This window comes from Sphingomonas phyllosphaerae 5.2, assembly GCF_000419605.1.
Lineage (GTDB): Bacteria > Pseudomonadota > Alphaproteobacteria > Sphingomonadales > Sphingomonadaceae > Sphingomonas > Sphingomonas phyllosphaerae_B.
Map to the genome: position 1 here is coordinate 589,114 of NZ_ATTI01000001.1, position 56,658 is coordinate 645,771.

The 56,658-nt window shown below is 68.8% G+C and carries 52 protein-coding genes and 1 pseudogene (2 of these 53 cut by a window edge); 34 read left to right on the forward strand and 19 right to left on the reverse strand.

Annotation, left to right across the window (positions count from 1 at the left end; genetic code table 11):
* Positions 1-786, forward strand: partial view of an amidohydrolase gene (locus tag SPHPHY_RS0102835; RefSeq protein WP_051148361.1) — the 3' end only. The gene continues 885 nt to the left of window position 1, outside the view; the window shows 786 of its 1,671 coding nt (coding positions 886-1,671); the start codon falls outside the window, past its left edge; it ends in the stop codon at positions 784-786.
* 51 nt (positions 787-837) lie between these two features.
* On the opposite strand, the gene SPHPHY_RS0102840 is transcribed toward SPHPHY_RS0102835, so the two are convergent.
* The gene (locus tag SPHPHY_RS0102840; protein ID WP_022685205.1) at positions 838-2,199 is read right to left on the reverse strand and encodes a helix-turn-helix domain-containing protein; all 1,362 of its coding nucleotides are present in this window, start codon (positions 2,197-2,199) and stop codon (positions 838-840) included.
* Between the two features lie 229 nt (positions 2,200-2,428).
* On the opposite strand from SPHPHY_RS0102840, the gene SPHPHY_RS0102845 reads away from it, so the two are divergent.
* The 11 genes from SPHPHY_RS0102845 to SPHPHY_RS0102895 all read left to right on the forward strand — a co-directional run bounded on the left by SPHPHY_RS0102845 (position 2,429) and on the right by SPHPHY_RS0102895 (position 15,979).
* The gene (locus SPHPHY_RS0102845) at positions 2,429-3,967 is read left to right on the forward strand and encodes an acyl-CoA carboxylase subunit beta (protein WP_022685206.1); all 1,539 of its coding nucleotides are present in this window, start codon (positions 2,429-2,431) and stop codon (positions 3,965-3,967) included.
* Positions 3,968-4,060: 93 nt separating this feature from the next.
* Positions 4,061-4,483, forward strand: coding sequence for a methylmalonyl-CoA epimerase (gene mce, locus SPHPHY_RS0102850; protein WP_022685207.1), 423 nt, complete (start codon positions 4,061-4,063; stop codon positions 4,481-4,483).
* A complete protein-coding gene (locus tag SPHPHY_RS0102855; protein ID WP_022685208.1) occupies positions 4,480-5,274 on the forward strand; it encodes an enoyl-CoA hydratase-related protein in 795 nt (264 codons plus the stop codon). The genes mce and SPHPHY_RS0102855 overlap by 4 nt, the downstream gene beginning before the upstream one ends.
* Positions 5,274-7,469: a methylmalonyl-CoA mutase gene (scpA, locus tag SPHPHY_RS0102860; protein WP_043130375.1), complete on the forward strand. Its 2,196-nt coding sequence runs from the start codon at positions 5,274-5,276 to the stop codon at positions 7,467-7,469. Before SPHPHY_RS0102855 ends, scpA begins: the two co-directional genes overlap by 1 nt.
* A complete protein-coding gene (locus tag SPHPHY_RS0102865; protein ID WP_022685210.1) occupies positions 7,466-7,876 on the forward strand; it encodes a lysozyme inhibitor LprI family protein in 411 nt (136 codons plus the stop codon). The genes scpA and SPHPHY_RS0102865 overlap by 4 nt, the downstream gene beginning before the upstream one ends.
* Complete coding sequence (gene bioB, locus SPHPHY_RS0102870; protein WP_022685211.1) at positions 7,876-8,880, forward strand: biotin synthase BioB; 1,005 nt, start codon at positions 7,876-7,878, stop codon at positions 8,878-8,880. Before SPHPHY_RS0102865 ends, bioB begins: the two co-directional genes overlap by 1 nt.
* 131 nt (positions 8,881-9,011) lie before the next feature.
* Complete coding sequence (locus SPHPHY_RS0102875; protein ID WP_022685212.1) at positions 9,012-11,021, forward strand: acetyl-CoA carboxylase biotin carboxylase subunit; 2,010 nt, start codon at positions 9,012-9,014, stop codon at positions 11,019-11,021.
* 69 nt (positions 11,022-11,090) lie between these two features.
* A complete protein-coding gene (locus SPHPHY_RS0102880) occupies positions 11,091-12,590 on the forward strand; it encodes an efflux transporter outer membrane subunit (RefSeq protein WP_022685213.1) in 1,500 nt (499 codons plus the stop codon).
* Positions 12,590-13,960, forward strand: coding sequence for an efflux RND transporter periplasmic adaptor subunit (locus SPHPHY_RS0102885; RefSeq protein WP_022685214.1), 1,371 nt, complete (start codon positions 12,590-12,592; stop codon positions 13,958-13,960). Before SPHPHY_RS0102880 ends, SPHPHY_RS0102885 begins: the two co-directional genes overlap by 1 nt.
* Entirely contained in the window at positions 13,950-14,669 is a 720-nt protein-coding gene (locus SPHPHY_RS0102890; RefSeq protein WP_022685215.1) for an ABC transporter ATP-binding protein, read from the forward strand. The genes SPHPHY_RS0102885 and SPHPHY_RS0102890 overlap by 11 nt, the downstream gene beginning before the upstream one ends.
* A gap of 101 nt (positions 14,670-14,770) precedes the next feature.
* A complete protein-coding gene (locus tag SPHPHY_RS0102895) occupies positions 14,771-15,979 on the forward strand; it encodes an ABC transporter permease (protein ID WP_022685216.1) in 1,209 nt (402 codons plus the stop codon).
* A 351-nt stretch (positions 15,980-16,330) separates the two neighbouring features.
* On the opposite strand, the gene SPHPHY_RS19015 is transcribed toward SPHPHY_RS0102895, so the two are convergent.
* The 5 genes from SPHPHY_RS19015 to SPHPHY_RS19020 form a co-directional block, all read right to left on the reverse strand.
* Positions 16,331-17,005 (reverse strand): nucleotidyltransferase family protein, encoded by a 675-nt coding sequence (locus SPHPHY_RS19015; RefSeq protein WP_051148256.1) that lies wholly within the window; start codon positions 17,003-17,005, stop codon positions 16,331-16,333.
* Positions 16,992-17,915: an XdhC family protein gene (locus tag SPHPHY_RS0102915; RefSeq protein ID WP_022685218.1), complete on the reverse strand. Its 924-nt coding sequence runs from the start codon at positions 17,913-17,915 to the stop codon at positions 16,992-16,994. Before SPHPHY_RS0102915 ends, SPHPHY_RS19015 begins: the two co-directional genes overlap by 14 nt.
* 110 nt (positions 17,916-18,025) lie before the next feature.
* A complete protein-coding gene (locus SPHPHY_RS0102920) occupies positions 18,026-20,275 on the reverse strand; it encodes a xanthine dehydrogenase family protein molybdopterin-binding subunit (protein ID WP_022685219.1) in 2,250 nt (749 codons plus the stop codon).
* A complete protein-coding gene (locus SPHPHY_RS0102925; protein ID WP_022685220.1) occupies positions 20,272-21,237 on the reverse strand; it encodes an FAD binding domain-containing protein in 966 nt (321 codons plus the stop codon). Before SPHPHY_RS0102925 ends, SPHPHY_RS0102920 begins: the two co-directional genes overlap by 4 nt.
* Complete coding sequence (locus SPHPHY_RS19020; RefSeq protein ID WP_081645377.1) at positions 21,234-21,743, reverse strand: 2Fe-2S iron-sulfur cluster-binding protein; 510 nt, start codon at positions 21,741-21,743, stop codon at positions 21,234-21,236. The genes SPHPHY_RS0102925 and SPHPHY_RS19020 overlap by 4 nt, the downstream gene beginning before the upstream one ends.
* Positions 21,744-21,870: 127 nt before the next feature.
* Between SPHPHY_RS19020 and SPHPHY_RS0102935 the strand changes: the two genes are divergently transcribed.
* A complete protein-coding gene (locus SPHPHY_RS0102935; protein WP_051148363.1) occupies positions 21,871-22,131 on the forward strand; it encodes a hypothetical protein in 261 nt (86 codons plus the stop codon).
* Between the two features lie 112 nt (positions 22,132-22,243).
* Here the strand turns inward: SPHPHY_RS0102935 and SPHPHY_RS19025 are convergent, their stop codons facing one another.
* Complete coding sequence (locus tag SPHPHY_RS19025; protein WP_022685223.1) at positions 22,244-22,492, reverse strand: hypothetical protein; 249 nt, start codon at positions 22,490-22,492, stop codon at positions 22,244-22,246.
* A gap of 82 nt (positions 22,493-22,574) precedes the next feature.
* The gene (locus SPHPHY_RS0102945) at positions 22,575-23,699 is read right to left on the reverse strand and encodes an NADH:flavin oxidoreductase (protein WP_022685224.1); all 1,125 of its coding nucleotides are present in this window, start codon (positions 23,697-23,699) and stop codon (positions 22,575-22,577) included.
* Positions 23,700-23,786: 87 nt separating this feature from the next.
* Here SPHPHY_RS0102945 and SPHPHY_RS0102950 point away from each other — a divergent pair, with 87 nt between their 5' ends.
* From SPHPHY_RS0102950 to SPHPHY_RS0102970, 5 genes and pseudogenes are all read left to right on the forward strand, one after another.
* Positions 23,787-24,236, forward strand: coding sequence for a winged helix-turn-helix transcriptional regulator (locus tag SPHPHY_RS0102950; protein ID WP_022685225.1), 450 nt, complete (start codon positions 23,787-23,789; stop codon positions 24,234-24,236).
* 163 nt (positions 24,237-24,399) lie between these two features.
* The gene (locus SPHPHY_RS0102955) at positions 24,400-25,416 is read left to right on the forward strand and encodes an LLM class flavin-dependent oxidoreductase (RefSeq protein ID WP_022685226.1); all 1,017 of its coding nucleotides are present in this window, start codon (positions 24,400-24,402) and stop codon (positions 25,414-25,416) included.
* A gap of 372 nt (positions 25,417-25,788) precedes the next feature.
* Positions 25,789-27,400 (forward strand): annotated as a pseudogene (locus SPHPHY_RS19030) (NAD(P)/FAD-dependent oxidoreductase).
* Positions 27,397-27,936, forward strand: a complete 540-nt coding sequence (locus tag SPHPHY_RS0102965) for an rRNA large subunit pseudouridine synthase E (protein ID WP_022685227.1) — start codon at positions 27,397-27,399, stop codon at positions 27,934-27,936. The pseudogene SPHPHY_RS19030 and the gene SPHPHY_RS0102965 overlap by 4 nt, the downstream one beginning before the upstream one ends.
* Entirely contained in the window at positions 27,933-28,292 is a 360-nt protein-coding gene (locus SPHPHY_RS0102970; protein WP_028056424.1) for a reverse transcriptase-like protein, read from the forward strand. The genes SPHPHY_RS0102965 and SPHPHY_RS0102970 overlap by 4 nt, the downstream gene beginning before the upstream one ends.
* A 3-nt stretch (positions 28,293-28,295) precedes the next feature.
* Here SPHPHY_RS0102970 and SPHPHY_RS0102975 read toward each other — a convergent pair whose 3' ends face one another.
* The 9 genes from SPHPHY_RS0102975 to SPHPHY_RS21700 form a co-directional block, all read right to left on the reverse strand.
* A complete protein-coding gene (locus SPHPHY_RS0102975; protein ID WP_022685229.1) occupies positions 28,296-28,820 on the reverse strand; it encodes a GNAT family N-acetyltransferase in 525 nt (174 codons plus the stop codon).
* Positions 28,821-28,824: 4 nt separating this feature from the next.
* Positions 28,825-29,616, reverse strand: coding sequence for an enoyl-ACP reductase FabI (fabI, locus tag SPHPHY_RS0102980; RefSeq protein ID WP_022685230.1), 792 nt, complete (start codon positions 29,614-29,616; stop codon positions 28,825-28,827).
* Positions 29,576-30,595 carry a YihY/virulence factor BrkB family protein gene (locus tag SPHPHY_RS19035; protein WP_022685231.1) on the reverse strand — a complete coding sequence of 340 codons (1,020 nt, stop codon included), beginning with the start codon at positions 30,593-30,595 and terminating at the stop codon, positions 29,576-29,578. Before SPHPHY_RS19035 ends, fabI begins: the two co-directional genes overlap by 41 nt.
* A gap of 6 nt (positions 30,596-30,601) precedes the next feature.
* Positions 30,602-31,543 (reverse strand): DnaJ C-terminal domain-containing protein, encoded by a 942-nt coding sequence (locus SPHPHY_RS0102990; RefSeq protein ID WP_022685232.1) that lies wholly within the window; start codon positions 31,541-31,543, stop codon positions 30,602-30,604.
* A 76-nt stretch (positions 31,544-31,619) separates the two neighbouring features.
* Positions 31,620-32,501, reverse strand: coding sequence for a transglutaminase family protein (locus tag SPHPHY_RS0102995; RefSeq protein ID WP_022685233.1), 882 nt, complete (start codon positions 32,499-32,501; stop codon positions 31,620-31,622).
* A gap of 45 nt (positions 32,502-32,546) precedes the next feature.
* Entirely contained in the window at positions 32,547-34,934 is a 2,388-nt protein-coding gene (locus SPHPHY_RS0103000; protein ID WP_022685234.1) for a circularly permuted type 2 ATP-grasp protein, read from the reverse strand.
* Between the two features lie 188 nt (positions 34,935-35,122).
* Positions 35,123-37,570: a DNA ligase D gene (gene ligD, locus SPHPHY_RS0103005; RefSeq protein WP_022685235.1), complete on the reverse strand. Its 2,448-nt coding sequence runs from the start codon at positions 37,568-37,570 to the stop codon at positions 35,123-35,125.
* Positions 37,563-38,429, reverse strand: coding sequence for a Ku protein (locus SPHPHY_RS0103010; protein ID WP_022685236.1), 867 nt, complete (start codon positions 38,427-38,429; stop codon positions 37,563-37,565). The genes ligD and SPHPHY_RS0103010 overlap by 8 nt, the downstream gene beginning before the upstream one ends.
* Before the next feature lie 70 nt (positions 38,430-38,499).
* A complete protein-coding gene (locus SPHPHY_RS21700) occupies positions 38,500-38,643 on the reverse strand; it encodes a hypothetical protein (RefSeq protein ID WP_022685237.1) in 144 nt (47 codons plus the stop codon).
* Positions 38,644-38,727: 84 nt separating this feature from the next.
* Here SPHPHY_RS21700 and pdxH point away from each other — a divergent pair, with 84 nt between their 5' ends.
* The 3 genes from pdxH to SPHPHY_RS0103030 are packed head-to-tail and all read left to right on the forward strand — an operon-like array spanning position 38,728 to position 41,058.
* On the forward strand, positions 38,728-39,306 hold the full coding sequence (pdxH, locus tag SPHPHY_RS0103020) for a pyridoxamine 5'-phosphate oxidase (protein ID WP_028056426.1): 579 nt from the start codon (positions 38,728-38,730) through the stop codon (positions 39,304-39,306).
* Positions 39,303-40,250 (forward strand): cation diffusion facilitator family transporter, encoded by a 948-nt coding sequence (locus SPHPHY_RS0103025; RefSeq protein ID WP_022685239.1) that lies wholly within the window; start codon positions 39,303-39,305, stop codon positions 40,248-40,250. Before pdxH ends, SPHPHY_RS0103025 begins: the two co-directional genes overlap by 4 nt.
* A gap of 13 nt (positions 40,251-40,263) precedes the next feature.
* Complete coding sequence (locus tag SPHPHY_RS0103030) at positions 40,264-41,058, forward strand: PhzF family phenazine biosynthesis protein (protein ID WP_022685240.1); 795 nt, start codon at positions 40,264-40,266, stop codon at positions 41,056-41,058.
* 3 nt (positions 41,059-41,061) lie between these two features.
* Here SPHPHY_RS0103030 and radC read toward each other — a convergent pair whose 3' ends face one another.
* Complete coding sequence (radC, locus tag SPHPHY_RS0103035; protein WP_022685241.1) at positions 41,062-41,754, reverse strand: RadC family protein; 693 nt, start codon at positions 41,752-41,754, stop codon at positions 41,062-41,064.
* Positions 41,755-41,863: 109 nt separating this feature from the next.
* Here radC and SPHPHY_RS0103040 point away from each other — a divergent pair, with 109 nt between their 5' ends.
* The 12 genes from SPHPHY_RS0103040 (at position 41,864) to leuB (ending at position 54,132) form a co-directional block, all read left to right on the forward strand.
* The gene (locus SPHPHY_RS0103040; protein WP_022685242.1) at positions 41,864-44,947 is read left to right on the forward strand and encodes an intermembrane phospholipid transport protein YdbH family protein; all 3,084 of its coding nucleotides are present in this window, start codon (positions 41,864-41,866) and stop codon (positions 44,945-44,947) included.
* 23 nt (positions 44,948-44,970) lie between these two features.
* Positions 44,971-45,159 (forward strand): YnbE family lipoprotein, encoded by a 189-nt coding sequence (locus tag SPHPHY_RS19040; RefSeq protein ID WP_022685243.1) that lies wholly within the window; start codon positions 44,971-44,973, stop codon positions 45,157-45,159.
* A 3-nt stretch (positions 45,160-45,162) separates the two neighbouring features.
* On the forward strand, positions 45,163-45,540 hold the full coding sequence (locus SPHPHY_RS0103050; RefSeq protein WP_022685244.1) for a YdbL family protein: 378 nt from the start codon (positions 45,163-45,165) through the stop codon (positions 45,538-45,540).
* Between the two features lie 207 nt (positions 45,541-45,747).
* Positions 45,748-46,080: an AtpZ/AtpI family protein gene (locus SPHPHY_RS0103055; protein ID WP_022685245.1), complete on the forward strand. Its 333-nt coding sequence runs from the start codon at positions 45,748-45,750 to the stop codon at positions 46,078-46,080.
* A 26-nt stretch (positions 46,081-46,106) separates the two neighbouring features.
* A complete protein-coding gene (locus SPHPHY_RS0103060; protein WP_022685246.1) occupies positions 46,107-46,895 on the forward strand; it encodes a F0F1 ATP synthase subunit A in 789 nt (262 codons plus the stop codon).
* Positions 46,896-46,937: 42 nt separating this feature from the next.
* Positions 46,938-47,168: a F0F1 ATP synthase subunit C gene (locus SPHPHY_RS0103065; RefSeq protein ID WP_022685247.1), complete on the forward strand. Its 231-nt coding sequence runs from the start codon at positions 46,938-46,940 to the stop codon at positions 47,166-47,168.
* Between the two features lie 69 nt (positions 47,169-47,237).
* Complete coding sequence (locus tag SPHPHY_RS19045; protein ID WP_043130406.1) at positions 47,238-47,732, forward strand: ATPase; 495 nt, start codon at positions 47,238-47,240, stop codon at positions 47,730-47,732.
* Entirely contained in the window at positions 47,725-48,339 is a 615-nt protein-coding gene (locus SPHPHY_RS0103085) for an ATP synthase subunit B (RefSeq protein ID WP_022685249.1), read from the forward strand. The genes SPHPHY_RS19045 and SPHPHY_RS0103085 overlap by 8 nt, the downstream gene beginning before the upstream one ends.
* Before the next feature lie 112 nt (positions 48,340-48,451).
* Positions 48,452-50,290 carry a DUF885 domain-containing protein gene (locus SPHPHY_RS0103090; protein WP_022685250.1) on the forward strand — a complete coding sequence of 613 codons (1,839 nt, stop codon included), beginning with the start codon at positions 48,452-48,454 and terminating at the stop codon, positions 50,288-50,290.
* Positions 50,291-50,371: 81 nt separating this feature from the next.
* A complete protein-coding gene (gene uvrC / locus SPHPHY_RS0103095) occupies positions 50,372-52,291 on the forward strand; it encodes an excinuclease ABC subunit UvrC (protein ID WP_022685251.1) in 1,920 nt (639 codons plus the stop codon).
* Between the two features lie 27 nt (positions 52,292-52,318).
* Complete coding sequence (recO, locus tag SPHPHY_RS0103100; protein ID WP_028056429.1) at positions 52,319-53,050, forward strand: DNA repair protein RecO; 732 nt, start codon at positions 52,319-52,321, stop codon at positions 53,048-53,050.
* Between the two features lie 29 nt (positions 53,051-53,079).
* Entirely contained in the window at positions 53,080-54,132 is a 1,053-nt protein-coding gene (gene leuB / locus SPHPHY_RS0103105; protein WP_028056430.1) for a 3-isopropylmalate dehydrogenase, read from the forward strand.
* 12 nt (positions 54,133-54,144) lie between these two features.
* Here leuB and SPHPHY_RS0103110 read toward each other — a convergent pair whose 3' ends face one another.
* Entirely contained in the window at positions 54,145-55,449 is a 1,305-nt protein-coding gene (locus tag SPHPHY_RS0103110) for a glycosyltransferase family 39 protein (protein WP_022685254.1), read from the reverse strand.
* A 58-nt stretch (positions 55,450-55,507) separates the two neighbouring features.
* Here SPHPHY_RS0103110 and SPHPHY_RS0103115 point away from each other — a divergent pair, with 58 nt between their 5' ends.
* Positions 55,508-56,658, forward strand: partial view of a trans-sulfuration enzyme family protein gene (locus SPHPHY_RS0103115; protein ID WP_022685255.1) — the 5' portion only. Its footprint extends 55 nt past the window's final position; only the first 1,151 of its 1,206 coding nucleotides appear in the window; the start codon lies at positions 55,508-55,510; its stop codon lies off the right edge, out of view.

Sequence of the window (56,658 nt, forward strand, 5' to 3'; positions counted from 1 at the left end):
CTGTACGACGATCGGCTGCGGCTGGAGGGCGTGAAGCTGTACGCCGATGGCGCGCTGGGTTCGCGCGGCGCATGGCTGAAGGCCGATTACGCCGACGCGCCGGGGCAGCGCGGGCTGGGGTTCCTGACCGACGACCAGTTGCAGAACATCATGAGCCGCGCGGCGATGGACGGCTATCAGGTCGCGGTCCACGCGATCGGCGACCGTGCCGACCAACAGGTGCTGGATGCGATCGCCGAGCTGTCGCAGACCTACAAGGGTGACCGGCGTTGGCGGATCGAGCATGCGCAGGTGGTCGATGCCCCGGATATGGGCGCGTTCGGCAAATACGGCATCATCGCCTCGATGCAGCCGACGCACCAGACCAGCGACCGCGTGATGGCGGAGGCGCGGCTGGGGCCGGCGCGGCTGGCGGGCGCCTATGCGTGGAAGACGTTGCTGGACGACGGCGCGACACTGGCGTTCGGGTCCGACGCGCCGGTGGAGAAGCCCGATCCGTGGGCCGGCTGGGCGGCGGCGTTCACGCGGATCGATGCCGACGGGCAGCCGGCGGGCGGCTGGCACCCCGAACAGGCGGTGTCGCGCGAACAGGCGTGGTGGGCGTTCACCGGCGGCGCAAGCTTCGCCGGCTTCGCCGACCAGAAGTTCGGGATCCTCGCCCCCGGCCAGCGCGCCGACTTCCTGCTGCTCGACCGCGATCCATTGACGGCGGCGCCGGGCGACCTGCGGCAGACCAGGGTGCTGGAGACGTGGATCGGCGGCGCGAAGGCGTGGGAGCGGAAGTAGCGGAGCGCCGGCCCGCCACGTCGGCGTGGGTCAGGCTCGCGTCGTCCGGCGCTACATCACACGGTACGGCACCACGCCGCGCACGTCGCCATCCACCGCGATCGCGCGGTCGGTCGGCGGGAAGGCGCGCTGGTCGCAATCGGCGCGCGGGCATAGCCGGCAGCTGATCCCGATCGGCGTCGGGCTGCGCAGGTCGACCGCATCGGCATAGACGAAGTCGGCGGCGTGCGCGGCCTCGCACCCCAGCGCCACCGCGTAGCGGCGCGGCGCGCGCGCGAACCGCCCCGACGGCTTCACCAGCCCCTTGGCCATCGAGACGTAGCGGACGCCGTCGGGCGTCTCGGCATGCTGCACCAGGATGCGGTCCGGGATCGCGACGGCCTCGTGGACGTGCCACAGCGGGCAGGCACCGCCAAAGCGGGCGAATTGCAGCCGGGTCGCCGAATGGCGCTTGGTGATGTTGCCCGCCATGTCGATGCGGCAGAAGTAGAACGGGATGCCTTCCGCGCCCGGCCGTTGCAGCGTCGAGAGCCGGTGACACGCCTGTTCGAAGCTGGTGCCGAAGCGCCGCGAGAGCCGGTCGATGTCGTGGCGTACCACGCGCGCGGTGTCGCGGAACGCGGCATAGGGCATCAGCATCGCGCCCGCGGCGTAATTGGCGAGCCCGATCGCGAGCAGCCGCCGCGCCTCGGGCTGGACCAGTGCGGAGCCGGCGACGATCGCGGCGATCGGGGCGGCGAACGCGAGCGCGGCGATGCGGTTGGCGATCAGGAAACGGCGGCTTTCGGCGGGTAGCGCGGCGTTGAGATGCAGCGTCGCACCGTCGAAGCGCGCCAGCGGCGCTTCCTCGCGCGCGTCGGTGGAAAGCGCGATGCCGTGCACCGTCAGTGCGGCGTCGAGCGCGGCCGGATCGTGCGCCTGCGCCCAGTTTTCCGCGGCGCGATCGAGCGGGTCGATGTAATTGCCCGCCTCGTGAAACCAGTCGCGGACCGCCTCCCACGGCAGCCGCGCGCCGACGCCGGCGGTCAGCGCCTCCTCGGCGAGCGCGACGCGGTCCTCGGCGGCACGTTTCGCGGCGTGGAGCGCGATCAGCCGGTCGGCGAGCGCCGGGCGTTCCTCCGCAAGGCGCGCGATCTCCTCCGGCGGCAGCGGCGCGACCGCCGGATCGGCGAGCGCATGACCCAGCGCGACGAGCCGCCGTGCCGGGGCCTCGCCTTCGATGTCGGCGAGCGCGGCGGGGAAGTGGCGCGCGAGGGCGGCAGTGACCGCGGCGGTGAGCGGGCGCTCGTCGGCCTCGAGCTGTGACAGGTAGCTCACCGACAGTCCGAGCCGCGCCGCCATCGCGCGCTGGTTGAGGCCGGCGCTCTGGCGCAGCACGCGGAGTTGCGCGCCGACGTAGAGGCGGGATTTCACCGCCGACCGCTCCTGCGCAAGCGTGGACCGGCGTTTGTGGGCGCCGTGTCGATCGGTCGCACATTCTCCATCGTGCGTGTGCGCGGCCGCGGAAGATACGATGCAGTCATGCGCGACGCCTACGCACGAGCGACGAGACTTCGCAAGTGGAGCCTTCGCAAGTTCGCAACTTCACATTTGCCTGCGCGGTGTGCGGCGGGCACAACGCCGCTGGCCGCGGGAGAGAAAGATGTCATCGACGATCGCCGAACTGGACAGCAGGCGCGCGGCGGCGCGAGCCGGCGGCGGGCAGAAGCGCATCGATGCGCAGCATGCCAAGGGCAAGCTGACCGCGCGCGAGCGGCTGGACGTGCTGCTGGACGAGGGCAGTTTCGAGGAGCTCGACATGTTCGTCGAGCACAATTGCACCGACTTCGGGATGCAGGATCAGGTGGTGCCCGGCGACGGCGTGGTCACCGGATCGGGGACGATCAACGGCCGGCTGGTGTTCGTCTTCTCGCAGGATTTTACCGTCTTCGGCGGCTCGTTGTCCGAACGTCACGCGCAGAAGATCTGCAAGATCATGGACATGGCCATGAAGGTCGGCGCGCCGGTGATCGGCATCAACGATTCTGGCGGCGCACGCATCCAGGAAGGCGTGGCGTCGCTGGGTGGCTATGCCGAGGTGTTCCAGCGCAACGTGCTGGCATCGGGCGTGGTGCCGCAGCTGAGCCTCATCATGGGGCCGTGCGCGGGCGGTGCGGTGTATTCGCCGGCGATGACCGACTTCATCTTCATGGTGAAGGATTCCAGCTACATGTTCGTCACCGGCCCGGACGTGGTGAAGACGGTGACCAACGAGGTGGTGACGCAGGAGGCGCTGGGCGGCGCGGTGACGCACACCACCAGGACCAGCGTCGCCGACGTGGCGTTCGAGAACGATGTCGAGGCGCTGCTGGCGGCGCGCGACTTCATCGATTTCCTGCCGGCGTCCAACCGTGCCAAGGGAAATGGGCGCGTGCCGGAGCGCCCCACCGATGATCCGTGGGACCGTGCCGAGCCGAGCCTCGACACGCTGATCCCGGCCAACGCCAACCAGCCGTACGACATGCACGAGCTGATCGCGAAGGTCGTCGACGAGGGCGATTTCTTCGAGGTTCAGCCGGCGCATGGCGGCAACATCCTGTGCGGCTTCGGGCGCATTGAGGGGCGGACGATCGGCATCGTCGCGAACCAGCCGCTGGTGCTGGCCGGCGTGCTCGACATCAACTCCAGCCGCAAGGCGGCGCGCTTCGTACGGTTCTGCGACGCGTTCGAGATCCCGATCGTGACCTTCGTCGACGTGCCCGGCTTCCTTCCCGGCACCGCGCAGGAGCATAACGGCATCATCAAGCATGGCGCGAAACTGCTGTTCGCCTATGCCGAGGCGACGGTGCCGAAGATCACCGTCATCACGCGCAAGGCATACGGCGGCGCGTATGACGTGATGGCGTCCAAGCACCTGCGCGGCGACCTGAACTATGCGTGGCCGACCGCGGAGATCGCGGTGATGGGCGCGAAGGGTGCGGTGGAGATCATCTTCCGCGGCAGGACGGCCGATGAGATCGCCGAGCGCACCGCGGAATATGAGGCGCGCTTCGCCAACCCGTTCGTCGCGGCGAGCAAAGGTTTTATCGACGAGGTGATCCAGCCGCACTCCACCCGCCGCCGGATCGCTCTGGGGTTGCGCAAGCTGCGCGGCAAGGCGCTGGAGAATCCGTGGAAGAAGCATGACAATATACCGTTGTAGTCTCCGTCGTCGCGAGCGGAGCGAAGCGAGGCCGGGCGGCGTGGGGACACTGGATTGCTTCGCTATGCTCGCGATGACAGCGGGAGACGCCGCATGACCCTCGGCCGCCTCAACCACATCGGCATCGCCACGCCGTCGATCGCGCGCGCGATCGAAACCTACCGCGTTCTGCTCGGCGCAGAGGCGATCGGCGAGCCGTTCGACCTCCCCGCGCAGGGGGTGAAGGTGTGTTTCATCGACGCGCCGAACACGCAGATCGAATTGATCGAGCCGTATGACGACACATCGCCGATCGCCGGCTTCCTTCGGAAGAACCCGGCCGGCGGGCAGCATCACGTCTGCTTCGAGGTGCCGGACATCCACGCCGCGGTCGCCGGGATGCAGGCGAAGGGCGCGACGATCCTCGGCGAACCGCGCATCGGTGCGCACGGGACGCCGATCGTGTTCGTCCACCCGCGCGACATGGGCGGGGTGCTGGTCGAGCTGATGGAAACGCCACGGGAGGACGCGCATTGACCTACGAGACGATTACCTTCGATCTCGCCGATCGCGTCGCGACGCTGGCGATCGACCGGCCGGCGCGGATGAACGCGCTGACGCCGCGCGTGTTTGCGGAGCTGACCGCCGGGATCGACGCCGCGCTTGAGCAAGGCGCGCGCGCGATCGTGCTGACCGGGACCGGCGGCGCCTTCTGCTCGGGCGCGGATCTGGTCGGAGATGCCGAGGATTCTGGGGCAGCGCCGATGCCGCGCGACCTCGGCGAGTCGCTGGATACCAGCTACAATCCGTTCGTCCGCAAGGTCGCCGCGCTCGACGTGCCGTTCCTGACCGCGATCAACGGGCCGGCGGTCGGTGCCGGGCTGGGGCTGGCGTTGCTCGGCGATATCAGCGTGATGGCGCGATCGGCCTATGTGTTGCTGGCGTTCGTCAACATCGGGCTGGTGCCCGATGCCGGGGCGACATGGCTGGTCGCCAAGGGCGCGGGGCGGACCAAGGCGCTCGAAATGGCGCTGCTCGGCGAGCGTGTGTCGGCCGCGGAGGCGCTCGCCGCCGGGCTGGTGACGCGCGTGGTGGACGATGCCGCGGTGCTGGCGGAAACGCAGGCGTTGGCCGCGAAGCTGGCCGCGGGGCCGTCCGTGGCGATCGGGATGATCCGCAAGCAGGTGGCCGCCGCGCTGTCGATGGATCTGGAGCAATCCTTGGCGGTGGAGCGCGAGAACCAGACCCGCGCCGGGCACACCCGCGACTTCGCCGAGGCGGTGCGCGCGTTCGGCGAGAAGCGCAAACCGGCGTTCGAGGGCCGCTGATCGTGACCGGGGAACGCAACATCGGCGAGGACAGCGGCGCGGCGGCGCGCACGGGCACACCCGCGCCGACCGGCAGCGAAGGCTGGACGGCGGCGGCGGCCAAGGAGGTGAAGGGTCGCGACCTGACGTGGCGCACGCCCGAGGGGATCGACGTCAAGCCGCTCTACACCGCGGCGGACGTGGAGGGATGGGACCCCGGCCTGCCCGGCTTCGCGCCGTTCGCGCGCGGTGTACGCGCGACGATGTACGCCGGACGACCGTGGACGATCCGCCAATATGCCGGCTTTTCGACCGCCGAGGCGTCGAACGCCTTCTATCACCGCAACCTGAAGGCGGGGCAGAAGGGGCTGTCGGTGGCTTTCGATCTCGCCACGCACCGCGGCTACGACAGCGATCATCCGCGCGTGACCGGCGACGTCGGCAAGGCGGGGGTGGCGATCGACACCGTCGAGGACATGAAGATCCTGTTCGACGGTATCCCGCTGGATCAGATGTCGGTCAGCATGACGATGAACGGCGCGGTGATCCCGATCCTCGCCTTCTTCATCGTCGCCGGCGAGGAACAGGGCGTCGACCGCAAATTGCTCGACGGGACCATCCAGAACGACATCCTCAAGGAGTTCATGGTCCGCAACACGTATATCTACCCGCCCGAACCCAGCATGCGGATCATCAGCGACATCTTCGGCTACACCAGCCGCGAGATGCCGAAGTTCAACAGCATCTCGATTTCCGGCTATCACATGCAGGAAGCCGGCGCGACGCAGGTGCAGGAACTCGCCTTCACCATCGCCGACGGCATGGAATATGTAAAATACGGTGTTGCCTCCGGGCTGGACATCGACAGGTTCGCCGGGCGGCTCAGCTTCTTCTTCGCGATCGGCATGAACTTCTTCATGGAAATTGCCAAGCTGCGCGCCGCGCGCGTGTTGTGGCATCGCGTGATGACCAATCTCGGCGCGCGGGACGAGCGGTCGAAAATGCTGCGGACCCATTGCCAGACCAGCGGCGTCTCGCTGACCGAGCAGGACCCGTACAACAACGTGATGCGCACCACGATCGAGGCGATGGCCGCGATGCTGGGCGGCACGCAATCGCTGCACACCAACGCGCTGGACGAGGCGATCGCGCTGCCGACCGATTTCTCCGCCCGGATCGCGCGCAACACGCAGCTGGTGATCCAGGAAGAGACCGGGATGACGAACGTCGTCGATCCGCTGGGCGGCAGTTATTATGTCGAAGCGCTGACGAAGCGGCTCGTCGACGATGCCTGGACGATCGTCGAGCGTGTCGAGCGCGAGGGCGGCATGGCGCAGGCGGTGGCGGCGGGCTGGCCCAAGGCGATGATCGAGGAAGCCAGCGCGGCGCGCGCCGCGCGGGTCGATCGTGGCGAGGACGTGATCGTCGGGGTCAACAAATACCGCAAGGAGAACGAGGATCCGATCGAGATCCTCGACGTCGACAATCACGCGGTGCGCGAGGCGCAGATCCGCCGCATCCGCGCGGTGAAGGCAGCGCGCGACGACGATGCCTGCCGCGCCGCGCTGGATGCACTGCGCGAGGGCGCGCGTGGCGACGGCAATCTGCTGGCGCTCGCGGTCGATTGCGCGCGCGCCCGCGCCACGCTGGGCGAGATCAGCAGCGCGATGGAGGATGTCTTCGGGCGTTTCGGCACGCAACCGACGCCCGTGAAGGGCATCTACGGCGGCGCCTATGCCGACGATGCGCGGTGGACGCGTCTGGAAGAGGGCGTGGCGGCGACCGAGCGCCGGCTGGGGCGGCGGCCGCGGATGCTGGTGGCGAAGATGGGGCAGGACGGGCACGACCGCGGCGCCAATCTGGTCAGCAGCATGTTCGGTGACCTGGGGTTCGAGATCGTGCCCGGCCCGTTGTTCCAGACCCCCTCGGAAGTCGCTTCGCTCGCGCTGGAGAAGCAGGTCGATGTCGTCGGCGCCTCCAGCCTGGCCGCGGGGCACAAGACGTTGATCCCCGAACTGATCGGCCACCTGCGCGACGCCGGCCGTGCCGATATCAAGGTGATCGCGGGCGGGGTGATCCCGGCGCAGGATTATCAGGCGCTGTTCGACGCCGGGGTGCAGGCGATCTTCGGACCGGGCACGAACCTGATCACCGCGGCGGAGGAGGTGTTGCGGTTGCTCGGCCACAACATGCCGCCACAAGGAGACGCGGCATGACCGGGACATGGTCGCTGGCCCGCGGTCGGCTTTCGGCGGGCGCAGCGGCACTTGCGCTGCTGGTCGCGCTTTCCCCGGCCGGCGCGCAGACGCAGGCGGAGATGAATGCGCAGGCCGCGACCAGCTACAAGACCGCGGACGCCGCGATGACGCGGCAATGGCAGCGCAGCTATGCCGCGATGAAGCGCCGCGACGCCGCCGACACCTCGCGCGGCGGCGGGTTCGGCTATGCCGCCGCCACGCTCGCCAGCCAGCGTGCGTGGCTGGCGTTTCGCGACAGGCAGTGCGTGATCGAAGGCGGGGAGTTCGCCGGCGGCTCGCTGGGCGCGATGACGCGCTTGCAGTGCATGGCACGGCTGACCAAGGAACGAACCGTGCAATTGAAAGGCTTGATGTGGCAACGGTGATGGACGCGACGACCCGCAACGACTGGACGCGCGAGGAGATCGCGACGCTGTTCGACCTGCCGTTCGACGAGCTGATGTTCCGCGCGCAGACCGTCCACCGCGCGCATCACGCACCTTCGCAGGTGCAGCTGTGCACGTTGTTGTCGATCAAGACCGGCGGCTGCCCCGAGGATTGCGGGTATTGCTCGCAATCGGTGGCGGCTGACAGCGGGGTGAAGGCGACCAAGCTGATGGACGTGCAGGCGGTGCTGCAGCGCGCCGCGGAGGCGAAGGACGCCGGTTCGCAACGCTTCTGCATGGGCGCGGCGTGGCGCAACCCCAAGGACCGCGACATGGACGCGATCGTCCAGATGATCGAGGGCGTGCGCGGCATGGGGCTGGAGACCTGCATGACGCTGGGCATGCTGACGCCTGCTCAGGCGCAGCGGCTCGGCGCGGCGGGGCTCGATTACTACAACCACAATATCGACACCTCGCCGGAGCGGTACGGTGACGTCATCACGACCCGCACCTTTGGCGAGCGGCTCGACACGCTGGAGCAGGTGCGCGCGGCCGGGATCAACGTGTGCTGCGGCGGCATCGTCGGGATGGGCGAGACGCGCGACGATCGCGTCGGTTTCGTGCACGCGCTCGCCACCTTGCCGCGCCATCCCGAAAGCGTGCCGGTCAACGCGCTGGTGCCCGTGAAGGGCACGGTGCTGGGCGACATGCTTGCCGATACCCCGCTCGCGCAGATCGACGACATCGAGTTCGTGCGGACGGTGGCGGTGGCGCGTGTCACGATGCCGCTCAGCATGGTGCGGCTGTCGGCGGGGCGCGAGAGCATGTCGGAGGCGACTCAGGCGCTGTGCTTCATGGCCGGTGCGAACTCGATCTTCACCGGCGACAAGCTGCTGACCGCCGGCAACCGCGGCGACAGCGCCGATGCGACGCTGTTCGCGAAACTCGGCGTGCGTCCGATGGTGACGCAAGAGCCGATGCGGGTCTGCGAGGCGGCGGAGTAGGAGCGCGGCGCCTTCACAGGCAGAGTCCATCCTTGCCGGGTGTGGGGCACGCCGACGGACTGCGCAATTCGGATGGGACGGACATCGGCGCCTGCCGCGGCAGGAGCGACGAACGATAAAAGGAGAGGCCGTTGTTCAAGAAGATCCTGGTCGCCAACCGCGGCGAGATCGCGTGCCGGGTGTTCCGCACCGCCAAGCGGATGGGGATCGCCACCGTGGCGGTCTATTCGGACGCCGACGCGCGCAGCCCGCATGTGTTGATGGCGGACGAGGCGGTGCGTCTGGGGCCGGCGCCGGCGGCGGAAAGCTATCTGAAGGCGGAGTTGATCCTGCTGGCGGCCAGGGAGACGGGCGCGGATTGCATCCACCCTGGCTACGGCTTCCTCAGCGAGCGTGAGAGCTTCGCGCGCGCCTGTGCCGAGGCGGGTATCGCCTTCGTCGGTCCGCCGCCGAACGCGATCGCGGCGATGGGCGACAAGATCGAGTCGAAGAAGCTCGCCAGGGCCGCCGGCGTCAATGTCGTGCCCGGCTATCTCGGCGAGATCGCGGATACCGAGGAGGCGGTGCGGATCGCCGCGGAGATCGGCTTCCCGGTGATGATGAAGGCCAGCGCGGGCGGTGGTGGCAAGGGGATGCGGCTGGCGTGGTCCGAACAGGACGTGCGCGACGGCTTCGAGGCGACGAAGCGCGAGGGACTGGCGTCATTCGGCGACGACCGCGTGTTCATCGAGAAGTTCATCGAGAGCCCGCGCCACATCGAGATCCAGCTGCTCGGCGACCAGCATGGCAACATCGTCTACCTCAACGAACGTGAATGCTCGATCCAGCGCCGCCACCAGAAGGTGGTCGAGGAAGCACCGTCGCCGTTCGTGACGCCGGCGATGCGCAAGGCGATGGGCGAGCAGGCGGTCGCGCTGGCGCGGGCGGTCGGCTATTACTCGGCGGGTACGGTCGAGCTGATCGTGTCCGGCGCCGACACCACCGGCGAAAGCTTCTACTTCCTCGAGATGAACACCCGGCTCCAGGTCGAGCATCCCGTGACCGAGGAGATCACCGGGCTGGATCTGGTCGAGCAGATGATCCGTGTCGCCGCCGGCGAGCGGCTGGCGTTCGGGCAGGAAGACGTGCGGCTCGACGGCTGGTCGATCGAGAACCGCGTCTACGCCGAGGATCCGTATCGCGGGTTCCTGCCGAGCATCGGGCGGCTGGTGCGCTACGATCCTCCACGGCCGACGCCCGAGGCAGCGCCCGGGTCGAGCGACGACGTCCGCATCCGCATCGACGACGGCGTCCGCGAGGGCGGCGAGGTCAGCATGTTCTACGACCCGATGATCGCCAAGCTCGTCACCTGGGCGCCGACGCGCGCGGCGGCGATCGATGCGCAGGTCGCGGCGCTCGACCGCTTCACGATCCAGGGGCCGGGAACGAACCTCCATTTTCTGTCCGCGCTGATGCAGCATCCGCGCTTCCGGTCGGGCGCGATCACCACCGGCTTCATCGCCGAGGAATATCCCGACGGCTTTCACGGCGCTCCCGCCACGCCGGACGTGCTGCGCGCGCTGGCGGCGGTTGCGGGGGTTGCGGCGCATGCCCAGGCGACGCGCGCGCGCGGGATCGACGGGCAGCTCGGCGGCCCGCTGGCCGCGCCCGCCGACTGGGTGGTGCGGATCGACAGGGAGGATCATGCGGTGTCGCTCGCGAGCGGCGCGGTGACGGTCGATGGCACCGTGATCGACGGTGTGGTCGACTGGACGCCGGGGGCGCGCATCGCGACGGTCTCCGGTCGCGATCCGTTGACCGTCGCGGTCACGCGGCGTCGCGACGGCTTCGCGCTGGCGGCACGCGGCAAGAGCCACGACGTGCGCGTGCTGCCCGCGCACATCGCGCCGTATGCCGCACATCTGATCGAGAAGGTGCCGCCGGACCTGTCGCGATTCGTGATCGCGCCGATGCCGGGGCTGCTGGTGCGGCTCGACGTCGCGAAGGGCGACGGGGTCGAGGCCGGACAGGCGCTGGCGGTGGTGGAGGCGATGAAGATGGAGAACATTCTGCGCGCCGAGAAGGCCGGCACCGTCGCCGCGGTGCAGGCGCAGGCTGGCGACAGCCTGACCGTCGATCAGGTCATTCTGGAACTGGAATGACCCGGACGCGACACGTCGCGACACATTAGCGCTGGACGCGCGCGCCTCGGCTGCTTCATGCACCCGGGCATGAGGCGCGTTCTTCTCTGCCCGGCGCTCGCGCTGGTCGCCGCGGGCTGCACCGTCGGACCCGATTACCGCCCGCCGTCCACCGCGACGCTGGCGGTGCCCGCCGGCTATTCGGTGCCGGCGGCGCCGACCGCCGAGGACCTGACGCACTGGTGGCAGCGCTTCGACGATCCGGTGCTGGGCGAATTGGTGGAGCAGGCGACGGCCGCGAACACCGACGTCGCACAGGCAGTGGCGCGGCTGCGGCAGGCGCGCGAGGCGCTGGTGCAGAGCCGTGCCGACCTGTTGCCGACGATCAGCGGCAATACCGGCTACAGCCGCTCGGAAACGCTGCGTGGCGGCGGGCAGACGATCACGCTGCCCGATGGCACCGTCCAGAACATCGGCGGTGGCGGCGGCGCGAACAATTTCTCGGTGGGCGGCAGCGCGTCGTACCAGCTCGGGCTGTTCGGCGAGGTGCGCCGCACGATCGAGGCGAGCCGCGCGCAATATCAGGCGTCCGGGTTCGATTACGCGGCCGCCTTGCTGAGCGTGCAGCAGGCCGTGGCGCAGAATTACGTCTTGGCGCGACTCTACCAGCAGCAACTCGCCAATGCGCGCGCCAGCCTGGCGTTGCAGGAGGACAATCTCGAGATTGCCGGCTTCCGCCTCCAGGCCGGGCTGGTGTCGTCGCTTGATCAGGAACAGGCGCGGCAGCAGCGCGCGCAGACCGCCGCGACGATCCCGACGCTGGAACAGCAATATAACGCCGCGGTCTCGCGATTGGGCGTGCTGACCGCGCAGGCGCCCGGCGCGCTCAAGCCGCGGTTGGCCGCGGTGCGCCCGATCCCGGTCGGCACGCCGCCCGCCGGCATCGGCATCCCCGCCGATGTGCTGCGCCAGCGCCCGGACGTGCGCGCCGCCGAACGCACGCTGGCGGCGGCGACCGCACAGATCGGCGTGGCGGAGGCCGCGCTCTATCCCAATTTCGCGTTCAGCGGGAATATCAACGCGCGCGCCAATACGGTCGGCTCGTTGCTGGATACCGTCACCGGCGGATTGTTCGCGGGGCTGACGCAGGCGATCTTCAACGGCGGGCGGCTGCGCAGTCAGGTGCGCGGTCAGGAAGCCGCCGCCGACGCCGCGCTCGCCGCCTACAAGGGCACCGTGCTGACCGCGCTGGAGGATGTCGAGAATGCGGTCGTCGCACTCGACACCGCGCAGCGCCGCGAGCGCGAGTTGACCATCGCCTATGACGCCGCCAGCAACGCCGCGCTGCTGTCGCGCGAGCAATATCGCAGCGGCCTGAGCGATTTCACGACGCTCAGCCAGCAGGAAACCACGCTGCTCAGTACGCGCAACAGCGCCGCACAGGCGCGCGCCGACGAGGCGACCGCCCTGGTGCAATTGTTCGCGGCGCTCGGCGGCGGCTGGGACAGCGCCACCGTGCCGGAGGCGCCGCCGCGCGCCGCCAGTGCGCCCACTCTGGTCCAGCCCGCCCCCACCAACGGAAATCCCTGATGGCCGACACCAATCTCGACGATTTCCTGGGGCTGAAGCCGCAGCCGGCATGGCGGCGCTGGGGCAAGTGGGCGCTGGTGTTGGCGGCGGTGGTGCTGGTCGGGTTGCTGCTGACGCGCTGCGTGTTCGGCGACCCCGACAAGGTGAGCTACGCCACCACCCCGGTCACGCGCGGGCGGCTGACCGTGTCCGTGTCGGCGACGGGCAAGCTGGCGCCGACCAATCAGGTCACGGTCGGCTCGCAGCTGTCCGGGCTGGTGACCAGGGTGGTGATCGACGTCAACGACCGCGTCGTGGCCGGGCAACCGCTGGCGCTGATCGATCCCGAGCAGATCGACGACCAGATCAACGCCGCCAGGGCGACGCTGGCCGCGAACGAGGCGCAGGTCGCGCAGGCGCGCGCGACGCTCGCCGAGTCGCAGGCGCAACTCGCGCGGCTGACCGAGGTCTATCGGCTGTCGAAGGGCCGCGTGCCGTCCAAGACGGAGTTGCAGACCGGGCAGGCCGATGCGCAGCGCGCAAAGGCAGCGCTGAACGTGGCCGAGGCGAACGTCACCGCGGCGCGCGCGCAACTGTCGCAACAGCAGACGCAGCGTGCGCGCGCGATCATCCGCTCGCCCGTCAACGGCGTGGTACTGGCCCGGCAGGTCGATCCCGGTCAGACCGTCGCGGCGTCGTTCAACACGCCGACGCTGTTCGTGATCGCCGAGGACCTGACCCGCATGAAGCTGGAGGTCGCGATCGACGAGGCCGACGTCGGCGAGGTGCAGACCGGGCAGAAGGCGACCTTCACCGTCGATGCGTTCCCGGGCAAGACCTTCCCGGCGACGATCGCGCGCGTCGATCTCGGCTCTAACCTGACCGTCAGCAATGCGACCGCATCGTCGTCGAGCGGTACGTCGAGCACCAGCACGACCGGGCAGGTGGTGTCCTATGCCGCCGACCTGACGGTCTCGAATCCGACACTCCAATTGCGCCCCGGCATGACCGCCACCGCCGACATCGTGACGGCGGACAAGCAGAACGTGCTGCTCGTCCCCAACGCCGCGTTCCGGTTCAAGCCGGCGGCGGCCGGCGGCAAGGGGGGCGGGATCACCGGCGCGATCTTTGCCGGGCCACCACGCCGCGGCGGTGCGGCGCGCAGTGCGACCGTCGGTCGCGGTGCGACGCAGACGCTCTACGTCAAGGGCGCGGACGGCGCGCCGCAGCCGCTGCAGGTGACGACCGGCGACAGCAACGGAACGCTGACCGAGGTGATCTCCGGCGCGCTCCAGCCGGGGCAGGAGGTCATCACCGGGCAATTGGCGGGCGGCGAAACCGCTGCCGCGGCCGGCGGCGGTGCCACCAAGGGCGGGTCGCGTGGCCGGTGACGGCACGCTGATCGCGCTACGCGGCGTCACCAAGGTCTATGGCCAGGGGGCGACGCAGTTCCAGGCGCTCAAGGGGGTCGATCTCGATATCGACGCGGGCGACTTCGTGGCCGTGATGGGGCCGTCCGGATCGGGCAAGTCGACGACGATGAACATCCTCGGCTGCCTCGACGTGCCCAGTGCGGGGACGTTCCTGTTCCGCGGGCATCATGTCGAGACGCTCGACCGTGACGAACGCGCCTTGCTGCGGCGGCGCTATCTCGGCTTCGTCTTCCAGGGGTTCAACCTGCTCAGCCGCACCAGCGCGCTGGAGAATGTCGAACTGCCCCTGCTGTATCGCGGCGACGAGAAGCGCGCGCGACGCGAGACCGCGATGGCGGCGCTGGAGAAGGTCGGGCTCGACCGCTGGTGGGACCATACGCCTGCCGAGTTGTCGGGCGGGCAGCAGCAGCGCGTGGCGATCGCGCGGGCGATCGTGACCCGTCCGGACGTACTGCTGGCCGACGAGCCGACCGGCAACCTCGATTCGGAGCGTTCGGTGGAGATCATGGAGTTGCTCACCGAACTCAACCGCGAAAGCGGAATCACGGTGCTGATGGTGACGCATGAAGCCGACATGGCGGCGTTCGCGCGTACCGTGGTGCATTTTCGCGACGGGCTGGTGGAGCGGATCGAGTCGCAGCACGCGCAGGGCGAGGCGGTGTCGTGAGCCCCCGTCATTGCGAGCGGAGCGAAGCAATCCAGGGTGGCACGCGCGCGGCTCCGGATTGCCGCGTCGCTTCGCTCCCAGCAACGACGAAGGCAGCGTAGATGATCGGCACCACGCTCCTCCTCGCGCTGCGCTCGATCCGCCGCCACCTGCTGCGGTCGTTCCTGACCATTCTCGGCATCGTCATCGGCGTCGGCGCGGTCGTCACGATGGTGACGCTGGGCAAGGCGACCACCGCGGCGGTGCAGTCGCAGATCGCGGCGCTCGGCACCAACATCCTCCAGATCCGCCCCGGGCAGGGCTTCGGTCGCGGCGGCGGCGGGCCGCGCCCGCCCGATTTCACGCCCGAGGACGTCGCGGCGATCGCGACGCAGATCGCCGGCGTCACCGCGGTCGCGCCGCAGGCGCAGGCGAGCGCCACCGCGATCTACGAGGGCGCGAACTGGTCGACGACGATCAACGGCACCACCGCGGCGTATTTCCAGGTCCAGCCATGGCCGCTGGTCGCCGGCCGGTACTGGACGCCGGCCGAGGAGCAGGCGGGCAAGGCGGTCTGCATCATCGGCAATACCGTCCGCCAGAACCTGTTCCGTGGTGGCGAGGCGGTGGGGCTGCGTTTCCGGCTCGGCGATGTCAGCTGCGACGTGATCGGGGTGCTCAACACGCGCGGGCAGGCCGGATTCGGTGGTGACCAGGACGATGTCGTCGTCATGCCGATCAAGGCGGTGCAGCGGCGCTTCACCGGCAACCGCGACATCCGCCTGATGCTGGTCGGCATCGACCAGCGTTACCAGACCGCCGGGGTGCAATCCGCGATCACGGACCTGCTGCGCGAACGCCGCACGATCAGCGACGGGCGCGAGGACAACTTCAATATCTTCGACACCAAGCAGATCAGCGACACGCTGACCGGCACCACCACCGCGCTGACGCGGATCGTGGCGGCGGTGGCGGCGATCAGCCTGGTGGTGGGCGGGATCGGCATCATGAACATCATGCTGGTCAGCGTTACCGAGCGCACGCGCGAGATCGGCATCCGGCTTGCGATCGGCGCGGTCGCGCACGAGGTGCTGCTGCAGTTCCTGGTCGAAGCCGTGGTGCTGTCGTGCCTCGGCGGGTTGATCGGGCTGGTGCTGGCGCAAGGCGTGATCGCCGGACTGACCCCGCTGTTGCAGGTGCCGTGGACGTTCGATCCGCAGATCAACATCGTCGCCTTTGCGATCTCGGCCGTGATCGGGGTGGTGTTCGGCTATTTCCCGGCGCGGCGTGCGGCGGCGCTCAACCCGATCGACGCGCTACGCCACGAATGACGCGGACCGGCGCGATCGTCACCCGGCGCGCGCGATCCGGTTCCGCCCGTCGCGCTTGGCGCGGTACAGCGCAGCATCGACGTGCGTGAAAAGATCGTTGGCCGGATTCGGCGCGCGGAACGTGCCGTTCACGTCCGGCGCCCGCCATTATCGCGAGCCGGGAAAGCCGCCAGGCGGGATCGACATGCTGCGCCTCACGAATGCCGGATCGTTCGCCAACGGAGATTATCCATCGGTCAGGGCGCACCGCGCTCGCACGATCGGGCAGGTTTGCGATCTTTACCCCGTTATTGCCTCGCTTGGCTCGCAATGACGGCGCTCGCGGGGACGGCGGCTGGATGTCGATTGGCCCTAAGGCAGGTTGTCGACCGCGGCGCGGCGCTCGTCCGCCGATCCGGCGCGCAGTGCGTGCGAGTCCTGGCGCGTCAGCGCCTCCGGCGCGTGGACCAGCGCGCGCAGCCGTTCCAGATCCTCGGGCGTGTCGACGTCGATCAACTCCGCGGCGTTGGCGACGACGTGGCGCCCGGCCTGGATCAGGTCGCGCGCGCCCTGGTCGCCGGTGATCGCCATGATCGCGGCGAAGCGCCCGCACCCGATCAGCACCGGCGGCCGCGGCGCGACGCCATCGCTTGACGCGACCACGGCGTCGTCGGCCAGATCGGCGGCGGCGTCGAACAGGCGGTGGATGTGCGCGGCGGTGACGCGTGGCATGTCGCCCAGCGCGATCAGCACCGCTTTCGCGTCGTGCGCGCGTGCGCACTCTACGCCCATCCGCACCGACGATGCCATGTCGCGGTGCGGGGCGTCGTTGTGCATCACCGTGAAGCCGTGCGCGGCATAGTCGATCGTGCAGCCATCGACCACGACGATCCGCTCACGAAACGGCAGGTCCTCCAGCGCGACCGCCACGTGCAGCCCCAGCGGGCGCGCGAGGAACGGCTGGTCCAGCTTGCTCGCCCCGGACCCGAACCGCTCGGACCGGCCGGCGGCGAGCAGGACGAGCACGGTGTCTTCAACGGCGATCATGAAACGCTCCCACCATCGCGGCCGCGATCGACAAGGCGATCTCTGCCGGTCCGACCGCGCCGATGTCGATGCCTACCGGGCCATCGATACGGTCCACTTGATGTGGATCAACGCCGGATGCCGTCAATCGCTCCCGCCGCGCAGCATGGCTGCGCCGGCTGCCGAGCGCGCCGACATAGGCGGCATCGCTCGACAGCGCGGCGACCAATGCAGGGTCGTCGATCTTGGTGTCGTGGCTGAGCGTCACGATCGCGGTCGAGCGCCCCGGTTTCCACGCGGTCACCGCTTCGTCGGGCCAGCGATCGTCGAGCGTCACGCCGGGAAAGCGCTCCTCGGTCAGGAACCGTCCGCGCGGATCGATCACCACCACCTCGATCCCGAGCGTGGCGGCCAGCGCGGCGAGGCTTTGCGCGATCTGCACCGCGCCGACGATCAGCAGCCGGCGTGGCGGATCGTAGCGGTTCACGAAAACCTCGCCGGTTTCAACGGGACGCAAATCGGCATGGCCGGTGGCGAGGTCGGTGGTGACGGTCAGCGACTGCCCCGCCGCGCGTGCCTCCGCGATGCGATCGAACAGTTCGGGGTCGAAGCCATCCGCGCCGACCCGCTGCACCATCACCGAGATCTCGTCGCCGCACGGCAGCCCGACCTCCCATGCGCTGTCGTCCGCGACGCCGTAGGTCTTCACCGCGAATGGCGCGCCGGCGATCACCTGCGCAGCGGTGTCGAGGATATCTCCCTCGACGCAGCCACCCGATACCGATCCCTCGAACCGGCCATCGGCATGGACCAGCATGTGGCTGCCGCGCGGGCGCGGTGCCGAGCCCCACGTCGAGACGACGGTGGCGAGCGCCAACGGCTCGCCCTTCCAGGCGGCGGCGGCGGCGAGGACGGAATCGTTGTCGGCCATGATCGTCTTTCAAGGAGATGCGCCATGAGGAGCGGAGCGAAGCGACCCGGGGTTCCGCGCGCTGCCCCGGATCGTCGCGTCGCGTCGCTCCTCGCAACGACGTCGGAAGCTTAGACGGGCGGCAGCGCCGCCAGCAACTTGTCGCAGGTGATCGGATAGTCGCGCACGCGCACGCCGGTGGCGTGATAGATCGCGTTGGCGATCGCGGCGCCCGCACCCGAGATTCCGAGTTCGCCGATCCCCTTGGCGTGGATCGGATTGGCATGAACGTCACGCTCGTCGATGAATTCCACCTCGATCTGCGGGATGTCGGCGTTCACGGGCACGTGGTATTCGGCGAGGTCACGGTTCACGACCTTGCCGTTGCGGGGATCGTGGACCAGTTCCTCGGTCAGCGCCGCGCCGATCCCGAACGTCATGCCACCCAGGCATTGCGAGCGCGCGGTCTTGGCGTTCAGGATCCTCCCCGCCGCGAACACGCCCAGCATCCGCTCGACGCGCACCTCGCCAGTGGTCGCATTCACCTTCACCGCGGCGAAATGCGCGCCATAGCTGGCCTGGCGATGCAGCTTTTCCTGCCGGCCCGGCGCGATGCTGCCGGTCACGGTCATGCCGTCGCCGACCAGTTCCGCGATCTCGACCGCACGGTTCTCCGCGATCGCGCGCCCGTCCTTCAGCGTCATCGACGCCGCATCGACTCCCATCGCCTTGGCCAGCTTCTCGCGCAGCCCCTCGCAGGCGACATAGACCGACGACCCCGAAGATCCCGCGCCCCATGATCCGCCCGACCCGGCAGCGGGCGGTGCCGCGCCGTCGCCAAGATGCACGGTGACGCGCTCGATCGGCAGGCCCAGCGTCTCGGCGGCGATCTGCGCCAGGATCGTATAGGTGCCGGTGCCGATGTCGGTCATGTCCGTCGACACGATGGCGTTCCCGTCGGCCGTCAGTTCGACAGTGGCCGATGATTTCTGGAGCATGTTCGAGCGCACTGCCGCCGCCACGCCGACCCCGTGCCACCATTCGCCGCGGCGATCGGCGGCGGGCACAGGCTTGCGCGCGGCCCAGCCGAACAGCGCCGCACCCTTGTCGAGGCACGGGATCAGCTGTCGCGTGGAGAAAGGCAGATCGTTCTGCGGGTCCATCGCCGGCTCGTTGCGACGGCGCAGCTCGATCGGGTCGATGCCGACCGCATAGGCCAGTTCGTCCATCGCCGCTTCCAGCGCCAGCATCCCGACCGCCTCACCCGGCGCCCGCATCGATCCGGCGAGCAGCCAGTTGAGTCGTACCAGCTTGTGATCGATCAGCCTGTTGGGCGCGGCATAGGCGAATTGCGTACCGATCCCCGCCGGTTCGAAGAAGTCCTCGCCGGGCAGGTTGCTGGCCAGCGTCTCGTGTCCAAGGCCGGTCAGCTTGCCGTGCGCGTCCGCGGCCAGCCGGATACGCTGTTCGGTATTGGAGCGGCGCACGGTCGCGTCGAACACCTGCTGGCGTGCCATCGCCACCTTCACCGGGCGGTCGAGCCGCTTGGCGGCGATGGCCGCGGCGACGCTCTCGGGCGCGATGCCCAGCTTCGACCCGAACCCGCCGCCGACGTAGCGCGAGATGATCCGCACCTTGTCCTTGGCGACACCCAATGCGGCGGCAAGCTGCATCTGGTCGGAAGCGACCATCTGGTAGCTGCCGTGGAGCACCAGCGTGCCGTCCTGCCATTCGGCGATCGAGGCATGCGGCTCCATCGCCGCCGAATTCTGGCTCGGCGTCGTATAGGTCGCGTCGATCGTGAACGTGGCATCGGCCATCGCGGCGTCGACATCGCCCTTGGCCATGTGCGGCGGTATCTGGTCGGGGGGTGGACGCGTCGCCTGGTCGCGGTGCGCGGCGAAGACGTACGCACCTTTCGCAGGCTCGTAATCGATCGTCACGCGCGCCGCGGCATCGCGCGCCGCCTCGAACGTCTCGGCAACGACGATCGCGACGATCTCGCCGTGATAGTCGACCTTCTCGACCCCCTGCGTCGGCGCCTTCTTCTCGCCGCCCTGCTGCGGGTTGCGGATGAAGCTGGGATAGTCGGTGATGACGTCGATCACGCCCGGCAAAGCGCGCGCCGCGTCGGCCACGACGTCACGGATCGTCCCCGATCCGAACGGTGCGCGGACCAGCACGCCGTAGCTCAGCCGATCGACGGCGTATTCGGCGGCATAGGTCGCCTTGCCCGAGACCTTCAACGGGCCCTCGATCCGGTCGAGCGGCTTGCCGATCACGCCTTGCGCGCCGGCATCCAGCCAGCTGTGCGGATGCGGGTCGTTCATCGTCAGGCTGCGCGTGTCCTCGCGGCCCAGCACTTTGTCGATCAGGGTCATTGCGTCACCTCGCGCAGGCAGGCGATCAGCGTGCGCCGCGCCAAAGGAAGCTTGAAATCGTTCGAGCCGAAGCCCTTCGCGTCGGCCAGCAGCGCGTCGGCTGCCGCCGCGAACACCGCCTCGGACGGGGCGTTGCCGACCAGCGCCGCCTCAACGCCGGGATCGCGCCACGGCATGTGCGCTACGCCACCGAACGCGAGCGCCGCCGACGCGATCGTGCCGTTCTCGACGCTCACCACCGCCGCGACGGAGAACAGTGCGAATGCGTAGGACGCGCGGTCACGAACCTTGCGATACAGGTGCCGGCCGGCGGGCGGGGCGGGCAACTCGACATGCGTGATCAGCTCGCCGGCCTCCAGCACGTTCTCGATGTGCGGCGCGTCGCCCGGCAGGCGGTAGAAGTCGCCGATCGGGAGGCGGCGCTTGTCGCCGTCGGCCTTCTGCGTGACGATCACTGCGTCCAGCGCGCGCATCGCCACCGGCATGTCGCCGGGGTGCGTCGCGATGCAGTGCTCGCTGGTGCCGAGGATCGCGTGGATGCGGTTGAACCCGCCGATCGCCTCGCATCCGCTGCCCGGCTCGCGCTTGTTGCAGCCCGCTGCCGTGTCGTAAAAGTAATAGCAGCGCGTCCGCTGAAGCAAATTGCCCCCGGTCGTCGCCTTGTTGCGCAACTGCCCGGACGCGCCGGCCAGCAAGGCGCGGCTCAGCACCTCGTACTTCGCGATCACCCGCGGGTCGGCGGCGAGATCGCTGTTTGGCACCAGCGCACCGATCGTCAGCCCGCCGTCCTCGCGCTCGTCGATCGTGTTCAGGTCCAGCCGGCTGATGTCGACCAGCTTGTCGGGCGTCTCGACCTGTAACTTCATCAGATCGAGCAGGTTGGTGCCGCCGGCAATGAAGCGCCCGCCGGCCTGCGTGGCCTCGGCGACCGATCCGGCCCGCGCATAATCGAAGGTCTTCATGCGTCCACCTTCGCATCGGCATCGGCGACTTCGCGGATCGCGTCGACGATATTGGGGTAAGCGGCGCAGCGGCAGATGTTGCCGCTCATCCGCTCGCTGATCTCGGCGTCGTCGAACGCGACGGTGTTCAGGTCCGCCGAGGCATGGCTCGGCCAGCCCTTCTTCACCTCGTCGAGCATGCCGACCGCGGAGCAGATCTGCCCGGGCGTGCAGTAACCGCATTGATAGCCGTCGTGCCGCACGAACGCGGATTGCAGCGGGTGGAGGTTCTCGGGCGTGCCCAACCCCTCGATCGTCACGATCTCGTCGTCCTGGTGCATCACCGCCAGCGTCAGGCAGGAATTGATGCGCCGTCCGTTGACCAGCATCGTGCACGCGCCGCACTGCCCGTGGTCGCAGCCCTTCTTGCTGCCGGTCAGCCCGAGATGCTCGCGGCACAAGTCGAGCAGCGACGTCCGGACGTCGACTTCCGCCTCGTGCGGTTTACCATTGATCGTGAAGTGCATGCGCTCGGCCTCTCCGCTCATTCCGCACCAACGTCGGCGAGCGGGGCCGGGTCCGTGCGAACGATTCTCACGGCTACGGTTCAGGTGGGTGCTGCTATGGCGGCGCATCGGGTGGGAGAAGATCGAGATGCGCAGACTGATGTTGGGGTGTGCCGCGCTGCTGGCGACGAGCGGGTGCGTGCGCACCGCCTGGAACGTCGCGACGATGCCGGTCAAGGCGGTCGGCAAGGGTGCCGATCTGATGACGACCAGCGCCAAGGAACGCGACGAGAAATATACGCGCCGCATGCGCAAGGAGCAGGAGAAGCGCGACAAGGAGTGTCGCAAGCATCCGGAAAGCTGCCAGGCGGACGGCTATGGCGCGCCGGCGCGGCCGCCGGCGTACTGAGGCGGAAACCAGCTACGTCATTGCGAGCGTCGCCGGGCCATCCAGCCGTGCTGGTCCGGCACTGGATTGCTTCGCTGCGCTCGCAATGACGTGAGGGGCTAGCCGAGCGGCCTTATTCGGTGGACGGCGCGTTCGGCTGCTCGGCGTCCTTCTCGTCGCCGGCCTGATGGCCGCCGTGATAGGCGCGTTCGGTCTGCCCGCCGTCGAAATGCCCGCCGTCCTTGCCGGTATGCGGGTTGGGGTAGGCGCCGCCCTGGCTCTCGCCCTTGCTGTCGCGGCGGCTCGCGACTTCGCCGTTCTCGTCGGGCACGTGCGGACTCGTGCCCTCGCCATCGGCCTGCATCGGTTCCTTGTCGCTCATGTCATCCTCCGGGTCCGCACCCGCGCAGGCGGGCGATGCGCTACCTACGCGCGGGTGCGGCAAAGGGATGCGTGGCGTCAGGTCACACCAGCTCCGCCAGCGCGCTCGCCTCGAAGCCCTTCAGCCCGGCGGCGTCGCCGGCGCGCACCTTCGCCACCCAGTCGGCGTCGCTGATCAGCGCGCGCCCGACCGCGATCAGGTCGAACTCGTCGCGCTCCATTCGCGCGACCAGCCGGTCGAGGTCGGTGCTGGTCGAGCCCTCGCCGCCGAACGCCGCCAGGAACTCGCCCGACAGCCCGACCGAGCCGACGCTGATCGTCGCGGCACCGGTCAGCTTCTTGGCCCAGCCGGCGAAATTCAGCCCGTCCGCACCGTCGATCTCGGCGAACTCCGGCTCCCAGAAGCGCCGCTGCGAGCAGTGCAGCACGTTTGCCCCCGCCTCGACCAGCGGCAGCAGCCAGTCGGTCATCGCCGCGGGCGTCTCCGCGAGCCGCGCGCGGTAATCCTGCTGCTTCCACTGGCTGACGCGCAGGATCACCGGGAAGTCCGGGCCGACCGCGGCGCGTACCGCCTTCACCACCTCGCCTGCGAAGCGCGAGCGTTCGCGGATCGTCGCGCCGCCGTACGTGTCGTCGCGCTGGTTGGTGCCGCCCCAGAAGAACTGGTCGATCAGATAGCCGTGCGCACCGTGGATCTCGACCGTGTCGAAACCGAGCGCCTTCGCCTCGGACGCGGCACGCGCAAACGCGGCGATCGTGTCGGCGACGTCTTCGTCGCTCATCGCCTGCCCGCGGGCTTCGGCAGGCGCGTTATAGCCCGACGGGCTCTCGACCGGCTGCGGGGGTGCCCAGTCGCCCGCGGGCGGGCCGCTGGTGGCGCCGGTGTGCCAGATCTGCGGTCCCATCCTGCCGCCGGCGTCGTGGACCGCGTCGATCACGCCCTTCCAGCCCGCCAGCGCGGCATCGCCGTGGAAGAACGGGATGCCAGGATGATTGCGCGACGACGGCCGGTCGATGACCGTACCCTCGGACAGGATCAGCCCGACTCCACCCTCGGCGCGGCGACGGTAATAAGCGGCATTCGCCTCGCCTACGACGCCACCGGGCGCCATGGTGCGGGTCATCGGCGCCATCACGATGCGGTTGGACAGCTCGAGCGAGCCGAGCGTGAACGGGCGGAACAGGGTATCGACCGAGGCGGTGGACATGGATGGCCTTTTCTTGTGATTTCGCCCTACAGGTATATATTGGAAACCTGACGTCAATAACGCACCAGCGATCCACCAGGTATACTCATGGAAACCACCCCCACCTTCGCACCCCTCGCGGCCCCGCCGCCTGACCTCGTTCCCGGCCCGATTCCCGGTACGGTCCCGGGCCTCGCGGGCTGCCAGCATTTTTCGGTCGACTGCCCCAGCCGGACGCTGCTCGATCAGATCGCGGACAAATGGTCGATGATGGTGTTGACCGTTCTCGACGCCGCGCCGATGCGCTTCAACGCGATCCGCCGCCACCTGGAAGGCGTGACGCAGAAGGCGCTGACGCAGTGCCTGCGCCGGCTGGAGCGCAACGGGCTGGTCTCGCGACGCGTGATCCCGGCGTCGCCGGTCGCGGTGGAATATGCGATCACGCCGCTGGGGCGCTCGCTGCACCAGCCGTTCAAGGCGCTGTATCGCTGGGCGATCGAGAACATGACGCATGTCCAGGAAGCCCGCGGCCGCTTCGACGCGAAGCTGACGGTCTGAATTTCCCGTCGCGGCGGTTCGTCATTGCGAGCGCAGCGAAGCAATCCAGAGCCGGACCAGAACGCCCTGGATTGTTTCGCTACGCTCGCAACGACGGCGCGGGTTGCATGAACGTCTTCCTGCTTCGGGCTCGCGATGACGGGCCAAACAACGGAACGAACACATGAAGAAGATCGGCTTCCTCTCCTTCGGGCATTGGTCCGACGCGCATGGCTCGGCGACGCGCTCCGCCGCTGACGTCCTGCTTCAGTCGATCGAGCTCGCGGTCGCCGCCGAGGAACTCGGCGCGGACGGCGCCTATTACCGCGTCCACCATTTCGCGCAGCAGCTCGCCTCGCCGTTTCCGCTGCTCGCCGCGGTCGGCGCGCGCACGCGCTCGATCGAGATCGGCACCGGCGTGATCGACATGCGCTACGAGAACCCGTTCTACATGACCGAGAATGCCGGGGCCGCCGATCTGATCGCGGGCGGGCGGCTGCAACTCGGGCTCAGCCGCGGTTCGCCCGAGCAGGTGATCGAGGGCTGGCGCTATTTCGGCTACGCGCCGGCGGCGGGCGAGAGCGACGCCGACATGGGCCGCCGCCACACCGAATTGTTCCTGCGGCTGCTGGCTGGCGAGGGCTTCGCCACGCCCAGTCCGCAGCCGATGTTTCCCAATCCCCCCGGACTGCTCCGGCTGGAGCCGCATGCGGCTGGCCTGCGCGAGCGGATCTGGTGGGGATCGGCCTCCGATGCCACCGCGATATGGGCGGCGCAGATGGGCATGAACCTGCAAAGCTCGACGCTGAAGGCCGACGAAAGCGGCGAGCCGTTCCACGTGCAGCAGGCGAAGCAGATCCGAGCCTATCGCGAGGCGTGGGCCGCGGCCGGTCACGCCCGTGCGCCACGCGTGTCGGTGTCGCGCTCGATCTTCGCGCTGACCGACGATCGCGACCGTGCCTATTTCGGGCGCGACGGCGGCGGCGACCAGATCGGCGTGATCGATAACATGCGCGCGGTGTTCGGTCGCTCCTACGCTGCCGAACCGGAACGGCTGATCGAGCAACTTCGCGCCGACGAAGCGATCGCCGAGGCCGACACGCTGCTGCTCACCGTCCCGAACCAGCTCGGCGTCGATTACAATGCGCACGTGCTGGAAAACATCCTGCGCCACGTCGCGCCGGCGCTGGGCTGGCGCTGACCGACCGCGCCTCGTTATCGCCGGCAAAAGAAAGCCGCTGTCCTACACCGCCTTCACCCGGCTAATGTCGGGCGTCATCAGGTGGAACCAGGCGTGGACATCATTGCGAGCGCAGCGAGGCAATCCGCGGCGTCCTGGTCGGGCGCGGGGTCGCTTCGCTGCGCTCGCAACGGTAGGGGGACGTCGTGTCATCCGGCCCGCCAGCCGATCGACGAACCTCGCAACCGCCTCAACATTCGCAACACGCGCGCCGCGCGCGAACCCCGCCAGCGTCTCAACATTCGCAACATTCGCGCCGCCGACGACCCCGCCGGCGTCTCAACATTCACAACATTCGCGTGCCGCCGCGAACCTCGCTAAAGCCCCGCCGCCATGATCCGCATCACCGACCTTAAACTGCCGCTCCATCATGCCGACGAGGCGTTGCCCGCCGCAATCGTCAAGCGGCTGCGCATCACCCCGCGCGACCTGATCCGCTTCACCGTGGCGCGGCGCGGGGCCGACGCGCGTGAGCATGGCAAGATCGCGCTGGTCTACACGCTGGACGTAGCGGTGAAGAACGAAGGCACCGTGCTCGCGCGCAACCGCCGCGACCGCGACGTCTCGCTCACGCCCGACACCCGCTACCGCGCGCCCGCACCGGCGACGGAGGGCGCACCGCGACCGGTGGTGATCGGCGCCGGGCCGTGCGGGTTGTTCGCCGCGCTGATCCTCGCGCAGGGCGGTTATCGCCCGATCGTGCTGGAGCGCGGCAAGGTGGTGCGCGAACGCACCAAGGACACGTGGGGCCTGTGGCGGCGCAGCGTCCTCAACCCCGAATCGAATGTCCAGTACGGGGAGGGCGGGGCAGGGACCTTCTCGGACGGGAAGCTCTACAGCCGCATCAAGGATCCGCGCTACCTGAACCGCAAGGTGCTGACCGAGTTCGTGAAGGCCGGCGCGCCCGAGGACATCCTGACCGAGGCGCACCCGCACATCGGCACGTTCCGGCTGGTGACGATGGTCGAGAGCATGCGCGCGACGATCGAGGAACTCGGCGGCGAGTACCGCTTCTCGACTCGCGTCGAGGGGTTCGACATCGTCGGCGACGGGGAAGGGCGTCGGATGCGCGGGCTGCACCTGAACGACGGCGGCTATCTGGAGGCCGAGCACGTCGTGATGGCGATCGGGCACAGCGCGCGATACGTTCGCCACGCTGCTGGAGGCGGGCGTCCATGCCGAAGCCAAGCCGTTCTCGATCGGGGTGCGCATCGAACACCCGCAATCGTGGATCGACCGCGCACGCTTCGGCCCCGATGCCGGGCATCCCGTGCTCGGCGCTGCGGAATATCACATTTCGCATCACTGCTCGAACGGGCGCACGGTCTACAGCTTCTGCATGTGCCCGGGCGGCACTGTCGTCGCCGCCACCTCCGAGGAGGGCCGCGTCGCCACCAACGGCATGAGCCAATATTCGCGCAACGAGCGCAACGCCAATTCCGGGTTCGTCGTCGCGATCGACCCGGCGCGTGACTTTCCCGGCGACGCGTTGGCCGGCATCGCGCTGCAGCGCCATTGGGAGGAACGCGCGTTCGTCGCCGGCGGGTCGAATTACCACGCCCCGGCGCAGCGCGTTGGGGACTTTCTCGCCGCGCGCCCCTCGACGACGCTCGGCAGCGTCGTGCCCTCCTACAAGCCCGGCGTGACCCCCACTGACCTCGCCGAATGCCTGCCCGACTTCGCGATCCAGGCGATGCGCGAGGCGATCCCGGTGTTCGGGCGGCAGATCAAGGGCTACGACCACCCGGACGTGGTGATGACCGGGGTCGAGACGCGCACCTCCTCGCCGGTGCGCTTCACCCGCGGCGATGACCTGCAAAGCCTCAACACGCGCGGGCTGTATCCGGCCGGGGAGGGCGCGGGCTACGCCGGCGGGATCCTGTCGGCGGCGGTCGACGGCATCCGCGTCGCCGAGGCGGTGGCGGAACGTATCGCCGCGGCATGACGCTGATCCTGTTCAACAAGCCGTACGACGTGCTGAGCCAGTTCACCGATCGCGGCGCGCCGGCGACACGCACGACGTTGTCGGACTTCATCGCCGTGCCGGGTGTCTACCCGGCCGGGCGGCTGGATCGCGACAGTGAAGGATTGCTGCTGCTCACCGACGACGGCCGGCTACAGGCGCGGATCGCCGATCCGAAGTTCAAACTGCCCAAGACCTATTGGGTGCAGGTCGAGGGCGTCCCCGACGACGCGGCGCTGGCGGCGCTGCGCGACGGTGTCATGCTGAAGGACGGACCGACCCGCCCTGCCCAGGTCGAGCGCATCGACCCGCCGGCGCTATGGCCGCGCACGCCGCCGATCCGCGTCCGCGCGAGCATCCCCGACAGCTGGATCGCGTTGACGATCCGTGAGGGGCGCAACCGTCAGGTGCGACGCATGACCGCGGCGGTCGCGCACCCGACGCTGCGGCTGGTGCGCTGGCGGGTCGGCGAGTGGACGCTGGACGGCATCGACAGTGGCGCGTGGGTGGCGGCGTGAAGATCTTCTTCGATGGCGGGCTGCGGCCGGCGGGGATGGAATATGCGCTGGTCGCCGGGGGACGCACCTGGATGCGCCGCGATCTCGGTCCCGGCACCAGCATGGAAGCGGAGTGGCTGGCGCTGACCGCCGCGTTGCGGCTTGCCGATGAATTGGGGTTGGCCGAGGCGGTGTTGCTCGGCGATTCGGCGGCGGTGATCGCGCAGGCGCACGGCGCGATCCGCTGCCCGCCGGCACATCGCCGGCATTTCGACGATTTCCATGCACTTCCCCGGCCGGAGCGGCTGCGCATCCGCTACATCCGCCGCACGCAGAACCTCGCCGGGATCGCGCTGGAGCGCTACGCGATGGCGTGAGCGTTATTCCGCCGCCAGGCGCGCGAACGCCGACGCGTGGCGCGCCTCGCCGCGCACCCCGCACGGCATCAACCCGCCCTGCACCGGCAGCGCCATCAATTGCTCACCGGCATAGGGGGAGGTGAAGTTCCTCGCGTAATCGGCGTGGAAGCCGAACCGCTCGTAGAAGCCCGGCTCGCCCAACACGAAGCATAGCACGACGCGCTCGGCTTCCAGCCGCTCGATACCCGCATGGATCAGCGCCTCGGCCACGCCCTGCCTGCGATAGGCGGCGGCGACCGCAACCGGCGCCAGTGCGACCGCCGCGATCTCCTTGCCGCCGGCATCGGCCTGCATCCGGCTGAACGCGACCATGCCAGCCAGATCGCCGGCCTCCTCGTCCACGGCGACCAGCACGAGCACCATGTCGCCGTCGATGCATAGTCGCCGCACCAGATCGGCCTCGTCGGCGCGCGGGAAGCTGGTGCGCAACAACGCGTCGATCGCGACGACATCGGGGCCGAGCGCGGTGCGGATCGTGATCGTCATGCCGTCATGCCAGTGCGATGTCCGGCGCGTCCTCCGCCTTCATCCCGATCACGTTATAGCCCGCATCGACATGGTGGATCTCGCCCGTAACGCCGCTCGACAGATCGGACAGCATGTAGAGGCCGGCGCCGCCGACGTCCTCGATCGTCACCGTGCGGCGCAGCGGCGCGTTCAGCTCGTTCCACTTCAGGATGTAGTTGAAGTCGCCGATCCCGCGCGCGGCCAGCGTCTGGATCGGTCCGGCCGAGATCGCGTTGATGCGGATATTGTCCGGGCCGAGATCGACCGCGAGATACTTCACGCTCGTCTCCAGCGCCGCCTTGGCTACGCCCATGACGTTGTAGTGCGGGATGACCTTCTCGGCGCCGTAATAGGTCAGCGTCAGGATCGCGCCGCCCTCCGGCATCATCGCGCGCGCACGCTGCGCCACCGCGACCAGCGAATAGGCGGAGATGTTCATCGTCATCAGGAAATTGTCGAGCGTGGTGTCGTAATAGCGCCCGCGCAGCTGCGACTTGTCGGAGAAGCCGATCGCGTGAACGACGAAGTCGATCGTGGACCATTCCTGCGCCAGGGCCGCGAAGGTTTCATCCAGCGCCGCCATGTCCGCCACGTCGCAATCGAACAGCCGCGCGACGCCGAGCTGCTCGGCCAGCGGGCGCACCCGCTTTTCCATGGCCGCGCCCTGGTAGGAGAAGGCCAGTTCGGCCCCCGCCTCGCTCAGCTGCTTGGCGATACCCCAGGCCAGCGACTTGTCATTGGCCAGCCCCATGATGAGCCCGCGCTTGCCCGCCATCAATCCGTTCACGCGATGTCCTGCTCTCTTCTTCCGTCTGTTCCGCCCCCTCTACAACCGCTTCGGGCGGCTCCGCCAGTGCTGCGTTGAGATGGGCGCCGAACACCAGCCCCAGACCGATCAGATAGAAGAAGAGCAGCATCACCACCACACCGGCCAGGCTGCCATAGGTAAGGTCGTAGCCGCCGAGCTGCGACAGCGCCCACGGCAGCCCGGCGGTCATGCTGACCCACCAGACCGTCGTGAACAGCGCGCCGGGCCACTTCGGCACCTCGGCGCGGCGATACTTGCCCGGGGTGACCGAGTAGAACAGCATGTAAAGCGCGCCGAACATGATCACCGCGGGCACCAGTCGCGCGATGTTCAGCCATTCCGCGACATGCTGCGCCACCGGCAGCAGGCGGTAGATGAACTGCTCGGCAGCAGTGATGATGCCTTGCACCAGGAACGCGAACAGCGCGATCACGACCGACGCGACGATCGCGAGGCTCAGCCCCAGCCGCGCCCGCCACAGCGATTGCGACGAGCGCGTACCATAAGCGCGGCGGAAAATGTCGCGGATCGTCTCGGCGAAGCTGCCGACGGTCCACAAGCCGACGAGCGCGCCGAACCACAGCAGCGGGCCGGTACGTGCCTGCAGCACGTTGCCGATCGGGGTGCGCAGCACGTCGGCGACGTCGCGCGGCAGCACCGACAGGAAGCCGGCGAGCCCGTGCCGAACCTCGTCGCTCTGCCCGAAGACCGAGGCGATCGCCGCGGCGACGATGAAGAACGGGAAGACCGTCATCAGCGCGAGATAGGCGAGGTTGCCGGCGTGGATGAAGCCGTCCGTCCACACACCGAGCAGCGCACGCTTCATCACTTCCAGCGAATATACGCCGGGTCGGAGCCGCGCCAGTTTGCGGTCGAGCCGGCGGTACGCGGCACCGTGCTGGCGGCCGCGATCCTCCGGCGTCAGCGATAGGGGTACGTCCGACACGTCATGTCAGACGCCCATCGCAGCACGCGGGTTCCCGCCACCTTCCCAGTCGGCGACGAACGCCTTCAGCGCCGCATCGTCGGCCGGCACGTCGACGGTCAGCGTCACCAATTGATCGCCACGTCCGCCGCCTTTGCGATGAAAGCCTTTTCCTTTCAAACGCAAGGTCTTGCCCGAGGTTGCCCCGGCCGGAACCGCGATCATCACCGGGTTTTCGACCGTCGGGCACTTTACCTTGCCACCCTCGACCGCTTCCTTGAGCGTGATCGGCAAATCGAGGCGAACGTCGTCGCCCTCGCGCGTGAAGAAGCGGTGCGGCTGGATCTCGATCGTGACGATCGCATCGCCGGCGCCACCCGGCCCGTCATCGCCCTTGCCCGCGAGCCGCATCTGCGTCCCGGTCTCGACGCCGGCCGGCAGTTTCAGGTCGATCGTGCTGCCACCGGCCAAGGTGACGCGTTGCGGCGCGAGCGTCGCGGCATCGATGAAGGGGACGCGCAACGCGTAGGCGACGTTGCCGCCCTTGGCCGGGGCCGCGCGGCGCCCGAAGCCGCTGGAGAAGCCACCCGCCGCACCGCCGCCGCGGGTGCGGCCGCCGAACAGCCCCTCGAAGATGTCGCTCATGTCCGGCGTCTCGGCCCCGCCCATGTCGAAGCCCTGCGAGCGGAACCCGCCCGCGCCGGGTTGCGCGCGGCCCCCGGCTCCGAAGCCGAACGGCGCGGCGGGATTGCCGTCCCCGTCGATCTCGCCGCGGTCGAAACGCGCGCGCTTGTCCTTGTCGGTCAACAGGTCGTAGGCACCGGTAACTTGCCCGAACTTCTCCGCGGCCTTGGGATTGTCGCGGTTGCGGTCGGGATGCAGCTCCTTGGCGAGCTTGCGATACGCCTTCTTGATGTCCGCCTCGCTGGCGCCGCGCGCCACGCCCAGCGTCGCATATGGATCGGCCATGTCTTCCCCGATTGGTGTGTTACTCGCCTATGTGGGGCGTTGCGGCGCGGAAGGCAATCGGCGCGGACCGGACGGACTATTCGGCGACCGGCGCGACGTCGACGCTGACCTCCATCGCCTGTGCGCCGGAGCCGAGCACGACGCCGTCGACCGGCGCGATCTCGGCATAATCGCGGCCCACGGCGACGATGATATGGTCACCCGCCATCCAGATGCCGTTGGTGGGATCGACGCCGACCCAGCCGCGCGACGGGCCGCACCAGATCAGCACCCAGGCGTGCGTGGCGTCGGCGCCGACCAGCCGCGCCTGTCCGGGCGGCGGAATGGTACGGATATAGCCAGAGGCATAGGCGGCGGGCAGGCCGGCGGCGCGCAAGCCGGTCAGCATGATCTGCGCGAAATCCTGGCAGACGCCGCGGCGCTTGCGGAACGCTTCGTGCGGAGGCGTGTCGACCAGCGTGGCGGCGGGATCGAAGGCCAGGTCGCGCTGGATACGCTGCGCCAGCGCGATGCCCGCCTCCAGCACGTTCCGGTCGGGCGCGAGATCGGGCGCGCAATAATCGGCGATCTCACGATCCAGCGGGATCAGCGGCGAGGGGTAGAGGTACGCCGCCGGCCCGGCCGCCGAAAGGTCGTTGGAGGCACGCGCCCACGCCGAAACCTCGGCGATCGTCGGATCGGTGGCGTCGGGCACCGGCACCAGCCGGTCGACGGTGAGCCGCGCGACGCTCTCGATCGTCAGGTGGCGGACGCGTTCGTCGACGACCAGCCGGGTGACATGCGCCAGACCGGCCTCGGCATGGGCGGGCGAGGTGCGACCCGACGGCGCGACATGGAGTGCATATTCCTCCAGCCGCTGGCCCGGCCAGTCGATCGGCTTCAGCCGCAGGTTGCACCGCGCGAACTTGACCGCATTGCCATAGTCGAAACGGGTGATGTGGCGGATGTCGTAACGCATGGAATCAGCCACGGTCCTCGTTCGTCCGGCGCGGCGGATGGTCGCTCATGCCAATGTCAGCCCGCTGGCGCGCAGCGGCTCGGCGCCTTGCAGGAAATAGCGATGCGCGATCGCCTCCGACAGGCGGAAGAGTCGACGTTCGACCTCGTTCAGCGTCTCGGGATCGAGCAACGCGGCCTGCGCCGGCGCGACAAGCGCGTAGAGTTCGGTCGCCTCGATCTGTTGCGGCTCGGCCATGCCGTCGTCGTCGAGCACCGGCAGCGCCGCGAGATGCTCGCGGATCCGTTCGACCTGGAAGGCGAGTGCGCGCGGATTGCCGGGGTCGAGCACGGTCAGGTCGACCACCGGCACGCGCGCGATCCCGGTCAGGTAACGCTGGCGATAGCTGATCTGGCTGTCGGCAAGGTCGAGCAGCGTCGAAAGATCGTCGGCGGAGGCGCCACTCATCCCGAACGCGCGCGCGGCACGTACGTTGGCGCGCGCGCGCTCTACGCGGCGGCCCAGGTCGTGAAAGCGCCACGATGCGGTGCGCCCCATATGTTCCGCCGACAGTCCGGCGATCGCGGCGTAGCGGCGCTGGAGCGAGCCGGCGCGGTCGAGCGTCCCGCGGTGCGTGGGAAAGGGCGCGTCGAGCAGGCGGACCATGTCCACCGACAACCGATCGCGCGAGCCGCCGGCGATCCGCTGCGCATGGGTGTTGATCGCGGCGACCGACTGCCAACCACCTTCCTGCGTCTCCATCGCCATTCGTGCGAAGGCGGTCAGATCGGCGCGGCGCAGGCTGGCGGGCGGCGGCGCGGCGCCGGTGTCGACGATCTCGGCGACCAGTCGCGCGATCGTCGTCTCGTCCGGCGCAGCACCGGGCTCGGCATCGATCGAGTGCCCGAGCATGACACGGATCGCCGCCAGCAACGCCTCTCCGCGCTCCAGATAGCGGCCCAGCCAGAAGAAATTGTCCGCGACGCGGCTCGGCAACGTGCCGGGATTACGCCGGATGTGCAGCGAGTCGGGCGCCGGAAGCAGCGACACAGGCGCGACGGGGTCCGCGCCATGGACGCAGACGTCGGCGGACCACGTTCCTTCGCCCATCACCGCCGCGCGCGGATCGGGATGCTCGCCGATCCGCGCGAATCCGCCGGGCAGCACCTGCCAGCGGCCTGTTGCATCGCGTGCCGCGAAGACGCGCAGCGTGAACGGGCGCGGCTCCAGCTGGTCACCGATCACCACGGGCATTGTCGACAATCGCACGATTTCCTGCCCGACATAATCCTGCGGACGCCGGGTGAGGTCGTCGAGGAAGGCGGCGCGCTGCTCCGGCGTCAGGTCCGCACCGGCGATCGGGGCATCGCCCGGCAGCCCCAGCGTGCGCGCACCGAACGCGGACGACAGCAGCATGGAATCGAGTTCGGCCGCGACATGCGCCGCCTCGCGGGGCTGCCCGCACCACCATGTCGCGATGTTGGGCAGGATCAGGTCGGCGCCGGTCAGCCGCGTGGCGAGCTGCGGCAGGAACGCGCTGAACGCCGCACTCTCCAGCACCCCCGCGCCAGGCGCGTTGGCAAGCACGACATTGCCCTGCGCCCAGACGTCGATCAGCCCCGGCACGCCGATCCGCGAGTGCGAGTCGAACGCCAGCGGATCGAGCAGCCGCGGGTCGAGCCGTCGCCAGAGGGCGTCGATACGCTTCAGCCCGCCGATCGTGCGGACGTACAGCCGATCCTCCAGTGCCGCGAGATCATCGCCCTCGACCAGCAGCAGCCCGAGATATCGCGCGAGATGCGCCTGCTCGGGGTAGCTGGGATTGTAGCGGCCCGGCGTCAGCAACCCGATGCGCGGGTCGGTACGCTCGCACGCCGCGGCCAGCCCCTCGCGGAACGCCGCGAAGAAGGGCGCGTGGCGGCGTACGTTGAGGCGCGCCTGCAACCCGCCGAGCGTGCGGCTGACCGCCAGCCGGTTCTCCAGCGCATATCCCGCGCCGGTCGGGGCGCGGAGATGGTCGGCGAGCACGCGCCACTCGCCCGCCGGGCTGCGCCCAAGGTCGATCGCGACGAAATGCAGATGGTGGCCACCGGGTGGCGAAAGTCCGACCAGCGGGCGGAGATAGAGCGGGCTGCCGGTGACGAGCGGCGCGGGGATATGTCCGCGCGCGACCAGCCGGGCGTCGCCGTACAGGTCCTTCAGGATCGTCTCGAACAGGTCGGCGCGCTGCACGACGCCGCGCTCGATCGTCGCCCACTCGTCGTTCTCGATCAACAGCGGGACCGGGCTCACCGGCCACGGCCGCTCGCTGTCCTCGCCGATGATGCGGAAGCCGGTGCCGATGTCTGCGGCATGGCGTTGCACCCGTTCGCGCGCGTGCCCGAGATCATCGCCGGCGACTGCCGACAGTTCCTCAAGCACCGCGATCCACGGCGCGGCGGCGGCGGCGCGCATCGTATCGGCAGGCGCGCCGCCATAGCCGTCGTACCGGCGGCGGGCATGCGTCCCGGTGTCATGGACAGGCTGTGTGGCCAGCGGTTCCTCCTTCAGCGAACCGTCGCGGACCCTAGTGGAGCGCCGGGGACAAGAAAACGTAATTATGGGCGGCGCACGCTTATTCCGCAGTTGATCGGCGCAAGTGTCTAGAAGTCCGGCAAAACTTGTGCCGCAACGCCCCAGCCCGCCAGCGTCCGCCCGTTGGCGCGTGTGATCAGGTCCGCAGCATCCCCGACGTGCCAATGCGCGGCCGTGTCGAGATCACGCAGCTCTGTCCAGGATACCGGGGCCGCAACCGGCGCACCGGCTCGGGCGCGGGCGGCATAGGGCATGATCGCGGTCGCGCCGCGTTGATTGCGAAGATAGTCGATGAAAATCCGTCCCTTGCGCTTGGCCTTGCTCATCACCGCCACGAACCGTTCAGGCTCGGCCTGCGCCAGTGCGCGCGCGAAGCGTTCGGCGAAATCCCGCACCGCCGGCCATTCCGCCTGCGGCGTCAGCGGCACGACGACGTGGACGCCCTTGCCGCCGGACAGGAGCGGGAAGCTGACCAGCCCGAGCTCGGCGAGTTGCTCTTTCAGGTGCGCCGCCGCGCGTTTCGTCTCCTCGAATCCGAGGTCCTCGTCGGGGTCGAGGTCGAAGACCATGCGATCGGGGCGTTCGAGCGCATCGACGCGCGATCCCCAGCCGTGGAACTCGATCGTACCCATCTGGACGCAGGCGACCAGCCCGTCGGCGTCGTCGACGAACAGATAGTCTTCGGTGCTGCCGTCCTTTTCGCGGATCGGCACTTGGTGCACGGCCTCGCCGAACGATCCCGCGTCGTGCTTCTGGAAGAAACATTGCCGCGCGCGGCCCTGCGGGCAACGCACCAGGCTGACCGGGCGGTGTCCCGCCCACGGCAGCATCACGCCCGCGACCTGCGCGTAATAGTCGGCGAGGTCGCCCTTGGTCACCTTGCTCTCGGGGAAGATCACGCGGTCGCGGCTCGACACCTTGATCGCGCTTTTCGCTGCGGTCGGGGCGGGGGCAGGGGCCGGCCGCTCGGCGACCACCTCCGCCGCGGGCTTGTCGCCGCGCAGGCCGATGAAGCTGGAATGGCGGAGCACGCCGTCGGGGGTCGTCTCGGCGAAGGCGACCTCCGCGACCAGCGTCGGCTTCACCCACTGCGCCCCCTTTACCGCCGCGCGCGGGGCGTCGACGGTGGCGGTCTTGCGCGCCAGCCTGTCGAGCTGCGTGCGCAGGTTGTCCATCGTGGCGGCGTCGAACCCGGTGCCGACCTTGCCTGCGTAGCGCAACGCGTCACCCTCATGGACACCCAGCAGCAGCGAGCGGAAGCCGCGCGACTTGGTCGAGGGTAGCCAGCCGACGATCACGAATTCCTGTCGCCTGATGCACTTGGCCTTCAGCCATGCCGAGGTGCGACGCCCGCGATAGGGGGCGTCGGCGCGCTTCGAGACGACGCCTTCATAACCTTCGCGGCACATCGTCTCGAACAGTTGTTCGCCCGCGCCGACGACATGCTCGGCGAACCGCAGCCGTTCCTCGCCCGCGCCGACCAGCGCGCGCAGCCGCTCCTTGCGCGTGACGTTGGGGAGCGCACGCAAATCGGCGCCATCGCATTCCAGCAGGTCGAACGCGAACAGCGTCATCGCTCCACCCGCGCCAATCGCGTCCTTGAGCGTCGAGAAGTCGGGACGCCCGTCCTTGAACGCGACCACTTCTCCGTCGATCAGCGCGCTATCGACGGATAGCGCGGCAGCGGCTTCGGCGATGCCGGGGAACTTGTCGGTCCAGTCCAGCCCGCTGCGGGTGTAGACCTTTGCGGCGCCACCGCCGATCGCCACCAGCGCGCGATAACCGTCGTATTTCACCTCGTGGATCCACTCCGCGCCGGCGGGCACGTGATCGACCAGGGTGCAGAGCTGCGGAGCTTCGAAGGCTGGCGGTAGGGCGGCTGCGCCGGCCTTCTTCTTCGCGCTCTTGGCGGCGGGCTTGCGCGGCGCTGCCTTGGGTTTCGTCCCTTCGGCGATTTCCTGCATCGTGCGGCCGGTCGCGACGCTGGTGAGCGCGGTTTCGACCAGCGTGTCGGTCCCGCCCGCCTCGGCATCCTCGATCTTGCGGAGCAGCCAGTTTTCGCGCTTCTCCTTGCCGCGCGGACGTAGCCGGATCAGCAGCCACTCGCCCCTCATCCGCTCCCCGTCGAGGACGAAATGGAGGTGGCCCTTGTCGAGGTCGGCGGCGCTCTTGCCTTTGATCGGCGACCAGGTGCCGCGATCCCACAGCATCACCGTTCCGCCGCCGTACTCGCCCGCCGGAATTGTCCCCTCGAAGCTGGCGTAGGAGAGCGGATGATCCTCGGTGCGCACCGCCAGCCGCTTTTCGTTCGGGTCCAGGCTGGGGCCGCGCGTCACCGCCCAGCTCTTGAGGACGCCGTCCAGCTCCAGCCGGAAGTCCCAGTGCAAGCGCGTCGCATCGTGCTTCTGGACCATGAAGCTGTTGCCGTGCCCGGCCGCCAGCGTTCCCGCCGGCTCGGCGGTGCGCGAGAAATCCCGCTTGGCGTTGTAGCGCTCGAGCGGATCGCGCTCAGGCACGTTTCTTCGCCGGTGCGCGCTTGGCCGGGGCCTTCTTGGCGGCGGGCTTCTTCTCCGCCGCCGCGGCGCCCGGTTTCTCCATCGACTTCTTCAGCGCCGCCATCAGGTCGACGACGTTGGAGCCCGAACGGGCGTCGTCGCCGCCCTTGTCCTCGATGATCTTGCGCCCCTTGGCCTTGCGCTTGCGCTCGATCAGGCCCTTGAGCGCATCGACATAGCGATCGTGGAATTCGGACGGATCGAAGGCGGCGGCCTTCTTCTCGATCAGCGCCTCGGCGAGATCGAGCAGGTCCGCGTCGGGCTTGTCGTCGGGAATGTCGCGAAAATAGCCCTGCGCGCGGTGCACCTCGTCGGCGTAGCGCAGCGTCTCGAGGACCATGCCGCGTCCGCACGGCTTCAGGCTCACCACATATTCGCGCCCCCGCATGGCGAGTTGCCCGAGCCCAACCTTCTTCGTCCGCCGGAGCGCCTCGCGCAGCACGATGAACGCCTCCTCGGCGAGGTCGTCGGCCGGGACGACGAAATACGGTTTCTCGTAATAAAGGACGTCGATCTCGTGCGCGTCGACGAATTGCGTCAGCTCCAGCGTCTTCTTCGATTCGAGTTTCACCGCATCGATCTCGTCCTGTTCGAGCAGGACGTATTCGCCCTTCTCGATCTCGAAACCCTTCATGATTTCGTCGGTGTCGACCGGGCCGACGCCGGGCGCGACCTTCTCGTACTTGATGCGCTGCCCGCTGGGTTCGTGGATCTGGTGGAAAGCCACCTGCGCGCCGGACTTCGTGGCGGAATAGATCTCGACCGGGATCGACACCAGCGCCAGCCGGATCTGTCCCTGCCAATATGCGCGTGCCGCCATCGAATCAGCCCTTCATTGCGTTGCCGATTCAATCGCTGGGCCGGGCAGGGGTTCCGGGGGTTGATGTGCGTCAGGATAGCGCCCGCGAATCCTTCACGGCCTGGGCGATCGCCAGGACGTCGGCCCGCTCCCGCCGGACGTCGCGGACGGCGCCTTCCCCTACCAGCTCGTCGACACAGCCCGGCCAGTCACCGGCTTTTACGGGGCTGGCCATGCTGCACCTGTTCCGGCGATGATCGGCAGGCCGCGAGCTACGACGCTGATGACCTTTTTGCGCAAGGTAGGTAAGGACACGAATATGTCCGACGATCCCTTCACCCTGTTCGACCGCTGGTTCGCCGAGGCGCGTGACAGCGAGCCGAACGACCCGAATGCCATGGCGCTCGCCACCGCCGACGCGCGCGGTCGTCCGTCGGTGCGGATGGTGCTGCTGAAGGGGCACGGCGCCGGGGGCTTCGTGTTCTACACCAATCGCGGCAGCCGCAAGGCCGGCGATCTGGCGGCGAACGCGCAGGCGGGGCTGCTCTTCCACTGGAAGTCGCTGCGCCGTCAGGTGCGGATCGAAGGCGCTGTCACCCACGCCAGCGATGCGGAGAGCGACGCCTATTTCGCGACGCGCGGGCGCGACTCGCAGCTTGGTGCCTGGGCGTCGGAGCAATCGCAACCGCTCGACGGCCGTGCCACGTTCGAGGCGCGCTTCGAGGAAATGAAGGCGCGCTTCGACGGGCAGGATGTGCCGCGCCCGCCCAATTGGGGCGGCTATCGTGTCACGCCCGACATGTTCGAATTCTGGCACGACCGCGCCCATCGCCTGCACGAGCGCCGCGTGTTCACGCGAGCCGGCGGCGGGTGGAGCGAAGGATTGCTGTTCCCATGACCCGCGACGAACGTCGCCGTGTCGTCCCGTTGGCGATGCGCGCCGCGCTCGCCAGCGTGGCGATGGCGTGCACGCTGCTGATCGTGAAGGGCTATGCCGCGTGGCATACCGGATCGGTCGCGATGCTGGGCAGCCTTGCGGACACCGGGCTCGACCTGCTCGCCAGCCTCGTGACCCTGTACGGCGTGAAGCTGGCCGCCGAGCCCGCCGACCACGATCACCGCTTCGGCCATGGCAAGGCGGAGGCGCTGGCGGCGTTGTTCCAGGTCGTGCTGATCACCGCGTCCGCGATCGGGATCGCTGTCCAGGCGATCCGGCGCTTCTCCGATCCGGTCGCCAACGAGGATGCCGGTCTGGGGATCGGCGTGTCGATCGCAGCGATGGTCGCGACGTTTGCGCTGCTCGCCTATCAACGCAGCATCATCCGCAAGACCGGATCGGTCGCGATCATGGCCGACAACGTCCATTATCAATCGGACATGCTGCTGAACGTGGCGGTGATCGCGGCGCTGGTGCTGGATCAATATGTCGGCATCTCCGGCGCGGATCCGGTGTTCGGCATCGCGATCGCGGCATGGCTGGCCTGGGGGGCGTTCCAGGCGTCCAGCCAGGCGATCGACATGCTGATGGACAAGGAATGGCCCGAGGCGCAGCGCGCCGCCTTCGTGGAGGTCGCCGCGCGCCAGCCCGGCATCCGCGGCATCCACGATTTCCGCACGCGTCGCGCCGGCAGCCACGATTTTGCGCAATTCCACATGGAGGTCGATCCGGACCTGTCGGTACGGTCGGCGCACGACATCGTCGAGCGGGTCGAGCGCGCATTGCGCGACACCTTCCCGCGCGTCGAGACGCTGATCCACCTCGACCCCGAGGGACATATCGATACCGACAACCCGCTGGTCGAGGCCGATGTGACACCGCACTGGTTCTCCAAGCGGCTGTAGGAGCCTGTCCGCAATGCGCATTCCGTTCACCCAGGTCGACGCCTTCACCGACCGCCCGTTCGGTGGCAATCCGGCCGCGGTGATGCCGCTGGCCGTGTGGCCCGACGATGCCGTGCTGCTGGCGATCGCGCAGGAGAACAATCTGTCCGAAACTGCCTTCCTTGTGCCGGATGCCAGCGGCGCGGCCGATTATGAATTGCGCTGGTTCACGCCGGCGGACGAGATTGCGCTATGCGGCCATGCGACGCTCGCCAGCGGGCATGTGGTGCTGTCGTCCGATCCGGACCGCGCGCGGGTGCGGTTCCGCACGCGGCAATCGGGCGTACTGGAGGTTGCGCGCGACGGCGCCGGGTATGAACTGGCCTTGCCGGCGCTCGTGCCGACCCCCCGCGACCTGCCCGGCATCGTCGCGGCACTGGGCGTCACTTCAGTCGCGACGCTGTGGCACGATGGCGGCTATGCGGTGGCGGTGTTGAAGGACGAAGCGGCGGTGCGCGCCTGCGCGCCAGACCTGCGCGCGCTGGAGCAAGAGGGGCGGTTGCTGGTGATCATCACCGCGCCGGGCGACACGACCGACATCGTCAGCCGCGCGTTCACCCCGGCGTTCGCGATTCCGGAGGATCCCGTGACCGGCAGCGCGCACGCAGTGGTCGTGCCTTATTGGGCGCAGCGGCTTGGACGTGACGCCTTCTCCGCCTGGCAGGCCAGCGCGCGCGGCGGCCGGCTCGGCTGCCGGCTGGCGGGCGACCGCGTCGTGCTGCGCGGTGAATGCGTCACCACGATCGAGGGCACGTTCCTGCTGCCCTGAAGCTCAGATCAGGCCTTTGGCGCGCAGGCTGACCTGTCCGTTCAGCCCGACGATCAGATGGTCGTGGACCGCGATGTTGAGCGGCTTGCCCGCCGCGGCGATCGTGCGCGTGATGTCGATGTCGGCGCGGCTCGGGGACGGGTCGCCCGACGGATGGTTGTGGACCAGAATCAGCGCGGCGGAGCCGACCTCCAGCGCGCGCTTGATCACTTCGCGCACATGCACCGCCGCTTCGTCGATCGTCCCGCGCGCCATTACTTCGTCGCGGATCAGCATGTTGCGCGTATTCAGGTGCAGCACGCGGAACCGTTCGACCATGTCATGCGCCATGTCGGCATGAAGGTAATCCGCCAGCGCCTGCCAGTTCGACAAGACCGGGGCCTCGCGGGTGCGGGCGCGGACCAGCCGGATCGCCGCGGCATGCGCGATGCGGATCGCCGCGGCGCTGGTCTCCCCCATGCCCGGCACGCGCGCCAGTGCGGACGGATCGGCGCCGAGCAGCGCCGGCAGCCCGCCGAACTCGCGCAGCAGCGCCTTGGCGAGCGGCTTGGTATCTTGCCGCGGGATCGCGAGCGCGAGCAGATACTCGACCAACTCGTGATCGAGCAGTCCGTCCGGATCGGCGAGCAGTCGTGCGCGCAACCGGGCACGGTGTCCCCTGGCATCCAGCGTGCGCATCTCGTCGTCTTCGGCCATGTGTCGGGGGTAGGTGGCTTCGCGGCGACGTGCAATTGCGCCCGCCACGTCGACTGCCGTATGACCCCGCCGGCATGAACCGCCCGGCGCAGCAACGGACCTATCCAGCGTGAGCGGCGCGCGCCGGCGGATCGCCGTGGCCGTCTCCGTGCTGGCGTTGGCCGGCGGAGGCGGGCTTTGGCTGTCGCGCGTGCCGATCGCGACCCACGTCATCGACCGCGAACTGGCGCGTAACGGCGTGGCGGCGCGCTACCATATCTCGAACCTCGGGTTGGGCCGGCAACGGCTCACCGACGTGGTGATCGGCGACCCTGCACACCCCGATCTGGTCGCCGACTGCGTGGAGACGCACACCGATGTCGGGCTGTCCGGCGCCAGGCTGATCGCGGTGCGTGCCGGGCACGTGCGGATCGCCGCGCGCTTGCGGGACGGGCGGGTATCGCTCGGCGCGCTGGACCGCTTGCTGCCGCGGTCGTCGGGCGGACCGTTCGCCTTGCCGGCGCTGGACCTCGACGTCGCCGATGCGCGGATCGCGCTGGCCACGCCGTATGGTCCGGCAGTCCTGCGGGTGAGTGGGCGCGGACGGCTCGACGACGGGTTCCGCGGCCGGCTCGCTGCGCAGGCGCCCGCGCTCGACCTGCCCGGGTGCCGGATCGACCGGCTCGCTGCCGATGTCGCGCTCCGTATCACCGCCACCGCACCGCGCGTTGCCGGACCGGTGAGGGCGGCGGCGCTGGCATGTGGGCAGGCGCAGGCGCGCACCGTGGCGACCGACGTCGACCTCGGATTGTCCCCGGCGCTCGACCGCTGGTTCGGGCGCGCGCACGTCGCGGCGGCGCAGGTGACCGCGGCGGGCACGCGGCTGGAGCGGCTGGGCGGGACGATCCGGTTCCGCGGCGATGCCGATCGTACCAGCGGGACCGCAATGCTGACGCTGGCGGGCGCGCAGGCCGATGTCGGGCATGCCGGTGCGACGGAACTGGCGGGACAATGGCGGGTGGCGAGCGGGCACGCGACGTTCGCCGGGCGATTGCAGGCGGCGCAGGTCGCCCTCGCGGCGCCGGTGCGAGGACGGATCGCTGCGCTCGGCGATGTGGCGGTGGGTTCGCCGGTCGGGCCGCTGCTCGCCGGCGCTGCGCGGGATGTCGCGCGCGCCGCAAGCGCGATGCGCGTCACGGCCGAGCTGGCGGTGGCGACCGGCGATCCGACGTTGCTGACGATCGAGCGCGGGACGATCGCGACCGCCAGCGGCGCCCGCGCGACGCTCGATGACGGTGCGATCACGATCGGGCATCCGGCCGGCGTACAGGTCGCGGGCCGCATGACGCTCGGCGGTGGCGGGTTGCCGGCGGCCGTCGTCCGACTGTCGCAACCGGCGCCGGGCGCGCCGATCGATGGCGAGGCGGTGATGCGGCGGTACGCGCGCGACGGTGCGGCGCTTGCGCTGACGCCGGTCGACTTCACGACCGGGGGCGGCGGCGCGACGCGGATCGCGACGACCGCGACGCTGAGCGGACCGTTCAGCGGCGGGCGTGTCGACGAGGTGCGCGTGCCTCTCGTGGCGTTATGGGACCGGCGCGGGCGGTTGAGCGTCAATCGCGACTGCACGCCCGTGACGTTCGACCGCCTGGCAGTATCGAGCCTGACACTGGCGCGCGGCGCGATGCGGCTGTGCCCGACCGCGGGGTCGTTGGTCGAGGTGGCGGGCGGTACGGTGCGCGGCGGCGCGCGGTTCGGTGAAACGGCGCTCACGGGCACGCTCGGTGGATCGCCGCTGCGGATTGCGGCCGGTGGCGGGACGCTGGCGCTCGGCGGGCGCAGCTTCGTGCTGAACGAGGTCGCGACGCGGATCGGTGCGCCGGGACGCGAGACGCGGATCGACGCCGCGCGGTTGAGCGGCCGGGTGTCCGGCGCCGGCGCCGCCGGCACGTTCGCGGGGATGGGCGGGCAGATCGGCACCGTGCCGCTGGTGATGAGTGCGGGTGAGGGCGACTGGCGATTCGCGAGCGGTCGGCTGGCGCTGGACGGCGCTTTGCAGGTCGCCGACACCGCCGCGACGCCGCGCTTCCAGCCGATGGCGGCGCGCGACGTGTCGCTGACGCTTGAGGGGGGCACGATCCGCACGACCGGGCGATTGTTCGAGCCGACCAGGAACATCGCGGTCGCCGGGTTGGCGATCGAGCATCGCCTGGCGAGCGGCGCGGGCACGGCGCGGCTGGACGTGCCGGGGATCACCTTCACCGACGCGTTCCAGCCCGAATTGCTCACGCGGCTGACCTTCGGCGTCATCGCCGACGTGAAAGGGACGATACGCGGGGCCGGCGACATCCGCTGGGATGCGCAGGGCGTGTCGAGCACCGGCACCTTCGCGACCGATCGGATGGACCTCGCCGCGGCGTTCGGCCCGGTGGAGGGGCTGGCGGGCACGATCCGCTTCACCGACCTGCTCGGGCTGACAAGCGCGCCGTCGCAGGTGGCGACGGTCGCCTCGATCAATCCGGGTATCCCGGTCACCGACGGGCGGATCGTCTATCGGCTCCTGCCGGAGCTGCGTGTGCAGGTGGAGACGGGCCGCTGGCCGCTGGCCGGGGGCACGCTGACGCTCGACCCGACGATCCTCGATTTCGATTCGGACGCGGCGCGGCGGCTGACGTTCCAGGTCGACGGAATGGATGCGGGGCAGTTCCTCCAGCGTTTCGACTTCAAGAACCTGAACGCCACCGGCACCTTCGACGGCGTGCTGCCGATGATCTTCGACGCCAGCGGCGGTCGGATCGCGGGCGGACGGCTGGTCGCGCGGCCCGGCGGCGGGTCGATCGCGTATCTGGGCGAGCTGACCGAGCGTGACCTCGGCGTCTGGGGCAATCTCGCCTTCCAGTCGCTGCGCTCGCTCACCTACCGCAGCCTCGACGTGCAGATGGACGGGCCGCTGGCGGGCGAGATGGTGACCGGGGTGCGCTTCACGGGCATCAAGCAGGGCGCCGGCGCGAAAAGCAATTTCCTGCTGCGGCGCCTGACGCGCCTGCCGATCCAGTTCAACATCACGATCCGCGCGCCGTTTCGCGGGCTGATCGATTCGGCGGCGAGCTTCTACGACCCGCAGCGGCTGGTGAAGCGCAACCTGCAGGCGTTAATCGACGAGCAGAACCGGAAGACGGGCGTTCAGCCCCCCGCAAGCGAGAAGGTGCCATGACCGCAACAGGATTGACGAACGCGATGCGCCTCACGACCTTGGCCCCGATGGCGATGTTGATGCTGGCCGGCAGCGTGGGGGGATGCGTGAACATCTCCGCCCCCGACAAGCCGATCCAGATCAACCTCAACATCAACGTAACGCAGGAAGTGGTTTATCGCCTCGACAATGATGCGAAGTCGCTGATCCAGCAGAACCCGGGGATTTTCTAAGCCATGCGTACGAAGAGCCTTGTCCTGATCGCCGCGCTGGCCGCGGCGGCGATGCCCGGCGCTGCACTGGCGCAACGCGACCCCGCCTATGCCGCGGCGCGCGCCGGCGGCGAGGTCGGCGAACAGCCCGACGGCTATCTGGGTGTGGTCGGCGCCGGATCGGCGTCGCTGCGCGCACTGGTCAGCAACATCAACATCCAGCGCAAGGCGGCGTATACGCAGAAGGCGCAGGCCTCGGGCGCGACCGTGGAGCAGCTCGCCTTCACCAGCGGGTGCAACCTGATCGCGCAGACCAGGCCCGGCGAGAAGTACCGCACGCCCGACGGCGGCTGGGAAACGCGCGGCGCGGGTGCGCCGACCCGCGACCCGCGCTGCGTTTAGATCCCTGACGGCCCCCGCCGCGGGGGCAAGCCGTGGTGCGCCACCGCCTGCTACCCCGGTCACGCCGGGATAACGGGCGGGGCGATGTTCATGCGATGTTGACACCCCCCGACCCCCCGTCTAACCGGACCGTGCCTTGGCGGGGCTGCTCGCCGCTTGCGCGCATCCGTGTCCCCGGCGAGAAAAAACCAGGGTGGGGGTGGCTGCGTGGCGGAGAACGGTTCCGGACGGGATTTCCACGACGCGGAGGACCCGCGCCTGACCCAGCTCGATAAACGACTGGAACAGGCGCGCCGGGACGAAGCGGTTCGGCAGGGGACGGTACACGACGACGCGGATGCAGGGTATTCGCTCGGTAATCGTGTCCTCGCTGCCCTGATCGGAAGTCTCGTCGGATCGGCGCTGATCGGCTGGCTTTTCGACCGCTGGCTCGGCACCGCCCCCTGGGGGCTGATCGTCATGCTGTTCCTCGGGATCGGCGTGGCGTTCAGGCAGATCATTCGGTTGACGAGCAGGCGCCCGGGCGATCCGGGCGCTTGACGTATGTGAGAAGCGGGAACCCGGCAGTGGCGGCAGAAGGCGGCAAGATCGATCCGATGCACCAGTTCCTGATCGAGCCCGTGCTCGGTCGGCCCTGGATCGTGGGCGGCTATGATCTTTCCTTCACCAATTCGGCGTTGTGGATGGTCATCACGCTGGTCGTGCTGTGGCTGTTCATGCTCGGCGGCATGAAGCGGGAGCTGGTGCCCGGGCGCTGGCAGGCGGCGGTGGAGGGGTTCACCGGCTTCGTCCAGAACATGCTGGTCTCGAACGTCGGGCCGGAGGGAAAGCGCTTCGTCCCCTACGTCTTCTCGCTGTTCATGTTCATCCTGTTCGCCAACATCCTGGGTCTGATGCCGGTCGGCATCGTGCCGGGCTGGCACCCGTTCACGATCACCAGCCACCTGACCGTCACCGGCGTGCTGGCGATCATCAGCTTCTCGATCGTACTGATCGTGGGCTTCGGCAAGCACGGCTTCCACTTCTTCAGCCTGTTCGTGCCGCACGGCACGCCGCTGCCGATGATTCCGCTGATCTTCGTCGTCGAGTTGCTGAGCTTCCTCGTCCGCCCGTTCTCGCTGGGTCTGCGACTGTTCGTCGCGATGACCGCGGGGCACATCCTGCTGAAGGTGTTGGCGGCGTTCGTGATCAACGGCATCAATCTCGGGCCGGGCTATATGGCGATCGTCTCGCTGCCCAGCTTCCTGCTGATGATCGGCATCACGCTGCTGGAGCTGCTGGTGGCGGCGATCCAGGCCTATGTTTTCGCATTGCTGACCAGCGTCTATCTGAACGACGCGGTCAACCTGCACTGAGTTTTCCTTCAACCATCTGATTTTCTGACGGGAGTTATTACCATGGACGCAAACGCCGCCAAGCTGCTCGGCGCCGGGCTCGCTGCGATCGGCATGGGCATTGCCGCGCTGGGCGTGGGCAACGTCTTCGCCGCCTTCCTCGAAGGCGCGCTGCGCAACCCGGGTGCCGCCGACGGCCAGCAGGGCCGCCTGTTCATCGGCTTCGCCGGTGCGGAGCTTCTGGGCCTGCTCGCCTTCGTGACGATGATCATCCTGGTGTTCGTCGCACAGTAAGCCGCTTGCCCGGCGCCGCCGCGAAGGCGGGCCGGGCCAGTGACGACGACGACCAGCCAAGGGACCGGCATGCCGCAAATCAGTCAGATCGCCGCCACCTATGCCTCGCAGCTCTTCTGGCTGCTCATCACCTTCGGCATCCTGTACTTCGGGATCGGCAAGATGATGGTGCCCAGAGTGCAGGGCGTGATGGAGCTGCGCGAATCGCAGATCGCGCAGGATCTCGCCATCGCTGAAGCGGCGCGGGTCGAGGCCGATCGGACCGAGGCGGCGTGGAACGCCGACATGGACGCGGCGCGCGCCGCCGCGCAGGCCGAAGTCGCCACGGCGAAGGCCAGTGCCACGGCCGCCGCGGAGGCGCAGCTGCGTACGGCGGACGCCGATCTGGCGGAACGCATCGCGCATCATGACATGGCCATCGGCAACGCCAAGGCGGCGGCGATGGTCAACGTACAGACGATCGCGGCGGAAGCGGCGCAGGAGCTCGTGCAGCGCCTGTCCGGGGTCGTAATCCCATCCGATGCCGCCAACGAAGCGGTGCGCAGGCAGCTGAACCATGGCTAATCCCCCGACCATCGCGCAGGACATCGAGGCGCAGCCGCTGGAAGGCCAGGACATGGCCAACGGCAGTGGCATCCACCACGGCACCAGTGCCGGTGACGGAGAGTCGCATGTCGCCCCGACGGCGCTCGGCTTCAACGATACCGGCTGGGTCGGCATCGCTGCGCTGGTCGTGTTGATCGGCATGGTGGTGTGGAAGGTGCCGGCGGCGATCGGCGCGATGCTCGACAAGCGCATTGGCGAGATCCGTCACCAGCTCGACGAGGCCGGGGCGCTCCGCAAGGAGGCCGAGGCGCTGCGTGACGAATATGCGGCACGCGCGCGCGGTGCGGAGGCAGACGCTGCCAAGATGCGGGAGAATGCGCATCACGAAGCGGCCGAGATCGTCGCCAAGGCCAAGCACGACACCGAAGTGCTGATGGAGCGCCGCACGCGCATGGCGGAGGACAAGATCGCCGCTGCGGAGCGTAGCGCGATCGCCGAGGTACGGGCGCGCACTGCCGAGGCAGCGACTGCGGCCGCCGCGGCGCTGATCGCGGAGCGCCACGGCGCCGACGCAGACCGCGCGCTGATCGATCGCGCCATCACGGGCGTCGGCCGCCTCAACTGACCTGAACTGCTTCGACGGACGAGCGCGACGGGCGCTCGCCACCGTCCCACCGACCTCCGTTCACGGCCGTCGGCATATGCTTCCTTGCTGCCGGCCAGCAAGGAAGCTTCCGATGCGCGCCACCACGCACCTGCCGACCCTCGCGTCCCTCCTGCTCGCCTCGGTTGCGATACCCGTCGCGGCGCAGGCGCCGGGCGCCGCTACCACCAGCGAAGCCGCCCCGGCCCCCGGCGAAGGCGCCGCCGATGCACGGCTGCGCGCGCTGTTCCATGACAGCGACGAGGGCAGCCTTCGCCGCAACCCGGTGCAGGCGCTGTTCCGCGGTGACATGCGCTATGCCGACCAGCTCGGCGATTTCTTTTCCGACGCGCATATCGCCGCCGAACGCGAGGCCGCGCGCGGCGATCTGGCGGCGCTCGCGACGATCGACCGCGCGAAGCTGACCCCGGTCGACCGGATCGCCTATGACGTTTTCCGGCAGCAGACCGAGTTGAACCTGCGCGGATTCGCGCCGGATCTGGTCGCGCTGTCGATCGTGCGGCCGCTCGATCATTTCTACGGCATCCACACCTTCTACCCCGATCTGGCGTCGGGGCAGGGGGCGGCGCCGTTCAAGTCGGTGGCGGATTACGAGAACAACCTGAAGCGCAACGCGCAATATGCAGTGCAGATCGATGCGGCGATCGCTCGCTTTCGGGAGGGCATGAAGAGCGGGATCGTCCAGCCGAAGCTGGTGGTGCGCAATATGATCGGTCAGCTCGACAATCTGCTGGCGGGCGGTGCGGACCAGTCGCCGTTCTATGGGCCGGTCAAGACGTTCCCGGCCGGTATCGCCGAGGCCGAGCAGGTGCGGCTGCGCGTCGCCTACATGCGGCAGATCTCCGAAGTGCTGAACCCGGTGCAGCAGCGGCTGCGCGACTTCCTCCAGAACGACTATCTGCCGGTGGCGCGTGACAGCGTCGGGCTGTCGGCGATGTCGGGCGGCGCGAAGCTCTACGATTACCTGATCGAGTCGAACACGACCCTGCCGCTGAAGGCCGAGGCGGTCCACGCCCTGGGTCTGTCCGAGGTGGCACGCATCACCCGCGAGATGGAAGCGCAGAAGACGAAGGTCGGCTTCAAGGGCACGCTGGCGGCGTTCTTCGCCTTCCTGCGCACCGACAAGCGTTTCCAGCCGTCGTCGGCCGCGCAGCTGCGCGAGGGTTACGAGGCGATCGGGCGGCGCGTCGACGGCCGGGTACGCGAGCAATTCTCGCTGGTCCCGCGGGCGCGACTTGAAATCCGGCCCGTGCCGGCGTTCAAGGAAAAAACCGACGCCGGTGGCTCCTACCAGTCGGGCACACCGGATGGGTCGCGGCCGGGCGTGTTCTATTACAATACCTACGATCTGCCCACGCGCTACATGTGGGAGATGGAGACGTTGTACCTGCACGAGGCGGTGCCGGGACATCACTTCCAGATCAGCCTGGCCCAGGAGAACGAGGCGCTGCCGGCATTCATGCGCTTCGGCGGGAACACCGCCTATGTCGAGGGCTGGGCGCTTTATTCCGAGACGCTCTGGCCCCAGCTGGGGATGGAAACCGATCCCTATCAGCGGATGGGCGGGCTGAACGACGAGATGCTGCGCGCCATGCGGCTCGTGGTGGACACGGGCATCCACGCCAAGGGCTGGAGCCGCGACCAGTCGATCGAGTACATGCTCGCGAACTCGCCGATGTCGCGCACCGACGCGACCGCCGAGGTCGAGCGCTATATCGCGATCCCCGGGCAGGCGCTGGCGTACAAGATCGGCCAGCTGACGATCTCGCGCGTGAAGGCCGACGCGCAGAAGGCGCTGGGCGCGCGGTTCGATCCGCGCAAGTTCCATGCGCAGGTGCTGGATACCGGCGCGCTGCCGATGCCGGTGCTGGAGAAGAAGATCGCCGATTGGGTGAAGGCTGGGGGTAAGTAAGGACCGTCATCACGGAGCGGGGGCGGCGAAGGTGTGACGCCCCCGTTGCCCCCGCCGCCCGTGCTTCCTAGATCGCGGGGGATGACAGGCAGCTACGGTCCCCCCGACCGCTTCAACGAGGAACAGGCCACCTTCGCGATCCGCGGTGCCGACGCGCCCGATCTGGAGGGCGGCGTTGCGGCGATCCGTAACGTACTGAAGACGTTGCCGCTCAAGCCGGGCGTCTACCGGATGCACGATGTGAAGGGCGACGTGCTGTACGTCGGCAAGGCGCGCGCGCTGAAGAATCGCGTCGGCAATTACGTGCAGGTCGATCGGCTTTCGAAGCGGTTGCAGCGGATGGTGGCGCAGACGCGGTCGATGACGATCGTGACCACCAACAACGAGGCGGAGGCGCTGCTGCTGGAGGCGCAGCTGATCAAGCGCTACCGCCCGGCCTACAACGTGCTGCTGCGCGACGATAAGTCGTTTCCGTTCATCCTGTTGCGCGCCGATCATGCCTTCCCCCGCATTCAGAAGCATCGCGGTGCCCGGCGCGCCAAGGGCGATTACTACGGTCCGTTCGCCAGCGCGGGGAGCGTCAACAACACGCTGAACGCGCTTCAGAAACTCTTCCTGCTGCGCAGCTGCACCGACGGCTTCTTCAAGACGCGCGACCGGCCGTGCCTGCTGTACCAGATCAAGCGGTGCTCGGCGCCGTGCGTCGGCCGGATCGACACGGAGGGCTATGCCGAGCTGGTGTCGGATTCGAAGAAGTTCCTGGCCGGCAAGGCGACCGACGTTCAGGCCAAGCTTGGCGCGCAGATGGAGGCGGCCGCCGCCAACATGGATTTCGAGCTGGCCGCGATCCTGCGCGACCGGCTGAAGGCATTGACCTTCATCCAGGGATCGCAGTTCATCAACGCCGAGGGCGTCGGCGACGCGGACATCTTCGCTTTGGCGTGTCACGAGGGGCTGATCGGAATCGAGGCGTTCTTCATCCGTGGCGGGCAGAATTGGGGGCACCGCAGTTTCTTCCCTGCGCACACCGCCGACGTGCCGGAGGATGAGGTCATGACGCAGTTCATGATGCAATTCTACGAGGAGGTGCCGCCGGCGCGCACGATCCTGATCGACCGCGAGCTGCCCGATGCCGAGGTGCTGGTGCAGGCGCTGTCGGAACAGGCGGGACGCAAGGTGGAGTTGACGGTGCCGCAGCGCGGCGTGCGGCGGCGCTTGCTCGACCAGGCGACGCGCAATGCGCAGGAGGCGCTGGAGCGGCGTCTGGCGGAAAGCACGACGCAGGCGCGGCTGCACCGCGAACTGGCGGAGCTGTTCGAGCTCGGCGAGCCACCCGATCGGATCGAGGTCTACGATAACAGCCATATTCAGGGCACCAACGCGCTCGGAGCGATGGTCGTCGCGGGACCGGAGGGGTTCCGAAAGGGTCAATATCGCAAGTTCAACATCAAGCATGCGGCGACCGACGACGATTATGCGATGATGCGGGAGGTGCTTACCCGGCGCTTCTCGCGTGCGCTGGAGGAGGATCCGGATCGCGACGGCGCGACCTGGCCGGACCTCGTCTTGCTCGATGGCGGACGCGGGCAACTAAACGCCGCGAAGGCGGTGCTGGAGGATCTCGGGATCGAGGACGTGTGCATGGTCGGTGTCGCCAAGGGGCCGCACCACGGCCGCGAGGGTCGGGAGGTATTCCATCTGATGGACGGGCGCGAGCTGACGCTGCCGGTCAATGCGCCATTGCTGTTCTATCTTCAGCGGTTGCGGGACGAGGTGCACCGCTTCGCGATCGGCGCCCACCGCGCGAAACGCGCGAAGGCGATCGGCGCCAGCCCGCTGGACGAGGTGCCGGGGATCGGTCCGGCGCGCAAGAAGGCGCTGCTGATGCATTTCGGCACCGGCCGCGCGGTGCGCAACGCCAGTCTCGAAGACCTGCGCAAGGCACCGGGGGTAAGCGCGGCGGTGGCGCAGCAAGTGTATGATTTCTATCATGCCAAGTAAGCGACTGCGAACGTCAGGGACGTATTGGTGCACCTGATCGCAGACGCCATCCTGCTGTCGGTGCGTGCGCATGGAGAGCATGGGGCGGTGGCGCGGGCACTGACGCGCGTGGATGGGGTACAGCCCGGTTATGTGCGCGGCGGGCATGCGCGGCGGCTGCGGCCGGTGCTGCAGCCCGGCAATGCAGTGCGGGGCGAGTGGAGGGCGCGTACCGACGAGCAGCTGGCGGCGTTGACCGTCGAGCTAGTGCAAAGCCGTGCAGGCCTGCACGGCTTTGCGCTCTCCGCGGCCGCGCTCGACTGGGTGACGGCGCTCACCGCCACCACGTTGCCCGAGGCGCAACCGTATCCGCAACTCTACGATGCTTTGGGCGCGGTGCTCGACGCGGTCGAAGCCGCGCCGAGCGCACGCGGCTGGGCGGCGGCGCTGGCCCGGTATGAACTGCTGGTGCTGGCGGAACTGGGCTTCGGGCTGGACCTGTCGGCATGTATCGCCACGGGCACGACCGACGATCTGGCGTTCGTCAGCCCGAAGAGTGGCGCGGCGGTGTGCCGCGGTGCGGCGGCGGGGTATGAGGCACGGTTGTTCGCACTGCCGCCATTCCTGCGCGATGGCGGCGCCGCGACAGGGGCCGAGGTGATCGAGGCATTGGCGATCACCGGCCACTTCCTGGCACGTGACCTGCTGATCGATCGGCGGCGCGATCCGCTGGCCGCGCGCGAGCGGTTGCTGGAGCGATTGCACAGGGCGGTTGCGTGATGCGTCCGCCCGCGGCATGCGGTGCGGCCATGACCAGCAAGCACCTCATCGCAATTCTGCCCGGCGACGGGATCGGCCCCGAAGTGACCGCGGAGGCGCGGCGCGTGCTCGACGCGCTTGATCTGGGGCTGTCGTTCGAGGAGGCGCCGGTCGGCGGTGCGGGTTATCGCGCGAGCGGGCACCCGTTGCCAGACGACACGCTGGCGCTGGCCAAGCGCGCCGATGCGGTGCTGTTCGGCGCGGTCGGCGACCCGGCGTTCGACTCGCTTGAGCGCCCCTTGCGCCCCGAACAAGCGATCCTGGGGTTGCGCAAGCATTTGCAGACGTTCGCCAACCTGCGCCCCGCCAAGATGTTCGCGGGGCTGGAGGATGCCTCGACGCTGAAGCCGGAGGTCGCCAATGCGATCGACCTGGTGATCGTCCGCGAGTTGAACGGAGACGTCTATTTCGGTGCGAAGGGGCGTCGCACCACCGAGACGGGGCTGCGCGAGGGGCATGACCTGATGCGCTATGACGAAAGCGAAGTGCGGCGCATCGCGCATGTCGGATTCCAGACCGCGACGAAGCGGCGCGGCAAGCTGTGCTCGGTCGACAAGGCAAATGTGCTGGAAACCTCGCAATTGTGGCGCGATGTCGTGATCGAGGTCGCGGCAGATTACCCGGACGTCGCGTTGACGCACATGTACGTCGACAATGCAGCGATGCAGCTGGTGCGTAATCCCGGCGCATTCGACACGATCGTAACCGGCAACCTTTTCGGTGACATCCTCTCGGATCAGGCGAGCATGTGCGTCGGGTCGATCGGGATGCTGCCGTCGGCATCGCTGGATGCGGCCGGCAAGGGACTGTACGAGCCGATCCATGGCTCGGCACCGGATATCGCCGGTCAGGGCAAGGCAAATCCATGCGCGGCGATCCTGTCGGCAGCAATGATGCTGCGCCACTCGCTGGCGAGGGCGGAGGCGGCGGACCGGATCGAGGCGGCGGTGTCGGCGGCGCTCGCGACGGGCGTGCGGACGCCCGACCTTGGCGGGTCGGCCTCGACGCGCGCGATGGGCGAGGCGGTGCTGGCGGCGCTTTGACGCCGCCAGCGGTCAGACCCAGCTGGCGAACCACGTCCAGCGGCGGAAGGCGGCGGGGTTGGCGAGCGGCTCGGCGCTGATCACCGGCAGGAAGTAGAGCCACAGCGCGAAGACCAGCAGCAGATAGAGCTCGATCCAGCGGCCGAGTGCGGCGCGGTGATGATCGATTGCAACCGCGAGCGCTACGCACAGCAGCACGCTGGACGGGTAGTAGTAATAATAGAAGCCGAGCGACTTCGGGATAATCGCGAAGATCGCGACCGAGAAGGTCCATAGCGCCGCCGGGGCGAGCAGGCGCGCCACGCCGCTCTTCACCCACGCGGCATATCCCGCAGCCACCGCGACCAACCCGCCCCACATCACCGCCGGATTGCCGAGCAGCAGGATGCCGCGCTGCGCGCCGTCGACCGGCTCGTAAAGGTACCAGATCGGGCGGATCATCAGCGGCCATGTCCACCAGTTGGACTGATAGGTGTGCGCGGGCAGCTTTTGCGTCTGCCGCAGGTACATATCCCACTGGAAATGGGGGAGGGCGGTCAAAGTCAGTGCGTCGTTGACGTAAAAGAAGGCGGGCGCGAAGGTGAGGAAGTAGCTGGCGACCGACAGTCCGCCAAGCAGCGCGAGCGCCGGGAAGGTGCCCAGCCCCGGCCAGCGCGCGGGACGTTCGCGGCGCATCACCAGGAACGTCACCGCCGCGGCGGCAACGTAAGGCGCGGCGGCCCATTTACAGGCGGTGGCCAACCCCAGCAACACGCTGCCCGCGCTCCATTTCACGATGCTGCCGGCACGGCATGCTCCGGCGAGCAGGACGATGCCCCATAGCAGGAAAGCAACCATGAAGGTGTCCAGCATCGCGATCCGCGCCTGGATGTAGATCGTGAAGCCGAGCAGTGCGAAGGTGGTGGCGAGCAAGGCCGCCCGTGTGCGCCCGGTCAGCAGATGCGTGAACGCGAAGACCCCAGCTATGGTGGCACTGCCCGCCAGCGTGGACGCGATGCGCCAGCCGAACGGCCCGTCGCCGAACAGCTTCATCCCGAGCGCGATCAGTTCCTTGGCGAGCAATGGATGCTCGATGTTGGTCGGCCCCGACAGCGTGAGGAGCGCGCGTGCGGCGGGGAGATAATGGACTTCGTCGAAAACCGGCTTGGTGGGTACGGACAGGTGAAAGAGGAAGATCAACTCTGCGGCGAGCGCGATCAGCAGCGCCAGCACGTGCGGCGACCGGCTCCTTTGTCCGACATGCACGATCCACGTTCCCCAGCCGTCGACGCCACCCCGCGCCGGGAGCACCGTGGCGCGCCCTGCCCACGCCGACAAGGCGGTTTGTCGGTGCTGCCCCCTTGTTCTGCCGGACCGGTAGGGGCAAAGCGGGCGCATGAAGCGGCATAGCGGACAGGATCGGTCGATCACGCAAGCCTGGCGTCCGGCGACTCTCGCGGTTCGCGGCGGCACGGCGCGATCAGAATATGGCGAGACGTCGGAGGCGATCTTCCTCACCTCGGGCTACGCCTACGATTGTGCGGAGGACGCGGCGGCACGCTTCGCGGGCGAGCAGCAGGGGATGACCTACTCGCGGCTACAGAACCCGACCGTCGAGATGCTGGAAAAGCGGATCGCGTTGCTGGAGGGCGCCGAGGCGTGCCGTACGATGGCGACCGGGATGGCGGCGATGACGGCGGTGCTGCTGTGCCAGTTGCAACAGGGCGACCATGTCGTGGCCGGGCGCGCAGCGTTCGGTTCGTGCCGCTGGCTGGTCGATACGCTGCTGCCCAAGTTCGGGATCAGCACCACCACCGTCGATGCGCGCGACCCGCAGGCATTCCAGGACGCGGTGAAGCCCAACACCAAGGTCTTCTTCTTCGAGACGCCTGCCAATCCGACGATGGACATCGTGGACTTGCGCGCCGTGTGCGGGATCGCGCGCGAGCGCGGGATCGTGAGCGTGGTCGACAACGCCTTCGCGACGCCGGCGCTGCAGCGACCGATGGAGTTCGGCGCCGACGTGACCGCTTATTCCGCGACCAAGATGATGGACGGCCAGGGCCGCGTGCTGGCGGGTGCGGTGTGCGGGACCGAGGATTTCATCACCAACACGCTGCTGCCGTTCACGCGCAACACCGGGCCGACGCTGTCGGCGTTCAACGCGTGGGTGGTGCTCAAGGGGCTGGAGACGCTTGACCTGCGCATCCGCCGGCAATCGGAGAATGCGATCGAGGTCGGGCGTTTCCTGGAAGGTCGCGTGCCGCGAGTCCTGCACCCGGGCTTGCCGAGCCATCCGCAGCACGAGCTGGCGATGAGCCAGATGAGCGCGGCGGGCGGGATCTTCGCATTCGAGGTGGCGGACCGTGCACAGGCGCACGCGCTGCTCAACGGGCTGGAGCTGATCGACATCTCTAACAACATCGGCGACTCGCGCTCCCTGATGACCCACCCGGCGTCGACCACCCATTACGGTGTGTCGGCGGACGCGCGTGCCGAGATGGGGGTGACGGAGGGACTGTTGCGGCTGAACGTCGGACTGGAAGA

Excerpts from the sequence above, each read along its gene's own strand:
- SPHPHY_RS0102845 (WP_022685206.1), top strand. The coding sequence starts at position 2,429 with ATGTCATCGACGATCGCCGAACTGGACAGCAGGCGCGCGGCGGCGCGA.
- mce (WP_022685207.1), top strand. The coding sequence starts at position 4,061 with ATGACCCTCGGCCGCCTCAACCACATCGGCATCGCCACGCCGTCGATC.
- SPHPHY_RS0102865 (WP_022685210.1), top strand. The coding sequence starts at position 7,466 with ATGACCGGGACATGGTCGCTGGCCCGCGGTCGGCTTTCGGCGGGCGCA.
- bioB (WP_022685211.1), top strand. The coding sequence starts at position 7,876 with ATGGACGCGACGACCCGCAACGACTGGACGCGCGAGGAGATCGCGACG.
- SPHPHY_RS0102880 (WP_022685213.1), top strand. The coding sequence starts at position 11,091 with ATGAGGCGCGTTCTTCTCTGCCCGGCGCTCGCGCTGGTCGCCGCGGGC.
- SPHPHY_RS0102885 (WP_022685214.1), top strand. The coding sequence starts at position 12,590 with ATGGCCGACACCAATCTCGACGATTTCCTGGGGCTGAAGCCGCAGCCG.
- SPHPHY_RS0102895 (WP_022685216.1), top strand. The coding sequence starts at position 14,771 with ATGATCGGCACCACGCTCCTCCTCGCGCTGCGCTCGATCCGCCGCCAC.
- SPHPHY_RS19015 (WP_051148256.1), bottom strand. The coding sequence starts at position 17,005 with ATGATCGCCGTTGAAGACACCGTGCTCGTCCTGCTCGCCGCCGGCCGG.
- SPHPHY_RS0102915 (WP_022685218.1), bottom strand. The coding sequence starts at position 17,915 with ATGGCCGACAACGATTCCGTCCTCGCCGCCGCCGCCGCCTGGAAGGGC.
- SPHPHY_RS0102920 (WP_022685219.1), bottom strand. The coding sequence starts at position 20,275 with ATGACCCTGATCGACAAAGTGCTGGGCCGCGAGGACACGCGCAGCCTG.
- SPHPHY_RS0102925 (WP_022685220.1), bottom strand. The coding sequence starts at position 21,237 with ATGAAGACCTTCGATTATGCGCGGGCCGGATCGGTCGCCGAGGCCACG.
- SPHPHY_RS19020 (WP_081645377.1), bottom strand. The coding sequence starts at position 21,743 with ATGCACTTCACGATCAATGGTAAACCGCACGAGGCGGAAGTCGACGTC.
- SPHPHY_RS0102935 (WP_051148363.1), top strand. The coding sequence starts at position 21,871 with ATGCGCAGACTGATGTTGGGGTGTGCCGCGCTGCTGGCGACGAGCGGG.
- SPHPHY_RS19025 (WP_022685223.1), bottom strand. The coding sequence starts at position 22,492 with ATGAGCGACAAGGAACCGATGCAGGCCGATGGCGAGGGCACGAGTCCG.
- SPHPHY_RS0102945 (WP_022685224.1), bottom strand. The coding sequence starts at position 23,699 with ATGTCCACCGCCTCGGTCGATACCCTGTTCCGCCCGTTCACGCTCGGC.
- SPHPHY_RS0102950 (WP_022685225.1), top strand. The coding sequence starts at position 23,787 with ATGGAAACCACCCCCACCTTCGCACCCCTCGCGGCCCCGCCGCCTGAC.
- SPHPHY_RS0102955 (WP_022685226.1), top strand. The coding sequence starts at position 24,400 with ATGAAGAAGATCGGCTTCCTCTCCTTCGGGCATTGGTCCGACGCGCAT.
- SPHPHY_RS0102965 (WP_022685227.1), top strand. The coding sequence starts at position 27,397 with ATGACGCTGATCCTGTTCAACAAGCCGTACGACGTGCTGAGCCAGTTC.
- SPHPHY_RS0102975 (WP_022685229.1), bottom strand. The coding sequence starts at position 28,820 with ATGACGATCACGATCCGCACCGCGCTCGGCCCCGATGTCGTCGCGATC.
- fabI (WP_022685230.1), bottom strand. The coding sequence starts at position 29,616 with ATGGCGGGCAAGCGCGGGCTCATCATGGGGCTGGCCAATGACAAGTCG.
- SPHPHY_RS0102990 (WP_022685232.1), bottom strand. The coding sequence starts at position 31,543 with ATGGCCGATCCATATGCGACGCTGGGCGTGGCGCGCGGCGCCAGCGAG.
- SPHPHY_RS0102995 (WP_022685233.1), bottom strand. The coding sequence starts at position 32,501 with ATGCGTTACGACATCCGCCACATCACCCGTTTCGACTATGGCAATGCG.
- SPHPHY_RS0103000 (WP_022685234.1), bottom strand. The coding sequence starts at position 34,934 with ATGCGCGCCGCCGCCGCCGCGCCGTGGATCGCGGTGCTTGAGGAACTG.
- SPHPHY_RS0103010 (WP_022685236.1), bottom strand. The coding sequence starts at position 38,429 with ATGGCGGCACGCGCATATTGGCAGGGACAGATCCGGCTGGCGCTGGTG.
- SPHPHY_RS21700 (WP_022685237.1), bottom strand. The coding sequence starts at position 38,643 with ATGGCCAGCCCCGTAAAAGCCGGTGACTGGCCGGGCTGTGTCGACGAG.
- pdxH (WP_028056426.1), top strand. The coding sequence starts at position 38,728 with ATGTCCGACGATCCCTTCACCCTGTTCGACCGCTGGTTCGCCGAGGCG.
- SPHPHY_RS0103025 (WP_022685239.1), top strand. The coding sequence starts at position 39,303 with ATGACCCGCGACGAACGTCGCCGTGTCGTCCCGTTGGCGATGCGCGCC.
- SPHPHY_RS0103030 (WP_022685240.1), top strand. The coding sequence starts at position 40,264 with ATGCGCATTCCGTTCACCCAGGTCGACGCCTTCACCGACCGCCCGTTC.
- radC (WP_022685241.1), bottom strand. The coding sequence starts at position 41,754 with ATGGCCGAAGACGACGAGATGCGCACGCTGGATGCCAGGGGACACCGT.
- SPHPHY_RS19040 (WP_022685243.1), top strand. The coding sequence starts at position 44,971 with ATGCGCCTCACGACCTTGGCCCCGATGGCGATGTTGATGCTGGCCGGC.
- SPHPHY_RS0103050 (WP_022685244.1), top strand. The coding sequence starts at position 45,163 with ATGCGTACGAAGAGCCTTGTCCTGATCGCCGCGCTGGCCGCGGCGGCG.
- SPHPHY_RS0103065 (WP_022685247.1), top strand. The coding sequence starts at position 46,938 with ATGGACGCAAACGCCGCCAAGCTGCTCGGCGCCGGGCTCGCTGCGATC.
- SPHPHY_RS19045 (WP_043130406.1), top strand. The coding sequence starts at position 47,238 with ATGCCGCAAATCAGTCAGATCGCCGCCACCTATGCCTCGCAGCTCTTC.
- SPHPHY_RS0103085 (WP_022685249.1), top strand. The coding sequence starts at position 47,725 with ATGGCTAATCCCCCGACCATCGCGCAGGACATCGAGGCGCAGCCGCTG.
- SPHPHY_RS0103090 (WP_022685250.1), top strand. The coding sequence starts at position 48,452 with ATGCGCGCCACCACGCACCTGCCGACCCTCGCGTCCCTCCTGCTCGCC.
- uvrC (WP_022685251.1), top strand. The coding sequence starts at position 50,372 with ATGACAGGCAGCTACGGTCCCCCCGACCGCTTCAACGAGGAACAGGCC.
- leuB (WP_028056430.1), top strand. The coding sequence starts at position 53,080 with ATGACCAGCAAGCACCTCATCGCAATTCTGCCCGGCGACGGGATCGGC.